At 53.6% G+C, this 57671-nt stretch carries 53 protein-coding genes and 4 tRNA genes; 14 read left to right on the plus strand and 43 right to left on the minus strand.

Annotation, left to right across the window (positions count from 1 at the left end; all coding sequences use genetic code 11):
* Positions 1 to 24 precede the first annotated feature (24 nt).
* Complete coding sequence (gene rhtB / locus AAEY27_RS21175; protein ID WP_342322732.1) at positions 25 to 645, plus strand: homoserine/homoserine lactone efflux protein; 621 nt, start codon at positions 25 to 27, stop codon at positions 643 to 645.
* Positions 646 to 754: 109 nt separating this feature from the next.
* On the opposite strand, the gene rhtC is transcribed toward rhtB, so the two are convergent.
* From rhtC to pldA, 3 genes are all read right to left on the minus strand, one after another.
* The gene (gene rhtC, locus AAEY27_RS21180; protein ID WP_342322733.1) at positions 755 to 1375 is read right to left on the minus strand and encodes a threonine export protein RhtC; all 621 of its coding nucleotides are present in this window, start codon (positions 1373 to 1375) and stop codon (positions 755 to 757) included.
* 61 nt (positions 1376 to 1436) lie between these two features.
* Positions 1437 to 3263, minus strand: a complete 1827-nt coding sequence (gene recQ / locus AAEY27_RS21185) for an ATP-dependent DNA helicase RecQ (protein WP_342322734.1) — start codon at positions 3261 to 3263, stop codon at positions 1437 to 1439.
* A gap of 68 nt (positions 3264 to 3331) precedes the next feature.
* A complete protein-coding gene (gene pldA, locus AAEY27_RS21190; RefSeq protein WP_342322735.1) occupies positions 3332 to 4201 on the minus strand; it encodes a phospholipase A in 870 nt (289 codons plus the stop codon).
* A gap of 158 nt (positions 4202 to 4359) precedes the next feature.
* Between pldA and yigI the strand changes: the two genes are divergently transcribed.
* The 4 genes from yigI (at position 4360) to AAEY27_RS21210 (ending at position 6733) form a co-directional block, all read left to right on the plus strand.
* Positions 4360 to 4827: an acyl-CoA thioesterase YigI gene (gene yigI, locus AAEY27_RS21195; RefSeq protein WP_342322736.1), complete on the plus strand. Its 468-nt coding sequence runs from the start codon at positions 4360 to 4362 to the stop codon at positions 4825 to 4827.
* A gap of 55 nt (positions 4828 to 4882) precedes the next feature.
* On the plus strand, positions 4883 to 5779 hold the full coding sequence (gene rarD / locus AAEY27_RS21200) for an EamA family transporter RarD (protein ID WP_342322737.1): 897 nt from the start codon (positions 4883 to 4885) through the stop codon (positions 5777 to 5779).
* Between the two features lie 147 nt (positions 5780 to 5926).
* Positions 5927 to 6304, plus strand: coding sequence for a hypothetical protein (locus tag AAEY27_RS21205; protein WP_342325667.1), 378 nt, complete (start codon positions 5927 to 5929; stop codon positions 6302 to 6304).
* A 36-nt stretch (positions 6305 to 6340) separates the two neighbouring features.
* Positions 6341 to 6733, plus strand: a complete 393-nt coding sequence (locus AAEY27_RS21210) for a DUF2628 domain-containing protein (protein ID WP_342322738.1) — start codon at positions 6341 to 6343, stop codon at positions 6731 to 6733.
* Positions 6734 to 6894: 161 nt separating this feature from the next.
* Here AAEY27_RS21210 and corA read toward each other — a convergent pair whose 3' ends face one another.
* The 8 genes from corA to lptM all read right to left on the minus strand — a co-directional run bounded on the left by corA (position 6895) and on the right by lptM (position 13886).
* Positions 6895 to 7845 carry a magnesium/cobalt transporter CorA gene (gene corA, locus AAEY27_RS21215; protein WP_342322739.1) on the minus strand — a complete coding sequence of 317 codons (951 nt, stop codon included), beginning with the start codon at positions 7843 to 7845 and terminating at the stop codon, positions 6895 to 6897.
* 152 nt (positions 7846 to 7997) lie between these two features.
* Complete coding sequence (gene ysgD, locus AAEY27_RS22475; RefSeq protein ID WP_425294645.1) at positions 7998 to 8105, minus strand: YsgD/CorL family protein; 108 nt, start codon at positions 8103 to 8105, stop codon at positions 7998 to 8000.
* Between the two features lie 97 nt (positions 8106 to 8202).
* Positions 8203 to 10365: a DNA helicase II gene (gene uvrD / locus AAEY27_RS21220; RefSeq protein ID WP_342322740.1), complete on the minus strand. Its 2163-nt coding sequence runs from the start codon at positions 10363 to 10365 to the stop codon at positions 8203 to 8205.
* A 137-nt stretch (positions 10366 to 10502) separates the two neighbouring features.
* Positions 10503 to 11219 (minus strand): 5-amino-6-(5-phospho-D-ribitylamino)uracil phosphatase YigB, encoded by a 717-nt coding sequence (yigB, locus tag AAEY27_RS21225; RefSeq protein WP_342322741.1) that lies wholly within the window; start codon positions 11217 to 11219, stop codon positions 10503 to 10505.
* Positions 11219 to 12121, minus strand: a complete 903-nt coding sequence (gene xerC, locus AAEY27_RS21230; protein WP_342322742.1) for a tyrosine recombinase XerC — start codon at positions 12119 to 12121, stop codon at positions 11219 to 11221. The genes yigB and xerC overlap by 1 nt, the downstream gene beginning before the upstream one ends.
* Complete coding sequence (locus tag AAEY27_RS21235) at positions 12118 to 12825, minus strand: DUF484 domain-containing protein (protein WP_342322743.1); 708 nt, start codon at positions 12823 to 12825, stop codon at positions 12118 to 12120. The genes xerC and AAEY27_RS21235 overlap by 4 nt, the downstream gene beginning before the upstream one ends.
* Positions 12822 to 13646 carry a diaminopimelate epimerase gene (gene dapF / locus AAEY27_RS21240; protein WP_342322744.1) on the minus strand — a complete coding sequence of 275 codons (825 nt, stop codon included), beginning with the start codon at positions 13644 to 13646 and terminating at the stop codon, positions 12822 to 12824. Before dapF ends, AAEY27_RS21235 begins: the two co-directional genes overlap by 4 nt.
* Positions 13647 to 13682: 36 nt before the next feature.
* On the minus strand, positions 13683 to 13886 hold the full coding sequence (gene lptM / locus AAEY27_RS21245) for an LPS translocon maturation chaperone LptM (protein ID WP_342322745.1): 204 nt from the start codon (positions 13884 to 13886) through the stop codon (positions 13683 to 13685).
* 137 nt (positions 13887 to 14023) lie between these two features.
* Between lptM and cyaY the strand changes: the two genes are divergently transcribed.
* The gene (gene cyaY, locus AAEY27_RS21250; protein ID WP_342322746.1) at positions 14024 to 14344 is read left to right on the plus strand and encodes an iron donor protein CyaY; all 321 of its coding nucleotides are present in this window, start codon (positions 14024 to 14026) and stop codon (positions 14342 to 14344) included.
* Positions 14345 to 14373: 29 nt separating this feature from the next.
* On the opposite strand, the gene cyaA is transcribed toward cyaY, so the two are convergent.
* On the minus strand, positions 14374 to 16917 hold the full coding sequence (gene cyaA, locus AAEY27_RS21255; RefSeq protein ID WP_342322747.1) for a class I adenylate cyclase: 2544 nt from the start codon (positions 16915 to 16917) through the stop codon (positions 14374 to 14376).
* A 368-nt stretch (positions 16918 to 17285) separates the two neighbouring features.
* Between cyaA and hemC the strand changes: the two genes are divergently transcribed.
* Genes hemC through hemY form a run of 4 tightly spaced genes read left to right on the plus strand, consistent with a single transcriptional unit; the run spans position 17286 to position 21342 of the window.
* On the plus strand, positions 17286 to 18227 hold the full coding sequence (hemC, locus tag AAEY27_RS21260; protein ID WP_342322748.1) for a hydroxymethylbilane synthase: 942 nt from the start codon (positions 17286 to 17288) through the stop codon (positions 18225 to 18227).
* Complete coding sequence (gene hemD, locus AAEY27_RS21265; RefSeq protein WP_342322749.1) at positions 18224 to 18964, plus strand: uroporphyrinogen-III synthase; 741 nt, start codon at positions 18224 to 18226, stop codon at positions 18962 to 18964. Before hemC ends, hemD begins: the two co-directional genes overlap by 4 nt.
* A 21-nt stretch (positions 18965 to 18985) precedes the next feature.
* Positions 18986 to 20146 (plus strand): uroporphyrinogen-III C-methyltransferase, encoded by a 1161-nt coding sequence (gene hemX, locus AAEY27_RS21270; RefSeq protein WP_342322750.1) that lies wholly within the window; start codon positions 18986 to 18988, stop codon positions 20144 to 20146.
* 2 nt (positions 20147 to 20148) lie between these two features.
* On the plus strand, positions 20149 to 21342 hold the full coding sequence (gene hemY, locus AAEY27_RS21275; RefSeq protein ID WP_342322751.1) for a protoheme IX biogenesis protein HemY: 1194 nt from the start codon (positions 20149 to 20151) through the stop codon (positions 21340 to 21342).
* A 522-nt stretch (positions 21343 to 21864) separates the two neighbouring features.
* On the opposite strand, the gene AAEY27_RS21280 is transcribed toward hemY, so the two are convergent.
* From AAEY27_RS21280 to trxA, 17 genes are all read right to left on the minus strand, one after another.
* Positions 21865 to 21941: transfer RNA gene (locus tag AAEY27_RS21280), tRNA-Pro, on the minus strand.
* A 39-nt stretch (positions 21942 to 21980) separates the two neighbouring features.
* Positions 21981 to 22067 (minus strand) — tRNA-Leu (locus AAEY27_RS21285).
* 28 nt (positions 22068 to 22095) lie between these two features.
* Positions 22096 to 22171 (minus strand) — tRNA-His (locus tag AAEY27_RS21290).
* 69 nt (positions 22172 to 22240) lie between these two features.
* A tRNA-Arg gene (locus tag AAEY27_RS21295) sits at positions 22241 to 22317 on the minus strand.
* Between the two features lie 102 nt (positions 22318 to 22419).
* Positions 22420 to 23805, minus strand: coding sequence for a bifunctional threonine/serine APC transporter ThrP (thrP, locus tag AAEY27_RS21300; protein ID WP_342322752.1), 1386 nt, complete (start codon positions 23803 to 23805; stop codon positions 22420 to 22422).
* A gap of 256 nt (positions 23806 to 24061) precedes the next feature.
* Entirely contained in the window at positions 24062 to 24802 is a 741-nt protein-coding gene (gene wecG, locus AAEY27_RS21305) for a lipopolysaccharide N-acetylmannosaminouronosyltransferase (RefSeq protein ID WP_342322753.1), read from the minus strand.
* Between the two features lie 12 nt (positions 24803 to 24814).
* Complete coding sequence (wzyE, locus tag AAEY27_RS21310) at positions 24815 to 26167, minus strand: ECA oligosaccharide polymerase (protein WP_342322754.1); 1353 nt, start codon at positions 26165 to 26167, stop codon at positions 24815 to 24817.
* Positions 26164 to 27243, minus strand: a complete 1080-nt coding sequence (locus AAEY27_RS21315; protein ID WP_342322755.1) for a TDP-N-acetylfucosamine:lipid II N-acetylfucosaminyltransferase — start codon at positions 27241 to 27243, stop codon at positions 26164 to 26166. Before AAEY27_RS21315 ends, wzyE begins: the two co-directional genes overlap by 4 nt.
* Positions 27240 to 28490 carry a lipid III flippase WzxE gene (wzxE, locus tag AAEY27_RS21320; protein ID WP_342322756.1) on the minus strand — a complete coding sequence of 417 codons (1251 nt, stop codon included), beginning with the start codon at positions 28488 to 28490 and terminating at the stop codon, positions 27240 to 27242. The genes AAEY27_RS21315 and wzxE overlap by 4 nt, the downstream gene beginning before the upstream one ends.
* A 1-nt stretch (position 28491) precedes the next feature.
* A complete protein-coding gene (gene rffA, locus AAEY27_RS21325) occupies positions 28492 to 29622 on the minus strand; it encodes a dTDP-4-amino-4,6-dideoxygalactose transaminase (protein ID WP_342322757.1) in 1131 nt (376 codons plus the stop codon).
* A gap of 4 nt (positions 29623 to 29626) precedes the next feature.
* Entirely contained in the window at positions 29627 to 30304 is a 678-nt protein-coding gene (gene rffC / locus AAEY27_RS21330) for a dTDP-4-amino-4,6-dideoxy-D-galactose acyltransferase (protein ID WP_342322758.1), read from the minus strand.
* A gap of 17 nt (positions 30305 to 30321) precedes the next feature.
* Positions 30322 to 31584: a UDP-N-acetyl-D-mannosamine dehydrogenase gene (gene wecC, locus AAEY27_RS21335; RefSeq protein WP_342322759.1), complete on the minus strand. Its 1263-nt coding sequence runs from the start codon at positions 31582 to 31584 to the stop codon at positions 30322 to 30324.
* Complete coding sequence (wecB, locus tag AAEY27_RS21340; protein ID WP_342322760.1) at positions 31581 to 32711, minus strand: non-hydrolyzing UDP-N-acetylglucosamine 2-epimerase; 1131 nt, start codon at positions 32709 to 32711, stop codon at positions 31581 to 31583. Before wecB ends, wecC begins: the two co-directional genes overlap by 4 nt.
* 52 nt (positions 32712 to 32763) lie before the next feature.
* Positions 32764 to 33810: an ECA polysaccharide chain length modulation protein gene (wzzE, locus tag AAEY27_RS21345; RefSeq protein WP_342322761.1), complete on the minus strand. Its 1047-nt coding sequence runs from the start codon at positions 33808 to 33810 to the stop codon at positions 32764 to 32766.
* 13 nt (positions 33811 to 33823) lie between these two features.
* Positions 33824 to 34927, minus strand: a complete 1104-nt coding sequence (gene wecA / locus AAEY27_RS21350) for a UDP-N-acetylglucosamine--undecaprenyl-phosphate N-acetylglucosaminephosphotransferase (RefSeq protein WP_342322762.1) — start codon at positions 34925 to 34927, stop codon at positions 33824 to 33826.
* Positions 34928 to 35170: 243 nt separating this feature from the next.
* A complete protein-coding gene (gene rho / locus AAEY27_RS21355) occupies positions 35171 to 36430 on the minus strand; it encodes a transcription termination factor Rho (RefSeq protein ID WP_023479599.1) in 1260 nt (419 codons plus the stop codon).
* A 345-nt stretch (positions 36431 to 36775) separates the two neighbouring features.
* Positions 36776 to 37105: a thioredoxin TrxA gene (gene trxA / locus AAEY27_RS21365; RefSeq protein WP_023479590.1), complete on the minus strand. Its 330-nt coding sequence runs from the start codon at positions 37103 to 37105 to the stop codon at positions 36776 to 36778.
* 144 nt (positions 37106 to 37249) lie between these two features.
* Between trxA and rhlB the strand changes: the two genes are divergently transcribed.
* Positions 37250 to 38518, plus strand: coding sequence for an ATP-dependent RNA helicase RhlB (gene rhlB, locus AAEY27_RS21370; RefSeq protein ID WP_342322763.1), 1269 nt, complete (start codon positions 37250 to 37252; stop codon positions 38516 to 38518).
* A 5-nt stretch (positions 38519 to 38523) separates the two neighbouring features.
* Positions 38524 to 40008, plus strand: a complete 1485-nt coding sequence (gene gppA / locus AAEY27_RS21375) for a guanosine-5'-triphosphate,3'-diphosphate diphosphatase (RefSeq protein WP_342322764.1) — start codon at positions 38524 to 38526, stop codon at positions 40006 to 40008.
* 55 nt (positions 40009 to 40063) lie between these two features.
* On the opposite strand, the gene AAEY27_RS21380 is transcribed toward gppA, so the two are convergent.
* The 7 genes from AAEY27_RS21380 to rep all read right to left on the minus strand — a co-directional run bounded on the left by AAEY27_RS21380 (position 40064) and on the right by rep (position 48161).
* Positions 40064 to 41725, minus strand: a complete 1662-nt coding sequence (locus tag AAEY27_RS21380; RefSeq protein WP_342322765.1) for a class I SAM-dependent methyltransferase family protein — start codon at positions 41723 to 41725, stop codon at positions 40064 to 40066.
* A gap of 89 nt (positions 41726 to 41814) precedes the next feature.
* Positions 41815 to 42765 (minus strand): hypothetical protein, encoded by a 951-nt coding sequence (locus AAEY27_RS21385; protein WP_342322766.1) that lies wholly within the window; start codon positions 42763 to 42765, stop codon positions 41815 to 41817.
* A gap of 30 nt (positions 42766 to 42795) precedes the next feature.
* Positions 42796 to 43536, minus strand: coding sequence for a 3-oxoacyl-ACP reductase FabG (fabG, locus tag AAEY27_RS21390; RefSeq protein WP_342322767.1), 741 nt, complete (start codon positions 43534 to 43536; stop codon positions 42796 to 42798).
* A 12-nt stretch (positions 43537 to 43548) separates the two neighbouring features.
* The gene (locus tag AAEY27_RS21395) at positions 43549 to 44325 is read right to left on the minus strand and encodes a MaoC/PaaZ C-terminal domain-containing protein (RefSeq protein WP_342322768.1); all 777 of its coding nucleotides are present in this window, start codon (positions 44323 to 44325) and stop codon (positions 43549 to 43551) included.
* Positions 44325 to 45596, minus strand: a complete 1272-nt coding sequence (locus tag AAEY27_RS21400) for a beta-ketoacyl-[acyl-carrier-protein] synthase family protein (RefSeq protein WP_342322769.1) — start codon at positions 45594 to 45596, stop codon at positions 44325 to 44327. Before AAEY27_RS21400 ends, AAEY27_RS21395 begins: the two co-directional genes overlap by 1 nt.
* A 1-nt stretch (position 45597) precedes the next feature.
* Positions 45598 to 45849 (minus strand): acyl carrier protein, encoded by a 252-nt coding sequence (locus AAEY27_RS21405; protein WP_342322770.1) that lies wholly within the window; start codon positions 45847 to 45849, stop codon positions 45598 to 45600.
* Between the two features lie 290 nt (positions 45850 to 46139).
* On the minus strand, positions 46140 to 48161 hold the full coding sequence (rep, locus tag AAEY27_RS21410) for a DNA helicase Rep (RefSeq protein ID WP_342322771.1): 2022 nt from the start codon (positions 48159 to 48161) through the stop codon (positions 46140 to 46142).
* 185 nt (positions 48162 to 48346) lie between these two features.
* On the opposite strand from rep, the gene ppiC reads away from it, so the two are divergent.
* Positions 48347 to 48628, plus strand: coding sequence for a peptidylprolyl isomerase PpiC (gene ppiC / locus AAEY27_RS21415; protein WP_001140255.1), 282 nt, complete (start codon positions 48347 to 48349; stop codon positions 48626 to 48628).
* Positions 48629 to 48717: 89 nt separating this feature from the next.
* Here ppiC and ilvC read toward each other — a convergent pair whose 3' ends face one another.
* Positions 48718 to 50193, minus strand: coding sequence for a ketol-acid reductoisomerase (gene ilvC, locus AAEY27_RS21420; protein ID WP_342322772.1), 1476 nt, complete (start codon positions 50191 to 50193; stop codon positions 48718 to 48720).
* A 157-nt stretch (positions 50194 to 50350) separates the two neighbouring features.
* Between ilvC and ilvY the strand changes: the two genes are divergently transcribed.
* Positions 50351 to 51241: an HTH-type transcriptional activator IlvY gene (ilvY, locus tag AAEY27_RS21425; RefSeq protein WP_342322773.1), complete on the plus strand. Its 891-nt coding sequence runs from the start codon at positions 50351 to 50353 to the stop codon at positions 51239 to 51241.
* On the opposite strand, the gene ilvA is transcribed toward ilvY, so the two are convergent.
* The 6 genes from ilvA to ilvX all read right to left on the minus strand — a co-directional run bounded on the left by ilvA (position 51238) and on the right by ilvX (position 57643).
* Positions 51238 to 52782: a threonine ammonia-lyase, biosynthetic gene (ilvA, locus tag AAEY27_RS21430; RefSeq protein ID WP_342322774.1), complete on the minus strand. Its 1545-nt coding sequence runs from the start codon at positions 52780 to 52782 to the stop codon at positions 51238 to 51240. The two genes, ilvY and ilvA, sit on opposite strands and share 4 nt — an antisense overlap.
* Before the next feature lie 2 nt (positions 52783 to 52784).
* The gene (gene ilvD, locus AAEY27_RS21435) at positions 52785 to 54635 is read right to left on the minus strand and encodes a dihydroxy-acid dehydratase (protein ID WP_342322775.1); all 1851 of its coding nucleotides are present in this window, start codon (positions 54633 to 54635) and stop codon (positions 52785 to 52787) included.
* A gap of 95 nt (positions 54636 to 54730) precedes the next feature.
* The gene (locus AAEY27_RS21440; protein ID WP_342322776.1) at positions 54731 to 55660 is read right to left on the minus strand and encodes a branched-chain amino acid transaminase; all 930 of its coding nucleotides are present in this window, start codon (positions 55658 to 55660) and stop codon (positions 54731 to 54733) included.
* A gap of 17 nt (positions 55661 to 55677) precedes the next feature.
* Positions 55678 to 55947 (minus strand): acetolactate synthase 2 small subunit, encoded by a 270-nt coding sequence (ilvM, locus tag AAEY27_RS21445; protein WP_342322777.1) that lies wholly within the window; start codon positions 55945 to 55947, stop codon positions 55678 to 55680.
* The gene (ilvG, locus tag AAEY27_RS21450) at positions 55944 to 57590 is read right to left on the minus strand and encodes an acetolactate synthase 2 catalytic subunit (RefSeq protein WP_342322778.1); all 1647 of its coding nucleotides are present in this window, start codon (positions 57588 to 57590) and stop codon (positions 55944 to 55946) included. Before ilvG ends, ilvM begins: the two co-directional genes overlap by 4 nt.
* 2 nt (positions 57591 to 57592) lie before the next feature.
* Complete coding sequence (ilvX, locus tag AAEY27_RS21455; RefSeq protein ID WP_342325670.1) at positions 57593 to 57643, minus strand: peptide IlvX; 51 nt, start codon at positions 57641 to 57643, stop codon at positions 57593 to 57595.
* Positions 57644 to 57671 lie beyond the last annotated feature (28 nt).

Raw genomic sequence — 57671 nt, forward strand, 5'->3', positions numbered from 1 at the left:
AAATAAAACAATCAGGAATTTCTCATGACCTACGAATGGTGGCTCGCCTACCTGCTGGCAACTATTATTCTGAGTTTATCCCCCGGCGCGGGGGCAATTAACACCATGACCTCGTCCATTAGCCATAGTTATCGCGGCGCGGCCGCAGCGATTGCCGGGCAACAAACCGGCCTGGCGATTCAGGTTATTGTCGTTGGTGTTGGGTTGGGGACGCTTTTCTCACGTTCTTTGTTGGCATTTGAAGTGCTGAAATGGGCGGGCGTGGCGTATCTGATTTGGCTCGGCATTCAACAATGGCGTGCCGCAGGTGCCATTGATCTGACTGCGCTGGCCAATACACAATCACGCGGATGGCTCTTTAAACGTGCGCTGGTTGTGACCCTGACCAATCCAAAATCAATTGTCTTTCTCGCCGCTCTGTTTCCGCAATTTATCGTGCCGCAAGCTCCCCAGACAATGCAGTATGTCGTGCTTGGCACGACCATGATTGTGGTGGATATCATCGTCATGTCAGGTTATGCGGTGCTGGCGCAGCGCATTCGAATCTGGATTAAAAGCCCGGTGCAAATGAAATTGCTCAACAGGATATTCGGTTCGCTGTTTATTCTGGTGGGGATCTTATTGGCATCGACAAAGCATGCGTGAGCAGTGAGTGTTTGTCGGATGGCGGCTACGCCTTATCCGACCTACGGAATAGGTTGGTGGGATAAAAACTCGTAGGCCCGGTAAGCGAAGCGCCACCGGGCAATATCGCTTAACGGGAAATAATCAGATGAATGCCGAAGCCTGCAAACAGCGCACCAGCAAAGCCATCAATCCATTTTGCCAGGCGCTGGTAGCCACGGCGAATGCCCGGTAAGGCAAACAAGCTGGCGACCACGGTGAACCAGGCGAAGGTTTCCAGCGCAATCAGCACAAAAATGCCCCAACGCGCACTGGCGCCGACGCTGTCGCCAACAAACAGCGAGAACACCGAGCCAAAGTAGATAATCGCTTTCGGGTTGGCGAGGTTAGTCAGCAAACCTTTCACAAAGCTGCGCCCGCCTGCGGCCAGTTCGACCTGCGGCGCATCGGCGTTTTGCGCCTCTTTCTTCAGCGCGCCGCGCAGCATTTGGTAGCCCATCCAGCAGAGATAAAGGCCGCCGCCGACCATAATAATGTTATGCAGCCACGCCATCTTTTCGAGGATCAGGTTCAAGCCGAGCAGCGCAACGCCGGCCCACACCATAACGCCTGCGGTGATACCGAGTACGCCCATCATCGCTTCTTTGCGCGAACGGCTAACGGCAGTTTGTGAGACGAAGAAGAAGTCCGGGCCGGGGCTCATCAGCGCAACGATGTGCACAAGAGCCACGGTGAGAAAAAGCATTAACATAATTAACTCGCGGGAAAATAGTTCAGAGAGCGACTATCCTGGCACTTTTCCCGCAGGCTGACTACTCTTCTTCACCATCGGCATGGGCGCGGATCAGCGCCATAAATTTCTGGCCGAAACGCTCGAGTTTGCGCGTTCCCACGCCGTTTACGCTGAGCATTTCACCCGGCGACAGCGGCATCTGTTCCGCCATCTCAATCAGCGTCGCATCGTTAAACACCACATAAGGCGGGATATTCTCTTCGTCGGCAATCGCTTTGCGCAGCTTACGCAGCTTGGCGAACAGTTTGCGATCGTAATTGCCGACCGCCGCTTTCTGCATCACTTTCGATTTCAGCGCCACCATACGCGGCACGGCGAGCATCAGCGGCACTTCACCGCGCAGCACCGGACGCGCCGCGGCGGTCAGTTGCAGTGCGGAATGTTGAGCGATGTTTTGCGTGGCAAAGCCTAAGTGGATCAACTGGCGGATCACACTCACCCAATGTTCATGGCTGTGATCGCGCCCGATCCCATACACCGGCAGTTTGTCGTGGCCCATTTCGCGGATGCGTTGATTATTCGCCCCGCGCAGCACTTCCACCACATACCCCATGCCGAAGCGCTGGTTGACGCGATAAATCGCCGACAGCGCTTTTTGCGCGTCCTGTAAGCCGTCGTACTGACGCGGCGGATCGAGGCAGATATCGCAGTTGCCGCACGACTCCTGGCGTCCTTCGCCAAAATAGTTCAGCAGCACTAAGCGGCGGCAGGTTTGTGCTTCGGCAAACGCGCCCATCGCATTGAGTTTATGGCGCTCAATATCCTGTAGCGGCCCGGCTGCCTTCTCTTCCAGGCAGCGGCGCAGCCACGCCATATCCGCCGGATCGTAAAACAGCATCGCTTCTGCGGGTAGGCCATCACGCCCGGCGCGGCCGGTTTCCTGATAATAAGATTCGATATTGCGGGGAATGTCGAAATGCACGACAAAGCGCACGTTGGGCTTGTTGATGCCCATGCCGAACGCGACCGTCGCCACCACGATTTGCAGATCGTCGCGCTGGAACTGCTCCTGCACGCGCGCCCGGACGTCATTTTCCAGCCCGGCGTGATACGCCGCCGCGCTAAAACCACGGCTTTGCAGACGCGCGGCGGTGTCTTCCACTTTCGCGCGACTGTTACAGTAAACAATGCCGCATTTGCCGCGCTGCTCCTGCACATAGCGCAGCAACTGATCGAGCGGCTTAAATTTTTCCATCAGCATGTAGCGGATGTTCGGGCGATCGAAACTGCTGACCTGAATCAGCGGATCGTTTAACCCCAGCAGGCGTTCAATGTCGCGGCGCGTGGTGTCATCGGCCGTCGCAGTCAGCGCCATAAACGGCACCGCAGGCAACATTTGGCGTAGCTGGCCAAGCGCGGCGTATTCCGGGCGGAAATCGTGTCCCCATTGGGAAATACAGTGTGCTTCGTCCACGGCGAGAAGCACCGGGTTCCACTGGCGAAGCTGGTCGAGGAAGTTATCGAGCATCAAGCGCTCGGGGGCGATATAGAGCAGGCGAATTTGCCCGTTGCGACAGCCGTTAACCACGTCAAACTGCTGTTCACGGCTTTGCGTGGAGTTCAGGCAGGCTGCGGCAACGCCGTTGGCGAGCAATTGGTCGACTTGATCTTTCATCAACGAGATCAGCGGTGATACCACCACCGTCAGGCCATCTAAAACCAGCGCCGGAATTTGATAACACAGCGATTTGCCGCCGCCGGTCGGCATCACCACCAGGCAGTCGCGACCACCGAGCACAGTGTCGATGATATCTTCTTGGCCCGGGCGGAACTGCTGGTAGCCAAAGGTTTCTTGCAAAACCTGTTTAGCCAGCGATTCCTGATTCAATACTTCCGCCTGTGCCACAATGACCCCATTTGCCTGAAATAAAAACAGGCGCTATTTTCAGCGCCTGCGCCAGAAACTGCAATGCTTTAAAACAGATCGTTGAGCATCACGCCCACACCGACACGCGTTTGATTGTAATTGTAGTCAATCAGCGATTCGCCATAGCCGCTGTAAACCTGGGTATAGAGACGAACGTGTTTGCTGACCGGGTAGCTTAGGCCAATTTCCGCGCCGCCGTAACCGGTATTCCAGTTGTACTGGCCTTTGGCGCTGAGGATCGCTTCGCCAATCTGGTAACCGATTTTCAGTTGGTAATAACCCATATATTTGGTGATGTCCGGGTTGTCATCGGTTGAGCCCACCACATACCACGGTTTCACTTCCACCAGCCAGTTGCCGTTTTGCGCCATCAAACGCGTGTAAACGCGGTTCCAACTGCGTGACGTCGGATCGGAGCGGCCATTTGAATCGTGGTTGTAACCAAACTCCACATCGCGCAGCGTCCAGCCGGCAAATTCATAATCCGTGGCGAAACCGAGGAACAACTGTGGTTCGTAGTTGGTTTCGCGGAAGGGGGAAGACTCGCCGCTGTTGGAGAGTTGCCACCAGGATTTTTGTGTATAGGACGCGCCGAGCACCGAGTTCGGCCCAATAATGCCGCGCCAGAACGGGAACGCCAGGCTGAGCTGGAACTTCACTTCATCTTTACGCGCGTTATCAGACCAGTTGTAAGAACGGATCGCTTCTTTGTTCAGGTCGCTGGTATCGGTATAGATAAGGTAATTGGATTCATACGGATAGAGCGTGAATGGATTGTCGTGTTCCTGCAATAAGTTGGCGATGATGCTGCCGCGTACGGCGGGCGCATCGTGCACTTCTTTTATTGTCGCTTCTTGTGCGTGTGCCACAAACGGCAGTGCAAGCACTGCGAAAAACCAACCCAGATAGGTCCGCATCGGTTTAATGCTCCCGAATTATTGTTGAAGTGAAGTATTTCCCCGCAGGTATTCTACATATTTATTGAGTAACTGCTCATGAATCGGTGCTTAAAGTAGCAATCAACAAACAAAGAGCATAAAATCAACATTCTGTTAACTCATCGGATCAGATCGTTATGTCAGCCGTTCTCACAGCGGATCAAGCCCTGCAATTGGTGGGCGAGATTTTTGTCTATCACATGCCCTTTAACCGTGCGTTAGGCCTTGAGCTGGAGCGTTATGAAAAAGAGTACGCTCAGTTGAATTTCAATAACCAGCCGATGATGGTCGGTAACTGGGCGCAAAGTATTTTACACGGCGGTGTGATCGCCTCCGCGCTGGATGTCGCCGCCGGTTTAGTCTGTGTTGGCAGCACCTTAACCCGCCATGAAACCATCAGTGAAGACGAGCTGCGCCAGCGTTTATCGCGCATGGGCACCATTGATTTGCGCGTCGATTATCTGCGCCCTGGGCGCGGAACGCGCTTTACCGCCAGCAGCAGTTTGCTGCGCGCAGGCAATAAAGTCGCCGTCGCCCGCGTCGAGTTGCATAACGAAGAAAAAATGCACATCGCCAGCGCGACTGCCACCTATATGGTGGGGTGAGCCAGTCTGCAAAATCAGGTAACATGCGTTAACTTTTTAGCAACGAGTTTTCCTGATGGATCCTAAACAAACGCGGCTTGGCGTGTTACTCGCTCTGGCCGCTTATTTCATTTGGGGCGTCGCCCCGGCTTATTTCAAAGTTATCTGGTATGTTCCCGCCAACGAAATTCTGACCCATCGCATTATCTGGTCGTTCTTCTTTATGCTGGCGCTCATCAGTGTGAGCCGCCAGTGGCGAAGCGTGAAAACGCTGCTGCAAACACCGAAGAAGATTTTCCTACTGGCGCTAAGCGCGGTGCTGATTGGCGGCAACTGGCTGCTGTTTATCTGGGCGGTAAACCATAACCATATGCTGGAAGCCAGCCTCGGTTACTTTATTAACCCGCTGGTGAATATTCTGCTGGGCATGCTGTTTTTGGGTGAGCGTTTTCGCCGTATGCAGTGGCTGGCAGTGTTGCTTGCCGCGATCGGTGTGCTGGTGCAGTTGTGGACGTTTGGCTCGCTACCGATCATCGCGCTTGGCCTCGCTTTTAGCTTTGCGTTCTACGGCTTAATACGCAAAAAGATTGCCGTCGACGCGCAAACCGGCATGTTGGTGGAAACCTTATGGTTGCTGCCGGTGGCGGCGATTTGGTTATTCGGCATTACCGACAGCCCGACCAGCCATATGGGGCAAAACAGTTTGTCGCTGAACCTGCTGCTGATGGCCGCTGGCGTCATTACGACCATTCCACTACTGTGTTTTACCGGTGCGGCGACGCGCCTTCGCCTGTCGACGCTGGGTTTCTTTCAGTACATTGGCCCAACGCTGATGTTCCTGCTGGCCGTGGTCTTTTACGGTGAGCATCCTGGCCCGGATAAGATGGTGACCTTTGGCTTTATCTGGGCGGCGCTGGCGATTTTTGTTATGGATGCGATTTATACCCAGCGCGGTTTACGTAAAAGCCGCTAATTTCCCTTACGCATCGCATTAAACGGGCGGGATTCTCCGCCCGTTACCTACAAATATTCGGGGTTAATGGCTCGTCGCGTCGCATATTCATTCACTGAATGGTATGTTTTCCGTTCCGTAATTTGCACTATTCAGGATGAATTCGTGATGATTGGCAGGATTTTTTTGCCTTCCGGCTTTGCGTGCCTCACACGTGGGCCGTATATCCTTGCGTATGTGCTTCTGCATGTAATCTATTTTGCTGTCGCATTTAATGTGGATGAATTTCTCGTCCCGCTTGTGCTGTGCATGCTGCTTTATACGTATCTGAAAGTGAATATTAATGCGCAACGTGGCAGAGATAGCGGATTAAAGGCTCGCTATGTCGTTATTTTGTCGGTGTTAATTTACCTGGGATGCGCCGTGATGGGCTTCTTTTTCGGGGACGACTGCGCCAGCCTCGCTGTTCGCATTAATATCGGTTTCGATCTGCTGGTCTTTTTTATGTTTCTTCTCGCGCCCACACAGTTAAAAACAACAAACTAACCCGCTATGCAGGATTCAAATTTTAAGGAGAGAAAAATGAGCGTTAACAACGAATACGACTATCAGAATGACAATGCATTGAGCGAAAAATGGAAGTTTCGTTTTGCCTTTTTTGAGAAAAATGGCTTGCCGAACTTCTGGGGTCCAACCCCTGCCTGGAAGGCGGCATTCAAAGAAATGACTTTTGGTCAGAAAGTGAAAGTCTCTTTTAACTTCTTCGCTTACTTTTTCTCTTTCATTTATCTGCTGATCATCGGCTTGTGGAAAAAAGCGGTATTAGTGCTTCTGCTTAACCTGGTGGTTATTTTCATCATCGCCGTTTCCGACCTGAACTTCCTCGGCTATGTGGTGAATCTCTTCACCGCCATGCGGGCAAACATATGGTTTTACGAGTACAAGGTGAAAGGCAAACAAGACTGGAGCCTGTAGGTTCAGCGTTTATGCCGGGTGGCGGCTATGCCTTACCCGGCCTACAAGATCGGCAATATCAACACGTTGCGAACCTTTCTGTAGGCCTGATAAGCGAAGCGCCATCAGGCAGCAGGTTTGCCATGGGCTTTAAGGTTCAGCGTGATGCTGAACCTTTTTTATTACAGCCAGTTACGGCGTTTGAAGTAGAGGTATGGCGCAAGGCCGGCGAGGATCATAAAGACAATCGCGCCAGGATAACCGAAGCTCCAGTGCAGCTCGGGCATAAACTCGAAGTTCATCCCGTAGCTGGAGGCCACCAATGTTGGCGGCAGGAACACCACAGACACCACCGAGAAGATCTTGATAATGCGGTTCTGCTCGATGTTGATGAAACCCATGGCCGCCTGCATCAGGAAGTTCACTTTCTGGAACAGGGATTCGTTGTGCGGCAGCAGGGATTCGATATCGCGCAGGATCTCACGCGCTTGCTCCAGTTGACCGGACGGTAAACGCGCCTTGCGCACCAGGAAGTTCAGCGCGCGCTGGGTATCCATCAGACACAAACGCACCTTCCAGCCGATATCTTCCTGCTCCGCCAGCGTCGAGAGCGCGTCGTCATACTCATCGCCCTGCTGGCCTTCCATAATGACGCGGCTCAGTTTTTCCAGATCGCTGTAGATGTTTTCGATTTCATCCGCCAGTTGTTCGATTTTGGTTTCGAACAAATCCAGCAGCAGTTCGTAGGCGTTGCCATCGACCATTTCCTGGCTGCGGGCACGCATGCGGTAAAGGCGAAACGCAGGCAGCTCGCGTTCACGCAGGGTGAACAAGCGGCCTTCGCGGATGGTGAATGCAACGGTTGAGTTGCCTGCATGATCTTCCGCGTCCTCATAAAAGAAGAAGGAGTGGATGTGCAGGCCGTCTTCGTCTTCAAAAAAACGCGCCGACGCTTCGATGTCTTCCAGTTCAGGTCGGGTTGCCAGGTTCTGGCCCAATTCCGTTTGCACGCGGGAACGTTCTTCGTCGTCCGGCTCGACCAAATCAACCCAAACAGAGCTGGCGAGGTGTTTGATTTCGTCAGCCTCAAGGCGGGTTAAACGATTGTTTTCCAGTTGAAATGCGCTCAGCATGGCCGGGACTCCCAATGCAAAAAATATCGGACAGTTCGCAGGGCACACAAGAAACAAATTGGGTTTCAGACCATTAAACAGTCTGACTCAGCGCGACGGGGATAAAGCGGGTCGCTGACAACCTCTAAGGCCATCAGCATGAGGAGATAGCCTTAGGAGTTGTTCCTGAAATCCAGGAAATTGAGCCAGCATCTACTGGGTGTGTCCAAGGCGAATGTCCTCTTAGCGTGATCGTGCGCGCATGTTACGCCAGCACTCATGAGGCGTCAACTCGCAACGAAACGCTAAAGAGCAATATTTGCCCTTAAGCGTATAAGGCTAGCAGAACATTACAAAATAATGATATTTTTCTGAAAGTTAGACTGTTTCAAGCTTCGCATAAGCGGCCACCAGCCATTTGATACCCTGCCCCTGGAACGCCACTTGTAAGCGGCTATGCTCGCCGCTTCCTTCCATATTCACCACCGTGCCTTCGCCGAATTTCGCATGGCGCACACGCTGGCCGAGCTTATAACCGGTATCGTTCGCCACCACCGGCGTTCCCATCCGCTGATGGCTGACCGGGCGGCTGACGCTGGCGCGTAAACGCACCTCTTCCACACACGCTTCCGGCAATTCGCCGATAAAGCGCGACGGACGGTGATAAACCTCTTTGCCGTACAGACGGCGTGTTTCCGCGTAGGTTAAGGTCAGTTTTTGCATCGCACGTGTCACGCCAACATACGCCAGACGGCGTTCTTCTTCGAGGCGACCGCCTTCGTCCAGCGACATCTGGCTCGGGAACATGCCCTCTTCCACGCCAACAATAAACACCTGCGGGAATTCGAGGCCTTTTGCCGAGTGCAGCGTCATTAATTGCACCGCATCCTGCCAGGTGTCCGCCTGCCCCTCGCCCGCTTCCAGCGCAGCGTGAGAGAGAAACGCCTGTAACGGCATTAAATCTTCATCTTCTTCGTTGTAGCTGAACTGGCGCGTCGCGGTCACCAGTTCCTCTAAGTTCTCGATTCGCGTCTGACCTTTTTCGCCCTTCTCCTGCTCGTACATCATGCGCAAGCCGGAATCGCTGATGACACGGTCGGTTTGCACGTGCAACGGCATATCGGCTGTCTCTTGCGCCAGCGCGTCAATCAATTCAAGGAAACGTTGCAGCGCACTGGCTGCGCGACCTGCCAGCGCTTTTTCTTGCAGCAATTCACGCGTGGCCTGCCAGAGAGTTAACTGTCGTTCGCGGGAAGCCTGGCGCACCACATCCAATGTGCGATCGCCAATGCCGCGCGTCGGCGTGTTCACCACGCGCTCATAAGCGGCATCGTCATTGCGGTTGGCAATCAGGCGCAGGTAAGCGAGTGCATCTTTGATTTCCTGACGTTCGAAGAAACGCATGCCGCCATAAATGCGGTACGGCATGCTGGCCTGCAATAACGCCTCTTCCAGCACACGCGATTGGGCGTTGCTGCGATAAAGAATGGCGCACTGCGTCAGTTGCCCGCCGTTGTCCTGCCAGGCTTTAATGCGGTTGACCACAAAGCGCGCTTCATCCAACTCGTTAAAGGCGCAGTAAAGGGAGATCGGTTCGCCATCAACACCTTCGGTCCACAGCTTTTTACCCAAACGCCCGTTGTTGTTCTCAATCAGGGCGTTCGCGGCGCTCAGAATATTGCTGGTGGAGCGGTAGTTTTGCTCCAGGCGGATGGTTTCGGCGCCGGGGAAATCCTTGAGAAAGCGTTGGATGTTTTCCACCTGCGCACCGCGCCAGCCGTAAATCGACTGATCATCGTCGCCGACGATCATCACTTTGCCGGTATCGCCCGCCAGCAGGCGGATCCACGCGTATTGAATGTTGTTAGTATCCTGGAATTCGTCCACCAGGATATTGGTAAAACGTTCCCGATAGTGCTGCAAAATATGCGGCTTGTTCAGCCACAACTCATGCGCGCGCAGCAGCAGCTCGGCGAAGTCCACCAGCCCTGCGCGATCGCACGCTTCCTGGTAAGCCTGGTAGACTTTCTGCCAGGTTTGCTCCACCGGGTTGCCGAAGCTTTGAATATGATGCGGGCGAATGCCTTCATCTTTTTGGCCGTTGATGTACCACATCGCCTGGCGCGGCGGCCACTGCTTCTCGTCGAGGTTCATCGCCTTGATCAGACGTTTCAACAAGCGCAGTTGATCTTCGCTATCGAGGATCTGGAAATCTTGCGGCAGGTTGGCGTCCATATGGTGAGCGCGCAGCAGGCGGTGCGCCAGCCCGTGGAAAGTGCCGACCCACATGCCGCCCTGGGTGGTGCCCATTAACTGGCCGATGCGGTGGCGCATTTCCGCCGCCGCTTTGTTGGTAAAGGTGACCGCCATAATGGAGTATGGCGAGCAGTTTTCGACGGTCATCAGCCATGCGATACGGTGCACCAGCACGCGCGTCTTGCCGCTTCCCGCTCCCGCCAGCACCAGCATATTGCTGCGTGTCGCCGCTACGGCGTCGCGCTGTTTGTCATTGAGGCTGTCGAGCAGATAAGAAACGTCCATAGGTACCGTCGCGTTGTAATCAGGAAAAGAACGAAACGCCCAGTGGCGCTTCGCTTACCGGGGCTACGTCACCGTAGGGCGGAAAAGCGCAGCGCCATCCGCCAAAACCCTGGTATTTTATACAGAACAATTGGTGATTATATCAGCGTCGTGAGGGATGCCAACCGCGAAATTTCGATATGCGGTAACAAGCGGCTGTCGCTGGCTTGCAGCAAATCCGCGCCTTCGGGTTTGATCCAACAGGCCTGCATGCCGCAGCGGATCGCCCCGGCCACATCGGTCGTCAGATCGTCGCCCACATGCAGAATATCGCCAGGGGCGACATCCAGACGCTCAGCGGCCAGGTGATACATATCGTGGAACGGTTTTGAGCGCCCGTCCGGCCCGGCGCGCAGCACAAATTTGAAGTATTCGCCGAGGCCAAACAGCTCCGGCTGTGCATTGCCGTTGGTGATCGCCACCAGCGGCCATTTTTCAGCCAGCTTTGCCAGCGTGTCATGGGTTTCTTCCGGCACATCAATGCGGCTACGCCATTTGGCAAAGTTAGCCATTGAGGCTTCCGCGCCCGCCGCGGCTTCTTCTTCCGTCAGCCCGGCGTCCAGCATCGCGCGTTCTACCGCGCGCCGCCGCCACTCCGTCACATCGTGATAGATATCAGGTTCGGTTTCGCGCAGCGACTGGCGAAGGCGCTGAAATTCGGTGTTTTCGAAGCCATTGAGCGCCGGATGGTAACGTCGCACAAACGCCAGCGCTTCTTGCTCTGTACGCTGGATCACCAGCCGGTTGTCATAAAGAGTGTCGTCCAGGTCGAAGGTGATCGCAGAGATCTGACCTAATGGGCGGTAAAAACGCATTATTTCCCCCGTTTAGCGCGCGGATGCGCCGCATCGTATACCGAAGCAAGGTGTTGAAAATCAAGGTGGGTATAGATTTGTGTGGTGGACAAATTGGCGTGCCCGAGCAGCTCCTGCACGCCGCGCAGATCGCCGCTCGATTCGAGCATATGTGTGGCAAATGAGTGGCGCAGTTTATGGGGATGCACGTGGCTGTTCAGCCCCTGTTTGATTCCCCATTCGGCGAAACGTTTTTGCACGTTGCGCGCCGAAATACGCTTGCCCATTTTCGACAAGAATAGCGCGTCTTCTTCAGCGCCAAACAGCGCGCGCAGATCCAACCAGTGTTCAATCCAGGTCACGGCGCTGCGGCCAATCGGCAAACGGCGCTCTTTGCTGCCTTTGCCCAGCACCCACACTTCGCCGCTTTCCAAATCCAGATGTTTGATATCCAGATTCACCAGTTCAGACAGACGCAGGCCTGCACCGTACATCACTTCGAGCATTGCCCGGTCACGCACCGCCAGCGGATCGTTGATATCAATATCCAGCAGCCGGTTAACATCATCGACGTCGATATTTTTTGGCAGATGGCGCGGCGCTTTCGGCGCGGAAATACCTTTGGCCGGGTTCGCGGACAACTCGTCCTGGCTCACCATCCAGTCAAAGAAACTGCGCAACGCCGAAAGGCGCAACGCGAGACTTGCCGCGCCGAGGCCTTTACGCCGGCTGCGCGTTGCAATTGATCGCACCATCGCAGCATCACATTGTTGCCAGCTTTTTAAACCGATCTCGTCGACCAAAGCAATGATGGCATCAAGCTGACGCTGATAATTAAGCAGAGTGATGGGGCTGAGCTGGCGTTCAGCGCTCAGGTAGCGCAGAAACCGGGTGACGGGCAGTGAAAGCGGAGAGCCGGTCATACGCGTTCGATCCAGCGCTGTAGCAGATCCGGTAACATCTGCGCGATCTCCTCCAGCAACTGCGTGCCCTGGCCTTGCTGATAATGGTGCACATCGCGGCTGCTGAACAGTACGACACCCAGAGAGCCATCCGGTCCCATCAACGACATCGCCACCGAGCCGATCGCTTTCGCTTCGGGCAACAACAGCAACAGTTCCGGCCCGTTTAACGATCCGAGATAGTGGTGTTGGTGGCCCAAACGCTGGATGCGCAGCGGTTCAAATGCCTGGCGAGACAGCGCGAGATGGGTATAGCTTGATGGCGCGCCAAGACGCCAGCGGTCAGGAAACAGGCGGATGGTCGCGCCTGCCAGCCCCAAATCACGCGCCCAGCGATGGAAGCGGTTAAGCATCTCATCCAAGCTTGTGGCCGAGGCCAGCCGCCCCTGCAAACGCAGCAAGCGATAAAACAGGCCTTCATTGGCGCTTGCCTGTTCCACCAGCATCGTCATGTTCTCTTCCAGCACATTAATATGATTGCGCGAGCGCGCCATGTGCCATTCCACCAGAGAAACTGTGTCGCGCACCGCGTGCGGCACGCGCATCTGTTCCACCAGCCGCGAGTTGCGGATAAAGAAATCAGGATTGCGCAGTAAATACTCCACAACGGCCTGATCTTCCAGTTCCGTCAGCGTGTCCTGTAGTTCTTCCCCTGGTTGCTTCATAGATGAATAAACCCGTCGTAGACATGTGCCGCCGGGCCAGTCATAAACAACGGTTGGCCCGGTCCTTTCCATGCGATATCAAGTCGACCGCCTGGTAACTCCACACGAACGCTTTCTGCCAGTAAACCTTGCTGAATACCAATGGCGACCGCAGCGCAGGCACCGCTCCCGCAGGCCTGGGTTTCACCGGCGCCACGCTCGTAGACGCGCAGGCGAATATGATCCGGTTGCACGACCTGCATAAAGCCGATATTGGCGCGTTCGGGAAAACGTTCATGGCTTTCCATCACCGGCCCTAGCGTTTCCACTGGCGCGGTATCCACGTCATCGACCTGAATCACACAGTGAGGGTTGCCCATCGATACGACGCCACACAACACGGTTTGTTCCGCCACGCGCATAATATAGGTCTTTTCGGCTTTGTTGGCGCGAAACGGCACGTGCGACGGTTCGAAGTTGGGCTCGCCCATGTTAACGCGCACCAGTTCGTCTTCCGTTACGCTCAATACCATACGACCGTTCGCCGTACTGACGCGAATGTCACGTTTATTGGTTAAGCCTTTCAGACGGACGAAACGCGCGAAACAGCGCGCGCCGTTGCCGCACTGCGACACTTCGCTGCCATCGGCATTAAAAATACGGTAGTGAAAATCAAGCTCGGGATCGTACGGAGGTTCAACCACCAACAGTTGATCAAACCCAACGCCAAGATGGCGATCCGCCAGGCGGCGGATCAGCTCCGGGGAGAAAAAGACATTCTGCGTCACCGCGTCGACGACCATAAAATCGTTGCCCAGGCCATGCATTTTTGAGAACTGCATCATCTACTCCATTTACGCGGATACAGAACAGTGGCGTCAGTAATTCACTTGCGTCGGCGAGCCGCTATCGCCCCGATCGTTGCTGTCCGGGGTGGTCGTCTCGATGGTATTTTCCGGGTTTTTGGTCGGCGGTGGCGCGGTTTTATCTGCCGGAGGGAAGTAAAGCGGCCCTTTCAGACCACAACCCGTTAAGCTGAACAGAGTCAGCAATACGGCCAGCGTGCGAAACACATCTTTCATTATCGTTGCCTGTAAGTTCGTTCTTTTCTGCGCTCTATCATCGCAGGAGAAGACACAAAAGCAAGACTTTGCGCGTTTAGGGCAACGGGAAATGTTTCGCGTTATACTGCTGCCATCATAAAAAACGGGAATGCAGAATGAACGACAGTGAATTTCATCGCCTCGCCGACGGCCTGTGGCTCACCATTGAAGAACGCCTGGATGACTGGGACGGCGATAGCGATATCGACTGCGAAATCAATGGTGGCGTGTTAACCATTAGCTTTGAAAACGGCAGCAAAATCATCATTAATCGCCAGGAGCCACTACACCAGGTGTGGCTGGCGACCAAACAAGGTGGATACCATTTTAATCTGAAAGGTGACGAATGGGTTTGCGACCGCAGCGGCGAAACCTTCTGGGATCTGCTGGAACAGGCGGCAAGCCAACAAGCGGGTGAAACGGTGAGTTTCCGCTAATCTCTGTTGCCCGGGCAACCGGGCACATTTTAAGAGAAGTACTGCTGTAAGAGCGGCGCGTCACTGTCTTGATTGGCCGGTGTCGCGGTGCTGATCGCCTGATTGCGGAACGGGATCACCTGCGCGCGTCCTTCGACATTCACAATCTGGTAGAACTGCGGCAAGTTGAAGTTGATAAAGCTTGAGCCGTAGGTGAAACGGTCATGGGATGACGAGAAGAAGCGGCTAACATCCCGCACCAGCTCCTCTTTGCTGCCTTCGCAGTGGTGATAGACTTCCGCGCGATTGCTCTCATCCAGAATATAGATGTTGAAGCCCTCTTCGCCGGTCTCCTCAAAGAAGAACTGAATAATCCCTTCGCTGGCGAAACCGTCGACCACCGCCGGTAATTTAACGTGATTGGTTTCAACCTGCACTGAAAGCCCGTGCAGCTTGTTGTGCGAAATCGCGCCGTAGAACTCGATGGCGTTTTCCAGCTTCTGCACCGACACATTCAGCCGCTCGAAGAACAGCCCCCAGGTCTGGCCGGCGACACGCAGCGCTTTGAAACGCCCGGTTTCCTGCCGCGTACTGGAAAGCCGCAACTCAACGCATTCGGAAACCAACTGCTGCACGCGCGTGCGGATAAGACCGCGCAAATGCTGACTGTAACAGAACACTTCTACGCTATCCGGCGGCGAGGCGTCCTGATGCATTTTGCCAAGAATGGTTTTCAGCGCTTCAATCATCGCCTGCTCGCCGTTGAAATGCAGGGTACGCACCTCATTCCACGAGTTGCGATACAGCAGATCGACGCTGCCCACCAGGCAGTTTTGCTGCTCGCCAAAGCTGAACACATCAAGCTTACGGAAATCAAAATGCACCACCTGGTTACGGAACGCCGCAGTCGGGTCGTATTCCAGGTTCACAATGATCGCCAGATGGCGAATTTCACATGGGCTGTAGAGCGCTTTCGGCGTCGGCGCGGGCAAACGCAGCGGGAAGTGGTGCGAAACATCGGCGACCATTTCCTGCAACTTAGGCAAATCGACAATGCCGTTGCCCTTGATAAACAGATGCGTACGCGACGTCAGCAGGCCATTAAACCACGCCCAGGCCACCAGCTTATTCAGATAGCGGTTATATTCGAGCGGCTGATGGCTGACGATGGAATCCATGTTCGGCGCGCGGTTGTACAAGTACCAACCTGTGCGGTTGGCACGGCCCGGCGGCACATGAATAAAGGTTAAATTCGGTTCGGAGAGATCCGGCGAAATCTGCGGGTTCACCAGCGTGACTTTGCCCGGCAGCGCTTCAAACGCCGCGTACAGTTTACGGGTTAACACACCGATATCCTGCGGGCTGGCGGAAACGCTCAGATTATTACGGCGGGCAAAGCGGATCAGGTTGCGGTAGCTCTGCATCATGGCATCAAGCAATTCGTTGTGCGCTTCGCGCACCTGATCGATTTTCCAGTTCGCGCGGTTATCCAGCATCGCTACGCGCGCATCTTCCCAACCCCACTCTTTCACCAATTGCGTGATCACTTCACGACGCCAGCCAACGCAGGCGCGCTCGCGGCTCAGTTTCTCGCACACTTTCAGGTAGAAACAGCGGCGCACCAGATCAAGACGCGTGGTGTCTTCAATGGCCGTCAGGTAGTGGGTTACGCGTTCCAGCATCATGCAGTAGTGATCAAGACCGAAAGAGACGATCTCGCCATCATGCAGGCGCTGTTTGATATCTTTTGCCAGCAGGTGTGTATTGGGATATTCCCAGGAATAGGCTTCGAGCAGCAGGGTTTTCAACACCGCTTTGTACGGCGAGTCGATACTTTTATAGAGCTGCCACAGGCTAGCGCCGAAATACTCTTCGGCAGAAAGTGAGCTTAAACCGCCCAGATCTAGCCATTCGTTAGGTGTCAGCACGCCCTGTGCGTAGAGCGTCATTACATAATCGTCATAATGCTCTTCTTCATCACACGGCACCATATTCCACAGAATACGTTTACCGGCCAGGCACACGGCGGTGCGGTAAAATTCGTCGAGCAACAAGATATGCTGCGTCGAACCGCAGTCTTCGCCGCCAAGACTGCCGCTTTCGTTATGACGGAAACGGTTCTCATCAATCAGGAAGAAGCTGACTTCCACGCCCAGTGACGCCGCCCAGCTTTCCAGCAGGCTGCACTTACGCTGTAACAGTTGGCGCTCTTCATTATCGAGCCAGGATTGATGGCAGACCCAGATGTCCAGGTCAGAGGAACAGCTTTGCCCAACCGAAGAGGTGCTGCCCATGGAGTAAACGCCTGTTATCGGCAGTTCGCCTTTTGGCGACTCCTGCGCAGACATGCCACGGTGCAATTCGAGTTCGTTCAGGTAGTGAAGTTGGTTTTCATCAGGCGTGTAAAGGCAAATGCCCTGGGGAACGTTACCTTCGAGGTAACCCGGCATCAGCGGATGATGATAGTGCAGTAATGTCGGCAGCAGACTGTATACCTGCTGAAAAGCAGGGCCCATGGCAGCAAGCGCGCGATCCACACGCAGTTGATTGATGGCATCCAGTCGCTGTTTTAGCGTCTCAATATAGAGGTACAAGACATATCGCCTGATGTTCATACACGTTTTTCAAGCCGATGTTTTGTAGGCTGCAGCTTGAATAATGTTGTGTATACAGAGAATCCAAAAGTAGCCGTTGCCAATTTTTCGACTTTATCGTTATGGGAGTACAGACGAAAAAATGGTCTAAAACGTGATCAATTTAACACCTTGCTCATTGACCGTAAAGAAAGATGCGCTACAAACCAGTGTAGCATTAAATGCTCTGTGTAAATTCCGAATTACAGCCCGCGCTACGCTTGTTCGGCGGGGATGTCACGCCCTCGTCCCGGCAATCCACCGCGAACACTGACACCCCTTTGCAACAATGTTAGGATGAGCGGCGGACGATAACGACGGTACCAAGCATGTTAGACAATGTTTTAAGAATTGCCACACGACAAAGCCCTCTTGCGCTTTGGCAAGCACATTACGTAAAAGAACGCCTCGAAGCGAGCCATCCGGGGCTGACCGTTGAACTGGTGCCGATGGTTACCCGGGGAGACGTGATCCTCGATACCCCGTTGGCGAAAGTCGGCGGCAAGGGCCTGTTTGTAAAAGAACTTGAGCTGGCACTGCTTGAGAACCGCGCCGATATCGCCGTGCACTCCATGAAAGATGTGCCGGTCGATTTCCCTGAAGGGCTTGGCCTGGTCACTATTTGCGAACGCGACGATCCGCGCGATGCGTTTGTGTCGAACCGCTACACTTCGCTGGATGAACTGCCTGTCGGCAGCATCGTTGGCACGTCCAGTTTACGCCGCCAATGTCAGTTGGCAGAACTGCGCCCGGACCTGGTGATCCGTTCCCTGCGCGGGAATGTCGGCACCCGGCTGAGTAAACTGGATAACGGTGAATACGACGCCATTATTCTTGCTGTCGCGGGACTCAACCGCCTGGGGCTAAATGATCGCGTGCGTCTGGCGCTGCCGCCTGAAATTTCCCTGCCAGCAGTAGGCCAGGGTGCGGTTGGCGTGGAATGTCGCCTCGATGATGCACGAACTCGCGCACTGTTACAGCCCCTGAATCATGATGACACCGCTGTTCGCGTGAAAGCTGAACGCGCGATGAATACTCGCCTTGAAGGCGGTTGTCAGGTACCTATTGGCAGTTATGCTGAACTGATTGATGGCGAAATCTGGCTGCGCGGGTTAGTGGGTTCACCCGATGGATCCACAATGGTGCGCGGCGAGCGTCGCGGCCGCCTGGCCGATGCCGAACAACTTGGCGTTTCACTGGCCGAAGAGTTACTGGATAACGGCGCGCGCGCTATCTTGGCCGATGTTTATAACGGAGATGCCCCTGCATGAGTATCCTTGTCACCCGCCCGTCTCCCGCTGGGGAAGAGTTAGTGAGCCGTCTGCGCACACTGGGGCTGGTGGCCTGGAGCTTTCCGTTGATCGAATTCACGCCGGGCCGTGAGCTACCTTCCCTGCCCGGTCGGCTTGCCGCTTTAGGCGCGGACGATATGATTTTTGTCCTGTCGCAGCATGCGGTGAACTTCGCCCATGCGCATCTACAGCAGGCTGGCCTGCGTTTTCCTACCGAACCCCACTATTTCGCCATCGGGCGCAGCACTGCGCTGGCGTTACATACCGTCAGTGGCATCGACGTGCGCTATCCGCATGACCGGGAAACCAGTGAAGTGTTGCTACAATTACCTGAATTGCAAGGTGTTCAGGGCAAGCATGCGCTAATCTTACGGGGTAACGGCGGTCGCGAATTGTTGGCGGAAACGCTGGCCGAGCGCGGTGTAAATGTTGAATTTTGTGAATGTTATCAACGCAGTGCGAAATTTTATGACGGTGCAGAAGAAGCGATGCGCTGGCATACCCGTGGTGTGACGACGCTTGTGGTCACCAGCGGCGAAATGATGCAGCAACTGTTTTCACTTATTCCTCCCTGGTATCGGGAGAACTGGTTACTTCGCTGCCGCCTGATTGTGGTAAGCGAACGTCTGGCGCACCTCGCCCGGGAACTGGGCTGGCAGGATATTCTGGTCGCTGACAATGCCGACAACGATGCGCTGCTTCGCGCATTACAATAACTCTCATAATGGGAAGCCATAATGACGGAACACGAAAACTCCTCCGCCGTGGTTGAAGAAACCAAAGCAGCAGACGGCGCAACGCCGCCGCCGAAAAAAGCAGAGAAGAACACACGCGCTAACAGGACCAGCCTTGCGCTAAGCGCGATTGCCATCGCCATTGCGCTGGCATCGGGCGCTGGGCTTTATGGCTGGGTGAAGCAGCAAACCGCAACCTTGCACACCAATAATGGCGAAATCGCCAATCAGGTCATCGCGCTACAGCAGGCGCAGGATAAACAGCGCGGCGAGCTGGAAGGCATCATCAAACAGCAGGCCACTGAACTTGAGATGGCAAAGCGCCAGAACGATACACTGGCGAAACAGTTAGATGAAGTGCAGCAAAAAGTCGCGACAATTTCCGGTTCCGATGCCAAAACCTGGCAGCTGGCGCAGGCGGATTTCCTGGTGAAACTGGCCGGTCGTAAGTTGTGGAGCGATCAGGATGTAACGACCGCCGCGGCTTTATTGAAAAGCGCAGACGCCAGTCTGGCGGATATGAATGACCCAAGCCTGATTACCGCGCGTCGTGCCATTACCGATGATATCGCCAGCCTTTCTGCGGTCTCGCAAGTGGATTACGACGGCGCGATCCTTAAGTTGAACCAGCTTTCTAACCAGATCGATAACCTGCGGCTGGCCGATAATAATGATGACGATTCGCCGATGGATGCCGACAGCGGCGAGCTGTCCAGTTCCGTCAGCGAATGGCGCGTGAACCTGCAAAAAAGCTGGCAGAACTTTATGGACAGCTTTATTACCATTCGCCGCCGTGATGAAACCGCCGTGCCGCTGTTAGCGCCCAATCAGGACATTTACCTGCGCGAAAATATTCGTTCGCGCCTGCTGGTTGCTGCGCAGGCGGTTCCTCGTCATCAGGAAGAGACCTACAAACAGGCGCTGGACAATGTTTCCACTTGGGTACGGGCTTACTACGACACCGATGACGCCGCGACCAAAGCCTTCCTCGAAGAAGTGGATAAGCTGAGCCAGCAGACCATCGCAATGGATTTGCCGGATTCGCTGCAAAGCCAGCCGATTCTGGAAAAACTGATGCAGACCCGCGTGCGTAACCTGCTCGCGCAGCCTGCGGTGACGTCTGAACAGGCGCCGACCGCCGATGATGCAGCGCAGGGAGAATAAGCATGTTGAAAGTATTATTACTCTTCGCACTGTTGATCGCCGGGATTGTGCTCGGCCCGATGCTCGCCGGGCATCAGGGTTATGTATTGATCCAGACGGATAATTACAACATTGAAACCAGCGTTACCGGCCTTGTGATCATTCTGGTGCTGGCGCTGGTGGTGATGTTTGCCCTTGAATGGCTGCTGCGTCGTATTTTTCGCACCGGTGCACACACCCGCGGTTGGTTTGTTGGCCGCAAACGTCGTCGCGCACGTAAACAAACAGAACAGGCGTTGCTGAAGCTGGCGGAAGGCGATTATCAGCAGGTTGAGAAGTTGATGTCGAAAAACGCCGATCACGCTGAACAACCGGTGGTGAATTATTTGCTGGCAGCGGAAGCGGCCCAGCAGCGCGGGGATGAAATTCGCGCGAACCAGCATTTGCAGCGCGCTGCTGAGCTGGCTGAGCACGATCAGATTCCGGTTGAAATAACCCGCGTTCGTCTGCAGCTGGCGCGCAATGAAAACCATGCTGCGCGCCACGGCGTGGATAAATTGCTGGAGATCACGCCGCGTCATCCGGAAGTGTTGCGCCTGGCGGAACAGGCCTACATTCGTACCGGCGCGTGGACATCGCTGCTGGATATCATCCCGTCGATGGTAAAAGCCGATGTCGGTGACGATGAGCATCGCGATGTGCTGCAACAGCAAGCATGGATTGGCATCATGGATCAGGTGCGCGCCGATCAGGGCAGTGAAGGCCTGAAAAGCTGGTGGAAAAATCAGGGCCGCAAAACGCGCCAGCAAGTGGTGTTGCAGGTGGCAATGGCTGAGCATTTGATTGAGTGCGACGATCACGACACCGCGCAGGAGATCATCCTCGACGGCCTGAAACGTCAGTATGACGATCGCCTGGTGCTCATGATCCCGCGCCTGAAGAACAATAATCCGGAGCAGATTGAAAAAGTGCTGCGCCAGCAGATCAAAACGCAGGGCGATCGCCCGTTGTTATGGAGCACACTCGGCCAGTCACTGATGAAGCATGGGGAGTGGCAAGAAGCGACAGTGGCGTTTCGCGCCGCGCTGAAACAGCGTCCTGACGCGTTTGATTACGCATGGCTCGCCGATTGCCTCGATCGTTTGCACCAGCCTGAAGAAGCCGCAACGATGCGTCGTGATGGCTTACTGTTAACCCTGCAAAACAACCCTTCCTGACATAAAAAAACGCCAGTCAGCTTAAACTGACTGGCGTTAAAACAGGTCTTTTGACAACTAAATGGGTGCTTCACTCAACGTTATGCCCATGGTGTTTGATGAGGCCGAAGCGACATCTCTCTTTGGACGATAAGCACCGTAAACGGCTCTGCATCATTCCTGAGTTTATGAGGCCAGAAGGCGAACATAAGAGATGGAATGAGCATCTACGCCTGTATTATTGCACATAGCGTGCCAACGCTCCACGGACAAACGGTACATCGCGCAATCTTTTAAAATTTCAGTAGATTCAGGCTTTCTGGCGTCTTTTTCCTTCCAATGCATGCCTGTAAGCATCCTTTATTGTCGCCACAAAACGACACCTGTTATGACTATTGTGTAAGGTGAGTTAAATCATCAGGTTAGATGTCGTTAATAAGCGACAAAAGAAGCGTTGGTTGTCGTTGATGGGCAACAAAGGGCAAAAGGGAAGATTTCAGGAAAGCAGAAAACAAAAAACCCCGCTTACGCGGGGTTCAAAATTGGTCGGCGAGAGAGGATTCGAACCTCCGACCCACTGGTCCCAAACCAGTTGCGCTACCAAGCTGCGCTACTCGCCGTTTTTACTGCTTTTTGACTTTTTTGTTCAATCTAAGTTGTGGTGCGAGGGGGGGGACTTGAACCCCCACGTCCGTAAGGACACTAACACCTGAAGCTAGCGCGTCTACCAATTCCGCCACCTTCGCATTCCACGAAACTTTTACTACTAAATAATGGGGTGGCTAATGGGACTCGAACCCACGACAACTGGAATCACAATCCAGGGCTCTACCAACTGAGCTATAGCCACCACTGTAAATCTGTTCACGCGGTATCGTCATAATTCACGAACCACCGCAGCTCAAGCGCCGGGTTTAAATGGCGCGCCCGACAGGATTCGAACCTGAGACCTCTGCCTCCGGAGGGCAGCGCTCTATCCAGCTGAGCTACGGGCGCGTAGCGCCGTTGCGGGGGTGGATAGTACGGACTTCGGGCGCGGCTGTCTAGTGCTTTTTTGAAGAAAATGCGCGTTTGGTTATGCTTTGCGCATTTTGCCTCTTATTCACCCACCCGATGCGTAACCGCATGTCGATTGAGGCCAAACACCTTATAAATTACCGTTACCGCAGCAAGGAAGATAACACCTACAAACAGCGACATACGCGTATCTTCGTTGAAGCCCATACCAATCAGCACGCACACCAGGAACGCCATCGTGAGCCAGTTCGCCCACGGGAACAGCATCGATTTGAATGGATGGCTGGCCATCGCTGCTTTATGCGCTTGGCGAAAACGGATCTGGCTAATCAGGATCACGAACCACGGCACCATGCCCGGCAATACGCTGGCGCTATAAACATAGACAAACACACGTTGCGGGTTAGGAATAATGTAGTTCAGGCAAGAGCCCACCAGCAGAATAATGATAGAAATCGTCACGCCCATCGCCGGAACGCCGCTTTTGGACACTTTCGCCACCGCAGCCGGCAGCTGGCGGTTCTTCGCCAGCGCATAAAGCATACGGCCACAGCTATACATTCCGCTGTTACAACCCGACAGCGCCGCCGTCAGCACAACAAAGTTGATAATGCCAGCCGCTGCGGTAATGCCAATCTTCGCAAAGGTCAGCACAAACGGGCTGCCGTTGGTGCCAATTTGGTTCCACGGGAAGATAGTGACGATAACGAAAATCGCGCCCACATAGAAAATCAGGATACGCCACAGCACTTTGCTGACCGCGCTACGCAGGGTGACCTGCGGATTTTTCGCTTCACCGGCAGTAATACCGATCAGCTCAACACCCTGATAAGAAGCAACAACAATACAGAGCGCAGTTAAGAAACCTTTCCATCCACCAGCAAAGAAACCGCCATGTTCAGTCAGGTTGCTAAAGCCAATCGAGTGGCCGCCGTTGCCGAAACCAAAGAAGATCACGCCAAGGCCCACCACAATCATCACAATAATGGTGGTGACTTTGATCATCGCAAACCAGAACTCAATCTCGCCATACAGACGCACCGCCGCCAGGTTAGCCAGCGCCACCAGCCCAACAGCAATAAGCGCGGGTATCCACTGGGCGAGATCCGGAAACCAGAATTGGACGTAAACGCCAATCGCGGTGATTTCCGAAATCCCTACCGCCATCCACATAAACCAGTAAGACCAGGCCGTGAGATAACCAAAGAACGGGCTCATATAACGGTGTGCGTAAACGGCGAACGAACCGGCGACCGGCTCAAGGAACAGCATTTCGCCCATCGAACGCATAATAAAGAAGACGAAGAGACCGGCAATGATGTATGCCAGCAGTACCGACGGGCCTGCCCACTTTAACGTACTGGCAGCCCCCATAAACAGACCAACACCGATAGTGCCGCCCAGGGCTATTAATTCAATATGACGAGACTCCAGACCACGCTGAAGTTCTGGTTTATTTTCGGCCATAAATCCTCTGTTGTGTTTGCTTCTTTCTTTGCCCGCTTTGCGGGTTATTGTTATGAGTTTTTCCTCAGCTCATAACAGGCCATGCTGCACCGACCCGGAAATGGTTGGCGCAAAAACACCACGGCGTTGCAATGAGTGAGCGAATGGTTTCTTAAAATGAGGGAAATGGCAAACGATGTATAAAAAAAATCGGCATGATGCACAATAAAACATCAAGAGGAGAGAAAAAGGCAGCGCATTGCGCCGCCGAGGATATTCAAAGCTTTCCGCTGTAGTGCCAACGCAAATAACGGAGCAGGCGCAACTGGCGTTTCAGGCGAGTCGGCTGCGACAGCAGGCGATATAACCACTCCAGCCCCAGCCGTTGCCACATTTTCGGCGCGCGTTTTACATGGCCAGTAAAGACGTCGTAAGTGCCCCCGACGCCCATATACAGCGCGTCAGGGTAAACAGTACGGCAGTCGCGCATAAAGATTTCCTGGCGCGGTGACCCCATCGCCACGGTAATGATTTTTGCGCCACTATCGCGAATTGCTGCAAACACGGCTTGCTGCTGATCCGGGCGGAAGTAACCATCCTGGCGACCAACAATATTAACCTGCCATTGCGCGCGCAATTTCTGCTCGGTTTGCGCCAGCACGTCAGGCTTGCCGCCAACAAGAAATACCGGCGTAGCGGTTTCCCCTGCCCGCGCCATCAACTCTTCCCATAAATCCGCACCGGCAACGCGCGAAACCTGCGCCTGGGGGAACTTTTTACGCAAGGAGCGAACCACACTGATACCGTCGGCATATTTAAATTCCGCCGCGTCAATCAGCGCGCGAACTTGCGCGTTATCTTCCAGCGTCAGCATTTTTTCGGCGTTGATCGCCACCAACGTGCCCTGCTTGATCTCACCTTCCGCATACAGATAATCCAGCGCGTGTTGCATATCGCGCCAGCCGATCAGCTTCAGGCCGCGCAAGTCATACAGCGGAGCTGCGGTCTTTTCCGTCATGTTTAATCCTTTTCACACCTGGGAGAGAGGTTTCACCGCGCGCGAACCACGGCTTCGAATCAGACCGGCGCTATCAAACAGCCAGTACAGCAGTTTCGCCATCAGCAGGCAGAAGCCGAACATGACGAGGAAAAACACCACGCGCGAGGTGAACGCATCCAGCCCTTCACGCGCCAGCACAATCATGTTGAAAATCGCGCCGAAGCAGAAGCTATGCAAAATAGCCGCTTTGTAGCGGTTGGTTTCCCGGTTGCCCAGCGTATACAGCCAGTCGAACCATTTAATGATAAGCCCGACCACCACCGCGCCCAGCGGGATAAACCAGACACCGCCCATCACCAGCAAAGAGCCGATAAGCGTCGGCGAAATCGCCAGCCCGGAGTGGTTGTTCAGCACTTCCCAGGTAAAGTAGTTGGCCGTGTTGAGCACAATGCTCGGGCGGGAATGCCACAACCAGGACGGAATAAAGACGTAGAAATCACGCACAATCGGCGCAAGGCCCTGGAACTCAATCTTGTCGTAATTTTGCAGCAACAGCGCGAGGTTTTCCCACGGCGAGAAGGTATCGCGCGTCAAATATAAGAAGGTGTAAAACGCTTCGTCGCCGCGAACATCCAGCCCGTAACGCTTGAGGGCCAGCCAGAACATACCAACGATGCCCAGCACGCCTGCCACCGCCAGCATCCACAGCGAGATCCAGCCGCGAATGATGCCGATAAACAGGAAAATCGCGAAAGCGATAATGATGTTGGCGCGCGTGCCGCCAACGATCATATAAGTCAGCAGGCCAAACGCCACGGTACTGACAAGGAAGAACAGCCACGCCTGCGCATTCTGGCGTAAGAAGTAGACCACCAGCATCGCCGGAATAAAGAAGTAGAAGAAGCGTTTAAGCGCCACGCCGGAAACTTCGCTGGAGAAAATCTGACTGTAGGACTGCAAGCGAAACAGCAAAAAGCCGTTATGCATAAAGAAGATGCCAACGCTGACCAGCGCGATGACCATCAGCATCACCCAGGTCAGATGCGCTTCAACCCGGTTGATGGTAAACAGCGGTCGACGCGGCGCGAATTCGGCCTTTGCCCGCAGCCGCGTTTTGTACGTCACATAATAAATACCGTAGAAACAGGCAGCCGCCAGCAGCGTCTGCATCAGGACGCCAGGCGGCGCAACGCCCACGTTGAAGCGGAAAACCAGCACACTGGTCAACGGGAAGCCGAAGAAGAAGGTCAGCAAAAAAAGCAGCGAGAAGAAGACGTTAAAGTTAAAACGCACGCGGCGGAACTCGAACCAAGTCAACGTGGCGATAAACAGCGTCGCCAGCAGCCAGATGATAAACAATCCGCAAAACTCAAGTGGGCTCATCCATTGATCCCCGAAGCCATACGCAGCGCTTTATGCCACAGCGTTTCGTAATTTGGGCTAAAGAAAGTGATGGCGTTTTTATCCACCGCCACCAGTTGACGGCGGGCTTCGCGAATCACCGCTTCGTTTAGCGCATCACCGGTAAATAACACAGGAATATCTTCAGCGACCATATCGCGCCAGAACGGATTTTCCCGGTTCAGCACACAAGGCACTCCGGCCTGAATCAGCAAACAGAGTGTGCCAATCCCCTGCTGCCGGGCAAAGATAAAATAGCCCAAATCGCACTGGCTTAGCAGATCGAGATACGCATCAAAGGCCATTTTCTCGTTGAGAATGCGTAAGTTTTCCGCGCTGAACAACGCTAGCCCGGCACGGCGTACCGCGTCGATATAGTTGTCGTTATTGGCCGGGTAACCCATCGGCACAATGATATTGACGGTATCGCCAAACTGGCGGTGAATCGCCTGCAATGCAGCAATGTGTTCATTGCTGGGATCGCCGGAGTTGCCGATCAGAATCGTCAGTTTGCCATCCCGTTGCAGCTCATGCGCCATGGTATTCAGCGCCGGATCCATCCGTGTTGGGAAATAGAGTAACTCGCCGCGCACCGCCGGGTTGCGTTGGCCGAACCACGCCAGATCGCCACGCGTGGCAAAAATGCAGCCGACGCGACGCTGAGCCAGGCGGCGCAAGGGGTAAAAGAGGCGAAACTTGAGGCTGCGTGAAACTTCATACAGATCGGCGCCCCAGGCATGCCAGTAAAACTGCTCGCGCTTGATAGCGCCGCGAAGCAGCACCAGCCAGAGATCGAAATTGAACTGCCCGTGAAAGAAGAAGCGCTGCTGACGCTGCGCTTTCGCTTTCGCGATCACCGCTTTTGCCAAGGTCTTTTTGTTCGCATAAAAATGCAACGTCAGGGCGGGATACTCCGCGCCCTGCGCCTCGTCGCGGCCAACGATCATAAATTCGCGGGCATGCTCGCCCGAAGCCGCAAGCGTGTCATTAAAGAAGCGCAGCACAGTTTGGTTATGGTGTGGGATATCCGATCCCAATACGTGAATCAGTGCAGTCATGCCTTTTTACGCCAAATCAAAAAAACGCCACAACAGAGGGCGAAATAAATAATGTACGTGGCCATATAAGCTTGTGCAGCACCGGCCGCGCCGTGCGCCGGGATCAGCCAGCGCGAAAACAGAGTCAGCAGAGCGAATTGGCTGACCTCTGCCAAAATATAAAAGCGCAGCGACGCTTTGGCGATAACCAGGTAGCCAAATACGTAAGCACCCACTTTCAATACATCCCCGACCAGTTGCCAGGCGAACAGATCGCGCATGGCGGTGAACTTGTCGGAAAACAGCAGCCAAATCGCCACATCGCGCAGCAGCCAGACGCCAAAGCTCACTACGGCGACCGTCGGTAAAACAAAGCTCAGCGACTTGACGATCTCGCGCGAAATATCCTGCTTACTCGCCAGCCGTGACAAAGTAGGTAACAGATAGACAGTAAACGAAGCGGTAATAAATTGCAGATAAGCATCCGAAATCGTGCTCACCCCTTGCCAGATCCCCACTTCATCCCAGCTGTAATGCGCCGCCAGCAGGTTTCGCATCATCACATAAGCCAGCGGCAGCGTCACCGAAGTAATCAGCGCCATCAGCGTAAATTTGCCCAGTTGCCCGGCAAGGCCGTTGTCCCACTGCGGCGTGAAGAACGCCAGCGGCACCGCGCCGCGCCGTATCAGCATTAACATCGCCGGGATAACCACCAGCGCTGGCACCAGCGCCAGCCCGAGCAGTGCGCCCTGATATCCCCCCAATTTGAAGCAGAGATACCATGCCAGCACGCCAATCACGCTACCGATAATCAGCGATAACGCGTTACTCGCCGCATCGCGAAAACCTTTCATCACCGCCAGCAGCAGGTTCGCCCACGCAATTCCCATCTGAACCAATGCCACCAACTGCACCAGCCCCTGGTATTGCGTATGGCCGAATAACCCCTGGCTAATGGGCGCCGCCGCGAACAGGAAAACCAGCGCCAGCAGCGTGGAGAACCCCAGCACCATGGCAGAAGATGTCCCCACCACCACGCGTAAGCGCGCGGGATCATCATGATACTGGGCAACAAATTTTGTGACGCCATTAAAAATCCCGGCGCCTGCCAGCACGCCTAGCACCGTAATCAGCTGGCGGAAGTTACCCGCCTGCCCAACGCCGGAGGGCCCAAAAGCCACCGCCAGCAGTTTGACCACCAGCAAGCCCGCGCCAATCTTGGTCAGCGTGCTTGCGGCAGTCCATATCGATGCTTTTGCCAGCGACATATCAGCTGAAATAGCTCAAAAGCGTGCTGATAACCGCGCGCTGATTTGCTGGCGCCAGGTTAAAGAACAGTGGCAGGCGAAGCAAACGCTCACTCTCTTTCGTGGTATAGCGGTCTTCGCCGTGGAACTCGCCGAATTTTTCGCCAGCCGGGGAGGCATGCAGCGGAATGTAATGGAACACGGCGAGGATCTCCGCTTCCTTCAAGAAGGCGATCAGCTTGCTGCGGTCATCTTCATCGCGCAGCTTGATATAAAACATGTGCGCGTTATGGCTGCAATCAGACGGAATAGACGGCAGCTCAATGCGCCCGGCACGCGCCAATGGCGACAGCGCGTCGTAGTAGGTTTGCCACAGCGCCAGACGTTGCTGGTTAATGCGCTCGGCCGACTCCAGTTGCGCCCAAAGATAGGCCGCCTGAAGATCCGCCATCAAATAGCTCGAACCGATATCCCGCCAGGTGTATTTATCGACCTGACCACGGAAGAACTGGCTGCGGTTGGTGCCTTTCTCACGGATGATCTCCGCCCGCTCAACCAGCGCGCGATCGTTAATCAGCGTCGCACCGCCTTCACCGCCGGCGGTGTAGTTTTTGGTCTCATGAAAACTAAAGCAGCCGATATGCCCGATAGTGCCCAGCGCGCGCCCTTTGTACGTTGACATCACCCCCTGCGCGGCATCTTCCACCACAAACAGGTTATGCGCTTTGGCGATCGCCATAATGGTGTCCATTTCACAGGCCACACCCGCGTAATGCACCGGCACAATGGCGCGGGTTTTCTCGGTTATCGCCGCTTCGATCAGCGTTTCATCGATATTCATCGTATCCGGGCGGACGTCGATAAAAACGATTTTCGCACCGCGCAGCACAAAGGCATTGGCGGTGGAGACAAAGGTATAACTTGGCATGATCACTTCATCGCCGGGCTGAATATTCAGCAGCAATGCGGCCATCTCCAGCGAAGCGGTGCAGGAAGGGGTGAGCAACACTTTCGCGCTGCGAAAACGCTGCTCCATCCACTGTTGACAGCGGCGGGTAAAACCGCCGTCGCCGCACAATTTACCGCTACCCATCGCCGACTGCATATAGTCGAGTTCCGTTCCTACCACCGGTGGTGCGTTGAAAGGGATCATTAAGTCACCTGTATAGCCATAAAGCCGTGCTTTCGACATTCGCACCGCTTTGAATATATCGTTTAAGTGCGGCGGTGTTCCCAAGTTGGGTTGCCACGCGCACAAGCGTGAGTTGCCGCTGCCGTGCCCACTGGCACGCCGCCTGCATTAATTTTTCTCCGACGCCGCGCCCGGCCAGCAGGCCAATTCGCGCCTCCTGTTCGTTAAGCTGGCGAAGCGAGACAAAGCCGGTGATTCCGCCGTTTTCCGCGCGAAAGACTAAGCATTGATGGTCGAACACGCCTTTCACCGCGTTTTCTACCCACTGCGCATAAAAACGCCCGCTGTCGTCCGACGCATACCAGGGGGTACGAAAACGACTCTGCACGAAGATCTCTGACGCCATCTGGCGAAGCGCGGGGATATCTTCAGCGCTGGCAATGCTGGCGGCGGGATCGCGACCTTCAGCGGATACTTGCAGTGCAAGGTCGATTTCCCCTTCCACCAGCGAAAAACCCAATTGCTGCAAGGCATCCAACTGCTGGGTTTGTGAGGCCGCGAGTTTTACCTGCACGCGATCCCAGGGCGCAAAATCCGCGCGAGTGAGCGCGGGTGCCGTGGGTTGCAGGCGAATGATGGCGCTGCGCAGACCAAAAAATGCGCTCTCCCATGCCAACTCTTCGATCGTGCCATGCACAGCCATGCCATTTCCTTAGCGTGTTAGCGCCAGACGCCTTTGGTATCAACAATATAGGGTTGCTCAATGCTTTCGGCATCAACGGCTTTAAACGCGTTATGATCGACCAGCATCACCAGCACATCGGCCTGCTCCAGCGCATCACGGGTATTGACCAACGTGCTGTGTCCGGCAAGTTTGGCCGGAAGTTGATGGATATTCGGTTCGACCACCAGCGTTTGCCCGCTGTGCCACTGCGCGATTTCACAGGCAATTTCCATTGCCGGGCTTTCGCGCAGATCGTCGATATTGGGTTTAAATGCCAGCCCGAAGCAGGCGATTTTGATTTCGCTGGCGCGCTTGCCGCTGGCGGCCAGGCAATCCGCGACCGTGGCTTTCACCTGGTTCAGCACCCAATGCGGTTTGTGGTCATTCACTTCACGCGCGGTGCGGATAAGCCGCGCCTGTTGCGGGTTTTGCGCCACGATAAACCACGGATCGACGGCGATGCAGTGGCCGCCGACGCCTGGGCCAGGTTGTAAGATGTTGACGCGCGGGTGGCGATTCGCCAGGCGAATCAATTCCCAAACGTTGATGCCCTGATCGGCGCAGATCAGCGACAGTTCGTTGGCAAAAGCAATGTTCACGTCGCGAAAGCTGTTTTCGGTGAGTTTGCACATTTCGGCGGTGCGCGAGTTGGTCACCACACATTCGCCTTCGAGGAAAATTTTATACAGTTCGCTGGCACGGGCAGAACAGACCGGCGTCATGCCGCCAATCACGCGATCATTTTTAATCAGCTCAACCATCACCTGCCCAGGCAGTACGCGTTCCGGGCAATAAGCGATGTTGACGTCAGCCTCTTCGCCCGCCTGCTGCGGGAAGCTGAGATCCGGGCGCGCTTCGGCGAGCCACTGCGCCATTTGTTCTGTCGCGCCTACCGGCGAGGTCGATTCAAGGATCACCAGCGCGCCTTTCGCCAACACAGGTGCAATGGATTTCACCGCCGCTTCGACATACGCCATGTCAGGCTCATGTTCGCCCTTAAACGGCGTCGGGACGGCAATCAGGTAAGCATCGGCCGCGACAGGCGCGGTGCTGGCACGTAAATACCCACCCTCTACCGCCGTTTTGACCACCTTATCCAGATCCGGCTCGACAATATGAATTTCGCCACGGTTGATGGTTTCAACGGCCTGCGCGTTGATATCAACGCCGACGACCTGTTTTTGTCTGGACGCAAACGCGGCGGCGGTAGGCAGACCAATGTAGCCGAGACCAATGACGGAAATGGTTGTAAAACTCATAGCGTTACCCGATTGTTTTTAAGTGCGTGCAAAATGCGACCACATGCCTGCCCATCTCCATACGGATTGTGCGCACGACTCATGGCCTGCCAGGCATCGTTGTTATAAAGCAGGTGCGTGACCTCTTCTACGATGCGCTGGCGATCCGTGCCGACCAGTTTAACGGTACCCGCGTCCACTGCTTCCGGGCGCTCGGTCGTGTCCCGCATCACCAGCACGGGTTTACCCAGCGAGGGGGCTTCTTCCTGAATGCCCCCCGAATCGGTGAGGATCAGCCAGGCGTGATTCATCAACCACAGGAACGGCAGGTAATCCTGCGGTTCAATCAAAAAGATATTCTCAACATGGCCCAGAATGCGGTTTACCGGCTCGCTGACATTGGGGTTCAGATGCACCGGATAGACAATTTGCACCCCGTCATGCTCGGTGGCGATTTCCGCCAGCGCATGGCAAATCTGCTCGAAGCCAAGCCCAAAGCTTTCACGGCGATGGCCGGTGACCAGAATAAGTTTTTTATTGGTGTCGAGGAACGAGTAGCGCGCCGCCAGTTCCTCATAACGTGAGGGATCGTTCATCACGCTATCACGTACCCAAAAGAGCGCGTCGATAACCGTGTTGCCGGTAACGAAAATGTGATTGTCCGCGACGTTTTCGCGTCGCAGATTGTGACGGGAATTTTCCGTCGGCGCGAAGTGATACATCGCCAGATGGCCCGTCAGGGTGCGATTCGCCTCTTCCGGCCAGGGTGAAGAGAGATCCCCGGTGCGCAGGCCCGCTTCCACATGGCCCACGGGAATACGCTGGTAAAACGCGGCAAGGCTTGCCGCAATCGTGGTGGTGGTATCGCCGTGAACCAGCACGACATCCGGGCGGAAGGATTCAAGAATGGGCTTCAGCCCTTCGAGAATGCCGCAGGTGATTTCCGTTAGCCCTTGTCCGGGCCGCATAATGTTCAGATCGTAATCCGGGACGATGGAAAAGAGGTTCAGCACCTGATCGAGCATCTCCCGATGCTGCGCAGTGACGCATACCCTTGCCTCAAAGTCAGGATCCTTTGCCAGCGCATGTACCAGCGGAGCCATTTTGATAGCTTCTGGTCGCGTGCCGAATACGGTAAGTACTTTCACAACGATTCTCTTCGATTAGAGGATGAAGGCAGAGCCTTCATCTCAAACGGCATTAGTTCGAACGGCGACGCGTTAATGCAACCCCAGAACCAATTAACGCTCCGACAATTCCCCACATAATCATCAGGAAAGCACGGCGCGGGCTATCGCGTTTCACCGGTTCCTCCGGTGTGCGCAAATAACGATAAGTCTGAAAACGCGGGTCCAGCGTTGGACCGACATTCAGCGTATTCAGCATTGCCCGATTTTGATCATAGTCCAGATCGAACTGCGGCCCCACAGCCTGCAGGTTTTCCAGCCGCGCCTGTAACAGGGGGCGGCCCAGCATAAACAGTTCCGAATCCGGTAATTCGTCCGGCGGAACATCCGTTTCATTGCGGGAAATGTTGTGCTGCTCAGCCACTTTCAGCGCTTGCTCAACATTGTGTAAGCGCCGGTTGTAGATCGCTTTGGCGACCTCTTCCTGGCGTTTCACCTGCGCCTTCATCTGAATGGTGCGCGCGGCCCACGCGCCTTTCAGTTCATCATTAAGATGGCTGGCGGCGCGCTGGCTGGCGAAAGCAACATACTGACGCAGCAGGTTGTTGGCATCCGGGGCGGTTTCGGCAATCAGCTTCACGTTATCATTCATATTGCGAACGATGTCGCCAGGCGTGTACTGAATATTGTTAATCAAATCGTCCAGCATCGCGGCATCGGCTTTACTGTTACCGACCTGACGCTGTTTGTAGTAGTCCGTCTGGGACCAGAAGTCGCGGCGAGTATCCCAGGCCGCGAGTTGCATAATGAACTCTTTGTAGGCTTCGTCCATTACCGAAGGTTGTTCTACTGGCGCAGTACTCGTTTTGACATCCAGATTGCGCAAAAACTGCTGCTGGGAGTAGTAGCCGCCAAGCATATTGACGGTTGGACGGTCGGTAACGGCGGTTGCGCCCCACTCCTGGCGGGCAAAGAAGGTCCAAACAAGCGCGAGCAAGGCGAATAACAACGCCACACCCACGATCCAAAATTTTCCTGCCCACAAAGTACGGAATAAACCCCGAATATCCAGTTCATTTTCCGTGCTTGATGAAGGTGTTCCCGACGCTTGTTGAATCATCGCTTTCCCGATTTTACTTGGTTAGTGTTGATTTTTGACCTCTGTTACGGCGCATTCTGCGTTTTACCCGTTTGATAAAACGCGCCACTTTCCACGCACGCTTGATACAGTAGCCATACAAAAAGAAAGCTAGCAAAAATAATGCCAACATGACCCATTCTGGAATAAGGCGCAGATATTCTGTTGCAACACCAATGCTGGCAAGCAGCGCCGCCGCAAGGGTAATCAGCACAAAGGCCTGACGGGAAGTAAAACCCGCCCGCATGATGAGATGATGAATGTGCTGGCGATCGGGGGAGAAAGGACTCATGCCTTTACGCAAGCGACGGTACATAATCGCGACCATATCCATCAGTGGGATGGCGATAATCCACAATGCTGTCACCGGGCTGATAGGGTGAGTTTTGCCTTGCGTCGTTTCCAGTAAAATCCAAATCACGGTAAAGCCGATTAACGTACTTCCGGCGTCACCCATAAAAACTTTGTAGCGGCGCCCCAGCACGCCGAGGTTCAGTAAAATGTACGGCAAAATCGCGGCGATCATGGCAAAGCACCAGAGCGCGAGGCTGGACTGCCCGTCGAACCATAAAATAAAGCCGATAGCGGCAAAGGACACGCAGGAAAGCCCGCCGAGCAGGCCATCGATCCCGTCGACCATATTGAATGCGTTGATTGCGGCCCAAACGGCGAAAAGCGTGAGCAAGTAGCCAAAGGGACCGAGCACCATCTCCCACGATCCGAAGATGTACCCCAGGCTGATGAGATAAAGTTTACCGACCACCATCATGACAACAGCGACAAGTGCCTGAATAGACGCACGAATTTTAACACTGATATCGAAACGATCGTCCAGCGCGCCGATAAACACTAAGGTACCAGCGCAAAGCAGATAGAGAGCGGCATGGGGAATATAGTAGTTGGTTATGCCAAAGGTGAAGCAAATCCCGGCGTAGACTGAAATGCCCCCAACCAGCGGAATCAAGCCCTGATGGCGTTTGCGAAAGTTGGGTTTGTCCACCAGACCAATCCGTTTTGCCACTTTGCGGGCAATAAATATGAAAAGCGTAGTGAACAAAAAAATACTGAATAATTCAGTAAAAGCAGTGAGTAGATTCACAATGCATGCTCTCAGCTAATGTTTATCCTGACAGTATAACGACGATGTCATGCCCCATAAAAGGAGAATGCAGGTCTTACGCGGGTTTTATTGTTTACTTTTCAACCAGATAGAGTACTCAGCTGATTAATAACCTATCGGGTGTCGCCAGCGTCGGACAATGCCTGTCTCAGTGCATATAGCGTATAGCCCATAAATGAAAAACGCCACGTAAAAACGTGGCGCTTCTGAGGTTTATTTAAATTAAGAGCGCTTCATCATGTCGAAGAACTCATCATTGGTCTTCGTCATCGCCAGCTTGTTGATGAGGAACTCCATTGCGTCAATCTCACCCATCGGGTGGATGATTTTGCGCAGGATCCACATTTTTTGCAGTTCTTCCTGAGTGGTAAGAAGCTCTTCTTTACGCGTACCGGAACGGTTGTAATCAATTGCCGGGAAGACGCGTTTTTCAGCGATTTTACGCGAGAGGTGCAGTTCCATGTTACCGGTGCCTTTAAACTCTTCGTAAATCACTTCATCCATCTTCGAACCAGTATCAATAAGCGCGGTCGCGATGATGGTCAGGCTGCCGCCCTCTTCCACGTTACGCGCAGCACCGAAGAAACGTTTCGGACGATGCAGGGCGTTCGCATCAACACCACCAGTCAACACTTTACCGGAAGCCGGAACCACGGTGTTGTAGGCGCGAGCCAGGCGGGTGATGGAGTCGAGCAGAATGATAACGTCTTTCTTGTGCTCAACCAGGCGTTTAGCTTTTTCGATAACCATTTCAGCGACCTGCACGTGGCGGGAAGCCGGTTCATCGAAGGTTGACGCAACCACTTCACCTTTTACCAGACGCTGCATTTCCGTCACTTCTTCCGGACGTTCATCAATCAGCAGCACCATCAGCACACAGTCAGGGTGGTTGTACGCGATGCTCTGCGCGATGTTTTGCAGCAGCATGGTTTTACCGGCTTTCGGCGGTGCCACAATCAGACCACGCTGACCACGACCGATCGGCGAAGCCAGATCCAATACGCGAGCGGTTAAGTCTTCAGTGGAGCCATTACCACGTTCCATACGCAGACGGGAATTCGCGTGCAGCGGCGTTAAGTTTTCAAACAGAATCTTGTTACGCGCGTTTTCCGGCTTGTCGTAGTTCACCTCGTTAACTTTCAGCAGTGCAAAGTAACGTTCACCTTCTTTAGGTGGGCGAATCTTACCTGAAATGGTGTCACCAGTGCGGAGGTTGAAACGGCGGATTTGGCTGGGGGATACGTAGATGTCGTCGGGGCCGGCGAGGTAGGAGCTATCTGCTGAGCGGAGGAAACCAAATCCATCCTGCAGAATCTCCAGCACACCGTCGCCAAAGATATCTTCGCCACTCTTCGCGTGCTGCTTCAGGATGGCGAAAATGATGTCCTGTTTGCGCATACGGGCCAGGTTTTCCAGCCCCATATTTTCGCCGAGAGTGATCAGCTCAGAAACCGGCGTATTCTTTAATTCGGTAAGATTCATAATGGTGTGGGTTCTTAAACTCGGGGTGATACTCGAACTTAATATTGTGAATGGTATGGCAGGGTCATCCATGCCTGTTAACGGCCATCAACTCATGTCTGATCGGTGCCTGGTCACAGGAAAGTACGCAGAACTGAAACGATGAGACGGAATGAGTGACAAGCCCGGAATCTGTCTACTTCTCTACGCAGCGGTGTTGCTCAGCGGGAAGTATCGGGGTAATGCAAGATTCAAACAACTAAAGGATGTTCAAAACGAAGTCAAAACTAAATTAGCACGGCTGGAGCCGGGCGTCCAGCGATCCTAATAATTTAGGCATGCTGGCCGCACCGGCGGAGTCTGGGATTACGCCAGGTTAGCGTCCAGGAACTCTTTCAGTTGGCCTTTGGACAAGGCGCCGACTTTAGTTGCTGCAACTTCGCCGTTTTTGAACAGCAGCAGCGTTGGGATACCACGAATGCCGTATTTCGGCGCAGTGCCTGGATTCTGGTCGATATTCAGTTTCGCAATGGTCAACTTGCCTTCGTACTCATTAGCGATCTCATCCAGAATCGGGGCGATCATTTTGCACGGTCCACACCACTCTGCCCAGAAATCAACGAGCACAAGCCCGTCCGCTTTGAGTACATCCGTGTCAAAACTGTCGTCAGTCAGGTGAATAATTTTATCGCTCATATATAACTCCACAGGAATAAGCCTGGTATGTTGGTGTAGCATAAAACAGCAACGTGTTGATGCCACAATAACCAACTAAAGGTTGACTTTATTTCACCGGATACGCTTTCGTAAAGCAATAGTAAGCTGATATTCTACCACACTATGAGCAAAACACATTTAACAGAACAGAAGTTTTCCGACTTCGCCCTGCACCCAAAAGTGATTGAAGCCCTTGAAAATAAAGGGTTTCATAATTGCACGCCTATTCAGGCTCTGGCTCTTCCGCTGACGCTGGCGGGCCGTGACGTTGCAGGTCAGGCGCAAACCGGTACCGGTAAAACGATGGCGTTTTTAACGTCAACGTTTCATTATCTCCTCTCTCACCCGGCAATCGAAGACCGCAAAGTTAATCAGCCGCGCGCCATAATTATGGCCCCGACGCGTGAACTGGCGGTGCAAATTCACGCTGATGCAGAGCCGCTAGCTCAGGCGACTGGCCTGAAATTGGGTCTGGCTTACGGCGGTGATGGCTACGACAAACAGCTGAAAGTGCTGGAAAGCGGCGTCGATATTCTGATCGGCACCACGGGTCGTATGATCGATTACACCAAACAGAATCACATTAACCTGGGCGCGATTCAGGTCGTGGTGCTGGACGAAGCCGATCGTATGTACGATCTGGGCTTTATCAAAGACATTCGCTGGTTGTTCCGCCGCATGCCGGCCACCAACCAACGCCTCAACATGTTGTTTTCTGCCACCCTTTCTTATCGGGTTCGTGAACTGGCATTCGAGCAGATGAACAACGCCGAATACGTGGAAGTGGAACCGGAACAGAAAACTGGTCACCGTATTAAAGAAGAGCTTTTCTACCCGTCCAACGACGAGAAAATGCGCTTACTGCAAACGCTTATCGAAGAAGAGTGGCCGGATCGCGCCATTATTTTCGCCAACACCAAACACCGCTGTGAAGAGATCTGGGGCAGCCTTGCCGCGGATGGTCATCGCGTTGGCTTGCTGACGGGCGATGTGGCGCAGAAAAAACGCCTGCGTATTCTCGATGAGTTCACCCGTGGCGATCTCGATATTCTGGTTGCAACGGACGTCGCCGCGCGCGGTCTGCATATTCCTGCGGTGACTCACGTCTTTAACTACGATCTGCCGGACGATTGTGAAGATTACGTCCACCGTATTGGCCGTACCGGTCGTGCCGGTGCCAGCGGTAGCTCCATCAGCCTGGCGTGCGAAGAGTACGCGCTGAACTTACCAGCCATTGAAACCTATATCGGTCACTCAATTCCGGTCAGCAAATACGATCCGGAAGCGCTGCTCAGCGAATTGCCGCCGCCAAAACGTCTGACGCGTCCGCGCTCGGGCAACGGCCCGCGCCGTAGCGGTGGTGCTCCACGTAATCGTCGTCGTTCAGGTTAAAAAATATGCTCGGTTCCGCCTCGCTCTATGCAGCCATTGATCTCGGTTCGAACAGTTTTCATATGCTGGTTGTGCGCGAGGTGGCGGGAAGTATCCAGACGCTGTCCCGCATCAAACGCAAGGTTCGCCTCGCGGCGGGCCTGAGCCACGACAATCGCCTTTCTCAAGAAGCGATGGAACGTGGTTGGCAGTGTCTGCGCCTGTTCTCCGAGCGTCTGCAAGATATCCCGCAAGAACAAATCCGCGTCGTGGCAACCGCCACGCTGCGCCTCGCTGTTAACGCGCAAGCGTTCCTCGACAAAGCGCAGGAAATTCTGGGCTGCCCGGTGCAGGTCATCAGCGGCGAAGAAGAAGCGCGCCTGATTTATCAAGGCGTTGCGCACACCACTGGCGGCGCGGATCAGCGTCTGGTGGTGGATATCGGTGGAGCCAGCACCGAGCTGGTCACCGGTACCGGCGCACAAACCACATCGTTATTCAGTCTATCGATGGGTTGCGTCACCTGGCTTGAACGTTTTTTTACCGATCGCAATCTCGGGCAGGAAAACTTCGATGCCGCAGAGCTTGCCGCACGCGAGGTTTTGCGCCCGGTCGCTGATGAACTTCGCCGTCACGGCTGGAAAGTCTGCGTCGGCGCGTCCGGTACCGTGCAGGCGTTACAAGAAATCATGATGGCGCAGGGCATGGATGAACGCATCACTCTTGCTAAGCTGCAACAACTCAAGCAGCGTGCGATCCAATGCGGGCGACTGGAAGAGCTGGAAATCGAAGGCCTGACGCTGGAGCGGGCGCTGGTTTTCCCCAGCGGGTTAGCCATCCTGATCGCCATTTTCACCGAGATGAATATTGAGAGCATGACGCTGGCCGGCGGCGCACTGCGCGAAGGCCTGGTTTACGGCATGCTGCATTTAGCGGTGGATCAAGATATTCGCAGTCGCACACTGCGTAATATTCAGCGTCGTTTTATGATCGATACCGATCAGTCCAGGCGCGTCTCCACGCTGGCAGAGCGTTTTACCCAAGGCGTCGCGAAAGAGTGGGAATTGGATGCTTATAGCATCGAAATTCTGCACGTTGCCTGCGAGTTGCACGAAATTGGCTTAAGCATTGAATTTAAACAAGCGCCGCTTCATGCTGCCTGGCTGGTGCGTAATCTCGATCTGCCTGGCTTTACGCCCGCGCAAAAAAAATTGCTCGCGACCTTGTTGTTAAACCAAACCAATGCGGTCGATCTCTCCTCTTTGCATCAACAAAACGCCGTGCCGCCGCGCGTCGCGGAACATCTTTGCCGTTTGTTACGCTTGGCGATTATTTTTGCCAGCCGCCGTCGCGACGATCTGCTGCCGGACATTACCGTCTCGGCGCAGGGCGAGAAGTTAATGCTGGAACTACCGCAAGGTTGGCTGGCTAGCCATCCTCTCGGTGCAGAGCTCATCGAGCAGGAAAGCCAGTGGCAGAGCTATGTCCACTGGGCGCTGGAAATCCGCTAACACCTTTACGCGTTGCCACGAATCCCCCCTCGCGGCAACGGTTCGTTTTATCACTTTACTGCCTGACTTTTTTCGCCAGCGTCACGCTAAACATGCCCCAGGGATCGACGCGCTGCGTGATTTTGGCAAAACCCGCATGGGTGACGAGCTGATCAATCTCACGCTGAGTTCGTCGACGCAGCAGCCAAAACTCACCTTTTTTATGGCTGGGAAGCACACGCGCCATCAACGCCAGTTTCGGGTTCCAGAGCTTCGTCGTATAGACAAGGTAACCCCCCTCCTCCATCGCGTCGGCAATACCGTTTAGCGACGTCAGCACCAGATTGTTATCACTGAATAATTCATAAAAACCTGAGACGACAGCCAGCGTACGATCTGTTGGCAGCGTGACCAGATCGTCAGTCGAAAACGCATCGCCCTGCTCAAACAATGCAATATCGGTTAACCCCTTTTGCGCCAGTAAATGATTCCCTTGCTGAACATTGGCCAGTTCAAAATCCCGCATCAGGATATGGGCGATCGGCTGAGCAATTTTCTCAATAGCATTAAGAACATACCTGCCATGACCTGCCGCAACATCCAACAGCCGCACTGCCTGATGCTGCTCAGCAAGCCGGGTGGCGGCCAGAGAAAGGAGTTCTTCGACGTGCTTTTCCCGCATCCTTGTACAGTGCCAGCCAATGTTCTTCAGGTAATAGCGGTCGAGAACTCTTCCCAATGCATTTTTCCCGGTGGGTTGATTCTCATAAATATATTCCAGCGAAGCACCAGAATCGAAGCCGGTTTCCAGACCCAGCCTGATGCCTGAAGAGAGCTTTCCAACATGCCGTAGCGCGAACGCATTAAGCGCCCAATACATGCGCTTGAAAACATTTTTTTCAGGTAAACGCAGCTTCTCATACTCATCTTGCGTAGCTCCCCGCAAATGTGAGTTGAACAACGAAGGGGCAATATTCATTTGTGCGAAGTGTGTCACCAGGAACTGCTTGATCTGGCCGTCCCTCATTGAGCCCCAATCCTGTTCCGGACAGCCGTACCCGGCATCTGGCATCAGCAGAAGTTCTTTCGTGCGGCTTCCCAGATTGGCATAAAAGTTCAGTAGCACACCCAATCCCGCCTCACGATCGGCTTTCGTAACAACAAACTGCGTCGGTGCGGACCACGCAAAAGCACTTCTGAAAATACGTTGGCTGGAGTAGAGAAGATCGCGAACGGCAGGGTAAGCACGAAACCGTCCTTTGAGCATGCCCTTCAGCTTGAGCGAAAAAGCCTCGCGTTTTCGTAAGACAAATTGCGGGGAATAGAAAATGGCCGAACGGATATCCGGGGCGTAATCCGTCATCCAGGCCGCAATGACCACGGCGCGCTCGCCATGAGAAATAACAGCAATGTCCTGCACTTGGATCGCATATTGCGCTGTGATGTGATCGATAAATTGCTGAAAATAATATCCCTCATGGGAGATAGCCGATGCTCCCTCGGCAGATTCAACCATGATGTCGCTGCCAGCAAAATCGAGGGCAAAGAACGCGTAATCTTCCAAACCCAGCGTTGTCATTAATGCTGACGGTTTATCACTAAAGTCGCTTTCGCGATAAAACAAAATGATGGCAGGTGTTCCGCAGGCACCGCGCGGCGCGCGAGCGGGGAAATAGCGGTAAATCATCTGGTGATTGTCATGGCTGACAAAATGTTGCAACTGTCCTGTTTGCGGCATGGCCATCCTCCCGCGAGAAATTCGCTGATGCAAAACATCTGTTGAATAACGTCCCTCAGAAGAAGGACGTTTGTGGCAGGTAATACAGGTTACGACATCGTACCTGCGCGGATGCGCTGCTTAATTTTATCCAGCAGCATCGGTTCCCACTCGTTATCCCAACGTTCAACGAGCGCTTTGCGGCGCGCCAGAATCTCCGGTTCACGTGCATTAAAACCTTCGACGATATATTTCTTCGCCATCCGTTCACGGTATTGATAGCCGACACTGTTGATGATTTGCTCGACGGTCAAATCCTGGTTGAGCATTTTTGCTACATGCAGCGTTGAGAGAAGCACCTGGCTGGCAAGCAGATCGCGGTTGTGAATATGTTTGTCGACCAACTCTCTGGTCCACAGTTTTTCTTGATAAATGGTTTCGAACGCTTCAATAGAGATACAGCAATGTTCCATCTCTTCGGTGTAGTGATAACCCAGCAAATAAAGCACGCCGAGGTTGCCCGACATTTTTGTCACCACATCAAAACGACCATTATCGAAGAGATTGTCAAAGAAGGAGAGGCCCGTCATGCACACCTGGCTTTCAAATATGCCAATGCTGCGCACGGCCTCTTTAAAAAATGCGCCATCAGATTTTTTGCCAGCGAATTTTTCCCGCTCAATGCCGCCGATGATAGGTTCTGCCAACTCTTTATAGGCACCGTATAAGAAGTCATAGACACGCGGATGATATTGCTCTCTGACCGGTGGTGTAATGCCTTTGGTGATGAAGTTATTTAATTTACGGTGTGCTGCCGCGTGTCGTTTTTCCTGAGTGACAAACAATGCGAAGCGCTCATCTTTTTGCGGTGCCCCTTCGATAAACTCATCATAATAGTCGCCGATTTTTTCCCCATAGAATTCGAAGAATTCGAGCACATAAGACGTGCCTAAACCAATAAGTGAAGAAGCAGGGTCAGGATTCCATTGGAAATTAAAATGCTCATTCAACTCCATGACACCATAAACTTCCTGGGGTACAGCGCGTAATTTCAGATCCATCACATTTTCCTTAACGTTTAAATATCCTGATCAGATAGACAAACCACCATCAATAACAATGGTCTGCCCGGTAATATGACGCCCACCTTTACCCAATAAGAAAGCAACCATCAGCGCAATGTCCTCAGGTTCGCCGATCTTTCTGAGCGGAGTCTGTTTGGTTAGCTGTGACAATGCTTTCTCCGGCACCGAAGAGAGCATATCGGTCTTAATCAGGCCCGGCGCAATGCAGTTCACGCGGATATTAAAATTTCCCGCTTCCCGCGCGAGACTTTTGGTGAAGCCATATTGCGCGGATTTTGCGGCTGCGTAGTTAGTCTGCCCGACATTGCCGCGCAATCCGGCGATTGAATTAATGTTGATGATGCAACCGTCTCTCTGCATCATCATATCGTTGAGTAAATAATGGTTCAGATAAAAGAGCGAATTGAGATTGGTATTAATAACATCGAGCCAGTCATCAATGCTCATCGCAAAACTCAGCGCATCCTTCGTGATACCAGCATTATTAATAACGGCGTAAGGAATGCTATGGTTTTCCCGTATTGTTTCGCACAACTTCTTGACGGAATTAACATCGGAAACATCACAGGGATAACACCAGCAAACTTCGCCATTCACATTAAGTGAATGCATTAAATCACGGGCAAGCTCGACATTACTTTTGTAGGTAAAGATCACTTTGTAATTCTGCTTCACCAATTCTTTAACGATAGCAGACCCAATGCCACGACTACCCGCCGTGACTAACACCCATTTCTTATCAACCATCTTGCGGTTCCTTTATATTTCCAATTCACGCCTGGACGCTTTGGTCATACAACCAATGGAAGACTGAAAAATAATCGTACCCTGTTGTACGGCATGAATATTAAAGATGTTATAAGCCGAGTCATTATCAATATAGATATCTTTATCTTCAATAAAAAAGCTAATTTCCGAAAAATTTATATCACCACCGACAATTAGCTGCTCCGAAATAAATAATTTTTGCGCGACATGATAAGTCGTAATGTTATCGTAACGATGATGCTTCGATATTTTCAGTGCCTGCTGATGAAAATAATCATCTTTTCGCTGATTAAAACAAATGGAGAACAGCAGGGTATCCATTAATAGCCAATTATGTGAAATATGCGGATAGTGACTTTTTAACGATTCAAGATGCATTTGGATAAACTCATCTGATATCGGAATCCGGGTTGCACTCTTTGGCAGGTTAGGAGGTTTTTGCGCTAAGAGTGTTGCCGTCACGCACACTGCCTCAGGATTTTGTGATTCTGCGATGGTTAGTGTTTGTTTATTCTCTCCTTCTTTAAGAGTGAATTGCACATCGGTATTCATGGAAACAGGGTTTTTAATATAAAAATCGAGGCTGGAATGCGTTTTCAGCCAGGGGGTTATCATGACTTTGGCGTCAAGTAAGGTCAGCATTCCCTGAACAATAATGTCTTTAAGCCCATTCTTGATGGCGAACGCTTTATCGAAATGCACTTTATTACGATCGCCAGAGTAATCAGCCCACTTCTCAATATCGCGCGCGGAGTAGCGTCTGATCATTATTTAAACCTCTTAATAACCAGACAGCTATTCGCGCCACCGAAACCATAATTGACATTAACAATGTGATTCAAGTTCTGTCCGTACATATGGTTATTAGGCACATAATTCAGATCGCATTTTGGGTCAGGATTATTCAGGTTAATCGTTGCCGGAACCATATGGTCAGCAATACTTTTCAAACAAAAGATAGTTTCTATCCCGCCCGCCGCCGCAATCAGGTGGCCGGTATAGGATTTTGTACTCGAGACCGGAATATCATAGGCCTTCTTGCCAAACACCTCTTTCAATACCAACGTTTCATTGTAATCATTCATCGGCGTTGAGGTGCCGTGGGCATTGATATAGTCGATATCATCAATGCCAACCTGTGCATACTCCATGGCTTTTTGAATTGTCGTCACCCTGCCGACCAGGTCAGGTGCCGGCGCGGTAAGGTTCGCGTATGCGTCGCTGTGATTCGCATAGCCAATCACTTCGCCGTAAATAGTCGCATTGCGCGCCAGCGCGTCTTCCAGCCTTTCCAGGCAAACCGTTGCGCCACCTTCGGACAGAATGAACCCACTTCGGTCGAGGCTGAATGGACAGCATGCTTTTACCACATCCTGTTGCTCCTTCGACAGCGCGCCCAAAATATCAACCGACCAAATAGTGAATGGCTGCATCAGGCTTTCGCCACCGCCTGCAATCATCATTCGCGCTTTCCCGCTTTTGATGACTTCATATGCATCACCAATCGCGATATTTCCCGTTGCGCAGGCGGCAATAGGGCTATTTTGGTACCCCTTCAATTTCCAGTTAACGGAGATCAATGACGTGCCGATGCTTGGCATAGAGTGAAAGCAGCTGTGTGCAGATGCTGACAGCAAATCGGGGTCTGAGTAAGCGTAATAATTCACCGTTGAGCAATCGAAACCCGCCCAGCCGGTGCCAAAGATAACGCCGCAGTCGCGAGGATCATAATGAGAGAAGATATCTTGATCGTTGCCAAACGCCATCGTGAGGGCTTCGTCGGCGGCTATCAAGCCGAACTCTGCGAATCGTGGCGCATTCTTAAGAATTTTTCTGGAGAATTTGGAAAGATTGAGAGGAAAGTTAACTTTACCGAATATTTTGGCGGAAACCCCTTTTCCGGGCTCATCCCAAATTTCATAGCCTAATTTTTTATCACGAACGGATTGCCATATTTTTTCGCTATTTTCACCCAATGAACAAATGGCACCATATCCGGTAATAACGACGCGATGTGATTGTTGAGCAGATGTGTTCACGTTATTTCTCCTCGACGTATTTATTTTGCAGGTAAGCCATTAATTCACCAAAAGTATTAGGCTTTGCTTCGGCTAATGCATTTAAATCAATATCGACGTCTAATGTTTTTTTTGCCTCCACTTTAATGGTAACAAAATCAAGGCTTACGAGATCTAATGCTGCAATGGGCGTGTCATTATTAAGCTGTTCAATGTCGTAATCGGTTAGCCGGTTAATTAACGCCTTGAGGAAATGTTCGAGTTCTTTGTTCATATCTATATCCTTATAAACATGCGAATGATGATTAATATAAATAGAAGATACACGCTACATGGAAATTCTAGAGCCAAATTACAAGTGCCCTTATTGAAAGTCAAAAAGTATTGTCGGGAAAATTTCTTATATTTAAATGAGGGGACGGATATATTTAGGAATAATATTCAAATAATGCGCAGGTACGCAATATATATACTTCAATAAAAAACAAAATTCCGAATAATAATTAGACAAGTGAAAACAGAAGCTTCCCAATATTAAAAACGCAGAGAAGCTTCTGTATGTGTTTATTTGCTCTTCGCTTTTGCCAGCATTTCCCGAATATTCGCCACATTCGCCTGGCCTTTGTGCATCCGTTCCTCGGCACTGATCACTTTGCGTTCTTGCTCCCAGATCAGATCGTCCTGCGGCAGTTCCAGCAAGAAGCGGCTCGGTTCCGGACGCACCAGTTCCCCGTACTGACGGCGCTCTTTGCAGAGCGTAAAAATCAGCTCTTTCTGCGCACGGGTGATGCCGACATACGCCAGGCGGCGCTCTTCATCAACGTTGTCTTCATCAATACTACTCTGGTGTGGTAATAGCCCTTCTTCCATGCCAACCAGGAAAACATACGGGAACTCCAGACCCTTAGAGGCGTGAAGCGTCATCAATTGCACCTGATCGGATTCGTCATCGCTTTCGCCGCGCTCCATCATGTCGCGCAGGGTAAAGCGTGTGACCACCTCAGCCAACGTCATTGGCTCGTCCAGCTCGCTGCCCTCGAGCATTTCCGTCATCCAGCCAAACAGGGTGTTGACGTTTTTCATGCGCATTTCAGCGGCTTTCGGGCTGGGTGATGTTTCAAACAGCCAGGATTCGTAATCAATGCCGTGGATCAAATCGCGTACCGCCGCAATCGGTTCACGCTCCGATAAGCGTTGAACTTCGCCGAGCCAGTGGGTAAAACGCGTTAATGCATCGTAGCCGCGCCCGGTGAGCGTCTGATTCAGGCCAACATCGAAACTGCCAGCAAACAGGCTTTTATTGCGCACCATCGCCCATTCCCCCAGCTTTTGCAGCGTGGCTGAGCCAATTTCACGTTTCGGTGTATTCACAATGCGCAAAAAGGCGCTGTCATCTTCGGTATTGGTCAAGACACGCAGATACGCCAACAAGTCTTTAATTTCCGGGCGTGAGAAGAACGAGGTTCCGCCAGAAATTTTGTACGGTATGCGGTTCTGCATCAGAAATTTTTCAAATACCCGCGACTGATGGTTGCCGCGATAAAGGATCGCGTAATCCTTGTATTGGGTCTTATTGATAAAGTGATGGGCGATCAGCTCGCCGGTTACGCGCTCGGCCTCATGCTCTTCATGGTTCGCGCTGAGGATTTTCAACTCCGGCCCGTAGCCCAGTTCCGAGAACAGGCGCTTTTCAAACACGTGCGGATTGTTGGCGATAAGAATGTTGGCGGCTTTCAAAATACGCCCGGAGGAACGGTAGTTCTGCTCCAGTTTAATCACCTGCAATGCGGGGAAATCCTGGCTCAGCAGCACAAGGTTTTGCGGGCGCGCGCCGCGCCAGGAATAGATAGACTGGTCATCATCCCCCACCACCGTAAAGCGCGCGCGCTGGCCAACCAGCAGTTTCACCAGCTCGTATTGACTGGTGTTGGTGTCTTGATATTCATCCACCAGCAGGTAACGAATTTTGTTTTGCCAGCGTTCAAGCACTTCCTGGTTGCGCTGCAATAACAGTGTTGGTAGCAAAATCAGATCATCGAAGTCGAGGACATTGCAGGCCTTCATGTGCGCGTCATACAGGCTATAGCAGTGAGCAAAGATGCGATCCCGCTCGCCAATCGCTCGCGCTGCCGCCTGCGGAGGGGTTAACAGATCGTTTTTCCAGTTCGAGATCGTCGAGATCAGCTGTTGCAGCACAACTTTGTCGTCATCGATCAGCCCTTCGGTGAGATCTTTGAGCAAAGCGATCTGATCGGTGTCGTCAAACAGGGAAAAGTTCGATTTCATCCCCAGCGCGGCATACTCGCGTTTGATGATATTCAGCCCCAGCGTGTGAAACGTGGAGATCATCAGCCCGCGCGCCTCTTTGCGCCCCAACGTCTGTGCGACACGCTCTTTCATTTCGCGCGCAGCTTTGTTGGTAAAGGTAACCGCCGCGATATGCTTCGCTTGATACCCACAGCCGCGAATCAAGTGGGCGATTTTATTGGTGATCACGCGTGTTTTGCCGGATCCCGCACCCGCCAGCACCAGGCAAGGTCCGGTGACAAATTCGACGGCTTGTTGTTGTCCGGGGTTTAAACGCATAGAAAAATCACTCAATGAAAGACTGAAAAGAATATACACGAGCCGTTCAATTTGCGTCGCGTTAGCAAATCCCAGGGCTTACGAAAGTAAGTGGCTGAGGTAAACAGGCGAGGCAGATTGAAGGCCGAAGTGTATAAAGGCGTGGTAGTATAGCCAGCCGAAACTTATCCACTCAAGGCACGATCATGGCAAAAACCGCAGCGGCACTGCATATCCTTGTTAAAGAAGAAAAACTGGCGTTGGATCTTCTGGAACAAATCAAAAATGGCGGCGACTTCGAGAAGCTGGCAAAGAAACATTCGATTTGCCCGTCAGGCAAAAAAGGCGGCCACTTAGGTGAATTCCGCCAGGGCCAGATGGTTCCGGCGTTTGATAAAGTGGTGTTCTCCTGCCCGGTGCTGGAGCCGACCGGCCCTCTGCATACTCAATTCGGTTATCACATCATCAAAGTGCTGTACCGCAACTAATAGAAAAGCCCGGTAGCGTTAACGTTTACCGGGCTTACTTTGCTGTAGAGCTGTAGGTCGGGTAAGCGAAGCGCCACCCGACATCTTTTTTAGCCTGCCACTGCGATACGCTTCATATCCGTCATATAACCGCGCAACTTATGACCCACTTTCTCGATTTCGTGGCTGCGAATGGCTTCGTTTACATCGCGCAGTTGCGCGTTGTCGACGGCGCCTTCGGCAATCGCTTTACCCAGATCGCCGGTTTGCAGCGTGGTCATGAACTCTTTCAGCAGCGGTACGCAAGCGTAAGAGAACAGGTAGTTACCGTATTCGGCGGTATCGGAGATAACAACGTTCATCTCGTACAGACGCTTACGCGCGATGGTATTGGCAATCAGCGGCAGCTCATGCAGAGACTCGTAGTAGGCAGATTCTTCGATAATGCCGGAATCCACCATCGTTTCGAATGCCAGCTCAACGCCCGCTTTCACCATTGCGATCATCAGTACGCCTTTATCGAAGTACTCTTGCTCGCTGATTTTGCCTTCAAATTGCGGCGCGGTTTCGAACGCGGTTTTACCGGTCTCTTCACGCCAGGTCAGCAGTTTCTTATCGTCGTTAGCCCAGTCAGCCATCATGCCGGAAGAGAACTCGCCGGAGATAATATCGTCCATGTGTTTCTGGAACAGCGGAGCCATAATGCCTTTCAGTTGCTCAGACAACGCGAAAGCACGCAGTTTAGCCGGGTTGGACAGACGGTCCATCATCAGCGTGATACCGCCCTGCTTCAGCGCTTCGGTCACGGTTTCCCAGCCGAACTGGATCAGTTTTTCCGCGTAAGCTGGATCCGTACCTTCCGCCACCAGCTTGTCGAAGCACAGCAGAGAACCGGCTTGCAGCATACCGCAGAGAATGGTCTGCTCACCCATCAGATCTGATTTCACTTCTGCCACGAAGGATGATTCCAGAACACCCGCGCGATGACCGCCGGTCGCTGCCGCCCAGGCTTTGGCAATCGCCATGCCTTCGCCTTTCGGATCGTTTTCCGGGTGTACCGCAATCAGCGTCGGTACGCCGAAGCCGCGTTTGTACTCTTCACGCACTTCGGTACCCGGGCATTTCGGTGCCACCATCACAACGGTGATATCTTTGCGGATCTGCTCGCCCACTTCGACGATGTTAAAACCGTGGGAGTAGCCCAGCGCGGCGCCATCTTTCATCAGCGGCTGCACAGAACGAACCACGTCAGAGTGCTGTTTGTCCGGCGTCAGGTTTACCACCAGATCCGCCTGGGGGATTAATTCTTCGTAGGTGCCAACTTTAAAACCGTTTTCGGTCGCTTTACGCCAGGAAGCGCGCTTTTCCGCGATCGCTTCTGCACGCAGGGCATAGGAGATGTCCAGGCCGGAGTCACGCATGTTCAGACCCTGGTTCAGGCCTTGCGCGCCACAGCCGACAATGACCACTTTTTTACCCTGAAGATAACTTGCGCCGTCGGCAAATTCTTCACGCGCCATAAAGCGACATTTGCCCAGTTGGGCCAGTTGCTGGCGCAGATTCAGTGTATTGAAGTAGTTAGCCATGGTGAGACCTCGTGATGTTGTATTGTTGTGCTTTATTGTTCAGTTCGCGAAAGCGCGAGATTGAACCCACTATATGACAGGAAATGCGTTGCTTAAATTGATATATTCACAATGTGACATTGCAATTATTGCAATGTAAATTTGTGGAGCTTGTCTCATGGATTTACGCGATTTAAAAACCTTCCTCCACCTGGCGGAAAGCCGTCATTTTGGGCGCAGCGCACGCGCCATGCATGTCAGTCCTTCCACACTTTCGCGCCAAATCCAACGGCTGGAAGAAGACCTCGGCCAGCCATTATTTATCCGCGATAACCGCACCGTGACCCTGACCGAAGCAGGGGAAGAGCTGCGCGTTTTCGCGCAACAAACGCTGTTGCAGTACCAACAACTTCGCCACACCATCGACCAGCAAGGCCCGTCGCTCTCCGGCGAACTGCACCTGTTTTGTTCAGTGACCGCGGCTTATAGCCATTTACCGCCGATACTCGATCGCTTTCGTGCCGAACATCCCTCGGTAGAAATTAAACTCACCACCGGCGATGCCGCCGACGCGGTGGAAAAAGTGGTGACGGGAGAAGCGGACCTAGCGATTGCCGGTAAGCCGGAAATGCTCCCCGGCGCGGTGGCGTTTTCGATGCTGGAAAACCTCGCGGTTGTGCTGATTGCTCCGGCATTGCCCTGCCCGGTGCGTAATCAGGTTTCACAACCCGAGCCAGACTGGTCAACCGTGCCGTTTATCATGGCGGATCAAGGCCCGGTTCGCCGCCGTATTGAGTTATGGTTTCGCCGACATAAAATCAGCAACCCGTCGATTTACGCCACGGTTGGCGGGCATGAAGCGATGGTGTCGATGGTAGCGCTGGGCTGTGGCGTGGCGCTGATCCCGGAAATCGTGCTGGAAAACAGCCCGGAGCCGGTGCGCAACCGCGTAATGATCCTTGAACGTAGCGATGAGAAAACGCCGTTCGAACTTGGCGTGTGCGCACAAAAAAAGCGGCTGCATGAGCCGCTTATCAGTGCGTTCTGGCAAATCCTGCCGGGTCATTAACCGGCAAGGAAAAAGCGGAACGCCGGGTTGTGAGTTTCGTTGTGGCAATAATAGCCCAACTCGCTGAGCCGGGTTTCGAAATCCGGCTCATGCTCGCCCAACTCAAACGCCGCCAGCACGCGCCCATAGTCAGTGCCGTGGCTGCGATAGTGGAACAGCGAGATATTCCAGTGCGTGCCAAGCGTATGCAGAAACTTCAGCAGCGCGCCCGGTGATTCCGGAAACTCGAAACTGTACAAACGCTCCTGCAACGGTTTCGACGGCCGCCCGCCAACCATATAGCGTACGTGCAGTTTCGCCATCTCATCATCGGAGAGATCCACCACGCTATAGCCGCCTTCACGCAGCAGTTCGAGGATTTCCCGACGCTCTTCCAGCCCGCGACTTAAACGCACGCCCACAAAGATACAAGCGTCTTTGGCATCGGCCAGCCGGTAGTTGAACTCGGTTACCGAACGCCCGCCAAGCAGTTGGCAGAATTTCAGAAAGCTGCCTTTTTCTTCCGGAATGGTCACCGCCAGCAGGGCTTCGCGCTGTTCACCCAGCTCGCAACGCTCCGAGACATACCGCAAGCCATGGAAATTAACATTGGCGCCCGAAAGCACATGCGCAAGCCGCTCGCCGTGAATATTATTCTCGGCGATGTATTTTTTCATCCCCGCCAGCGCCAGCGCACCGGACGGTTCCGCTACCGCGCGGACATCTTCAAACAAGTCTTTCATCGCCGCGCAAATCGCATCGCTATCAACGGTGATAATGTCGTCGAGATAGGCCTGGCAGAGGCGGAAGGTTTCATCGCCAATGCGTTTGACCGCCACGCCTTCAGCAAACAGCCCCACGCGCGTCAGATCCACCGGATGCCCGGCCTCAAGCGCCGCTTTCAGGCAGGCGGAATCTTCCGCTTCGACGGCAATGACTTTGATTTGCGGCATCAACTGCTTGATCAACACCGCGACGCCCGCCGCCAGGCCACCACCGCCCACCGGAACGAAAACGCGATCGAGATGCGCATCCTGTTGCAGCAGCTCCAGCGCCAACGTGCCCTGCCCGGCAATGACCATTGGGTGGTCGAATGGCGGAACAAAGGTGAAACCTTGTTGTTCAGAGAGCTCAATGGCTTTCGCTTTTGCTTCGTCGAAGTTCGCGCCGTGCAGCAACACTTCGCCGCCGAAGCTGCGCACAGCATCGACTTTGATATCCGCCGTGGCGACCGGCATTACGATCAGCGATTTGATGCCGAGGCGCGTTGACGACATCGCAACGCCCTGTGCGTGGTTACCCGCTGACGCGGTGATCACGCCGTGCGCTTTTTGTTCGGCGGTCAACCCGGCGATCATCGCGTACGCGCCGCGCAGTTTGAAACTGTGAACTGGCTGCCTGTCTTCGCGTTTCACCAGAATGACGTTATCGAGGCGCGAAGAGAGTTTGTCCATCTTTTGCAGCGGCGTCACTTGCGCCGCTTCATAGACCGGTGCGCGCAGCACCGCCCTCAGATATTCCGCCCCTTCGGGGGCGGCGGAGAGGGGTTGGGATTCGGCCATGATTAACCCCCGAGTTTGGATTTATCGCGTACCGCGCCTTTATCCGCACTGGTCGCGAGGCTGGCGTAAGCGCGCAGCGCGAAGGAGACCTGACGTTCACGATCAACCGGCGTCCAGGCCTTGTCGCCTCGGGCTTCCTGTGCTTCGCGACGCGCGGCCAGATCCCGATCGCTCAGTTGCAACTGAATGCCACGGTTCGGGATATCAATCGCGATGATATCGCCATCTTCAATCAGGCCGATATTGCCGCCGCTGGCCGCTTCCGGAGAAACGTGACCGATGGAAAGACCTGAAGTCCCGCCCGAGAAACGGCCATCGGTGATCAGCGCACAGGCTTTGCCCAGCCCCATTGATTTCAGGAAGCTGGTCGGATAGAGCATCTCTTGCATGCCCGGCCCGCCTTTCGGCCCTTCATAACGAATGACAACCACATCGCCGGCCACCACTTTGCCGCCAAGAATCGCCTCAACAGCCGCGTCCTGACTTTCATAGACTTTTGCCGGGCCGGTAAATTTCAGGTTGCTGTCATCAACGCCGGCAGTTTTAACAATGCAGCCGTTTTCCGCGAAATTGCCATACAGCACGGCCAAACCACCATCCCGGCTGTAGGCATGCTCCAGAGAACGGATACAGCCTTCGGCGCGATCGTCATCCAGCGTGTCCCAACGGCAATCCTGCGAAAACGCCTGAGTGGTGCGAATACCCGCCGGCCCCGCGCGGAACATGGTTTTCACCGCGTCGTCTTTGGTCAGCATCACATCGTATTGATCAAGGGTTTGCGGCAGGGTCAGACCGAGCACGTTTTTCACGTCGCGGTTCATCAAGCCTGCGCGATCCAATTCGCCCAGAATACCCAGCACGCCACCTGCGCGGTGCACATCTTCCATATGATATTTCTGCGTACTCGGCGCGACTTTGCACAACTGCGGCACTTTGCGGGAAAGCTTGTCGATATCACTCATGGTGAAATCAATTTCCGCTTCCTGCGCGGCGGCCAACAGGTGCAGAACGGTATTGGTGGAACCGCCCATGGCGATATCCAGCGTCATGGCGTTTTCAAATGCCGCTTTGTTGGCAATGGAACGCGGCAGCGCGCTGGCATCATCCTGCTCGTAGTAACGCTTGGTCAGCGCAACAATGCGTTTGCCGGCATTGATAAACAGATCTTTGCGGTCGGTGTGAGTTGCCAACAGCGAACCGTTACCCGGCTGTGACAGGCCCAGCGCTTCGGTCAGACAGTTCATCGAGTTGGCGGTAAACATGCCGGAACAGGAGCCGCATGTCGGGCAAGCGGAACGCTCAACCTGCTCGCTCTGCTCATCAGACACTTTCGGGTCCGCACCCTGGATCATTGCATCGACCAGATCGAGTTTGATTATCTGGTTAGAAAGTTTGGTTTTCCCGGCTTCCATCGGGCCGCCGGAGACGAAAATCACTGGAATGTTTAGACGCAGGGAGGCCATCAACATCCCCGGGGTGATTTTGTCGCAGTTGGAAATACACACCATCGCATCAGCGCAGTGGGCATTCACCATATATTCAACGGAGTCGGCGATCAGCTCGCGGGAGGGCAATGAGTAAAGCATGCCGCCGTGACCCATGGCGATGCCGTCATCAACGGCGATGGTGTTGAACTCTTTCGCCACGCCGCCTGCGGCTTCGATTTGCTCCGCAACCAGCTTACCAAGATCGCGCAGGTGAACGTGGCCTGGCACGAACTGGGTAAACGAGTTCACGACGGCAATAATCGGTTTGCCGAAATCGGCGTCGGTCATCCCGGTTGCGCGCCACAGCGCGCGGGCACCCGCCATATTGCGCCCATGAGTGGTGGTAGCGGAACGGTACTTAGGCATGCTCTTTTTACTCCCGTCTGTCTTTCTTTGCCCTTTATCCTTCGCGCTGCAACGTTGTTGGCTGCAACGCAAAAGGTTTGGGAAGATAATTTTTGTTATTGGTTTACTTGATCCAACCAGCCCCATTTATCTTCCGTTTCACCGGTGAAGAGGCCAAAGAATGCTTGCTGAATACGTTTGGTGACCGGGCCACAACGGCCTTCGCCCACCTGGATACCATCAACGCTGCGTACCGGGGTGATTTCCGCTGCGGTACCGGACATAAACACTTCATCCGCCAGATACAGTGATTCACGGGACAACACCTGCTCGCGAACTTCGATATTCAGCTCTTTTGCCAGCTTGATGATCGCGTCACGGGTAATGCCCGGCAGTGCGGAAGAGGTGAACGGCGGGGTGAACAGAATGCCGTCTTTCACTTCGAACAGGTTTTCACCCGCGCCTTCTGAAATATAGCCGTTCACGTCCAGTGCGATACCTTCCTGGTAGCCGTGGCGGCGCGCTTCGCTCCCCACCAGCAGTGAGGAAAGGTAGTTACCGCCCGCTTTTGCAGCCGTCGGAATGGTGTTTGCCGCAACTCGGTTCCAGGAAGAAACCATCGCATCGATCCCCTGCTCCAGCGCTTCTGCGCCCAAGTACGCGCCCCACGGGAACGCAGCGATGATCACGTCGGTGGTGTAGCCTTCTGGCGGGTTCACGCCCATGCCAACGTCGCCAACAAAGACCAGCGGACGAATGTAAGCGCTGGTCAGGTTGTTTTTGCGGATCACCGAACGGCAGGCTTCCATCAGTTCATCAATACTCTGAGAAACCGGGAAACGGTAGATTTTTGCGGAGTCGCGCAGGCGTTGCATATGTTCGCGATGGCGGAAAACGACCGGACCTTTGTACGAATCGTAGCAGCGAATACCTTCAAACACAGACGTACCGTAGTGCAATGCATGAGACATCACGTGAACTTTTGCATCTTCCCAACGTACCATTTCGCCATTAGACCAAATGTAGTCTGCTTTTTTCGTCGTCATTGTTCTTCCTTTTGCGTTTACACGCGGATTTGTTGTGATTGTGATGATGTGGCGCGCTGCCGGATATCAACCCGGGCAACGTCGACAAGTTTGCTCAACTGGCTAAACAGTAATTCGACTGGCCGCAGGCTGGCAACGGTCAATTCGATATTTATGTTCTGTGCATTGCTGGCAGTTTCCATATTCATGGCGCACACCTGAAAGCCTCGGTGGCGCACCACGCGCAGTACGCGTTCTAACGTTTCCGGGTTGAAGCGAGCTTCAACAGCGACCTGATGTTGCATCATGATAATTTCTCCAGCATTTGTGAGTTACTGGCACCTGGCGGCACCAGTGGCCAGACATTCTCAAGTTCGTCGATTGAGACATGAAGCAGGTATGGCCCTGGGCTCGAAAGCAGAGTATCGAGAGCCGCTTCAACCTGGTCTTTATGGGTAATGTGTTGGCCCGGGATGCCAAAGGCGCTGGCCAGCGTGAGGAAATCGGGGTTATCGGTCAGGGTGGTTTCACTATAACGCTCGTTGAAGAATAACTGCTGCCACTGGCGAACCATTCCTAAGCGCTGGTTATCGAGTAAAACGATCTTCAGCGGTAATTGCTTGCGTTTTACGGTGCCCAACTCCTGAACATTCATCATGAAGGAGCCGTCACCGGAGATACAGATTACCGTATCATCCGGGCGGGCAACTTGCGCCCCCACCGCAGCAGGCAAACCGAAGCCCATTGTTCCTAATCCGCTGGAAGTGATGAAGTTTTCCGGGCGATTAAAACTGAGATGCTGGGCCGCCCACATTTGATGTTGGCCCACATCGGTAGTCACCACGCTGTTTTCCGGTTTGCGATCGGAAAGCTGTTTTAACAACAGCGGCGCATAAATTGCTTCGCCGGGATGATCATAACGCCAGGCGTGCTCGCGGCGCAGATCCGCGCTGTACTGGCGCCATTCATCAATTGCCAGTGTTTGTTGCAACGCTGGCAGCAGCGCGATTAAATCGCCCTGCAATGCAACATGCGCCTGACGCAACTTGCTCATTTCTGCCGGGTCGATATCCATATGGATAACTTGCGCATGCGGGGCGAAGGTATTGAGTTTGCCGGTCACGCGATCGTCAAAACGCGCGCCTACAGCGATCAGCAAATCACACTCTTGCACGGCAAAGTTTGCCGCTTTCGTACCGTGCATCCCCAGCATACCCAGGTAGTAAGCGTAATCGGGATCCACCGCACCCAGCCCTTTCAGCGTGCAAGCCACCGGCATTTTTGTCACGGACAGGAATTCGCGCAATGCCGGAACAGCCTGAGCCATACCGACCCCGCCGCCAACATACAGCATCGGTTTTTTAGCCTGAGCGAGCATCTGCGAAGCTTGATTCACCTGCGCCTGCGGGAAAAAGCTGTCGTCCTCAACGGTCGTGAAATGCGGTTCGAGATTGCCGACAGCCAGTTGGATATCTTTAGGGATATCAATCAGAACCGGGCCGGGGCGGCCAGAGTTTGCGACGTGGAAAGCTTCAGCCATGATGCGCGGCAACTCTTCCAGCGATCCAACGAGAAAACTGTGTTTGGTACACGCCAGGGATAAGCCCAATACATCCACTTCCTGAAAGGCGTCCGTACCGATAAACGGGGCGGCAACCTGGCCGGTGATCGCCACAACCGGGACGGAATCTAACAGCGCGTCCGCCAGACCGGTGATTAAGTTGGTAGCGCCAGGGCCTGAAGTGGCAATACACACGCCTGTTTTGCCGGTGGCGCGGGCATAACCGATGGCGGCCATCGCCGCGCCCTGCTCGTGTCGGCACAATAGGTGTTCCACGCCGCCGTCATACAATGCATCGTAGACCGGCATAATTGCGCCACCAGGATATCCGAAAACGATATCGATATTCTGTGCTCGCAACGCATGTACCACCCATTGTGCTCCATTCATAGCTACTTCCCCGTCGTATATCGGGAGAAACAGAATTTTGTGCTATTACTCATTCTCTGCTCCTCATTTATGTTTTTGAGT

The organism is Kosakonia sp. BYX6 (assembly GCF_038449125.1).
GTDB classification, from domain to species: Bacteria; Pseudomonadota; Gammaproteobacteria; order Enterobacterales; family Enterobacteriaceae; genus Kosakonia; species Kosakonia calanthes.

Excerpts from the sequence above, each read along its gene's own strand:
- rhlB (WP_342322763.1), top strand. The coding sequence starts at position 37,250 with ATGAGCAAAACACATTTAACAGAACAGAAGTTTTCCGACTTCGCCCTG.
- ilvY (WP_342322773.1), top strand. The coding sequence starts at position 50,351 with ATGGATTTACGCGATTTAAAAACCTTCCTCCACCTGGCGGAAAGCCGT.
- rffC (WP_342322758.1), bottom strand. The coding sequence starts at position 30,304 with ATGGCTGTGCATGGCACGATCGAAGAGTTGGCATGGGAGAGCGCATTT.
- wecG (WP_342322753.1), bottom strand. The coding sequence starts at position 24,802 with ATGACGGAAAAGACCGCAGCTCCGCTGTATGACTTGCGCGGCCTGAAG.
- rep (WP_342322771.1), bottom strand. The coding sequence starts at position 48,161 with ATGCGTTTAAACCCCGGACAACAACAAGCCGTCGAATTTGTCACCGGA.
- hemC (WP_342322748.1), top strand. The coding sequence starts at position 17,286 with ATGTTAGACAATGTTTTAAGAATTGCCACACGACAAAGCCCTCTTGCG.
- AAEY27_RS21210 (WP_342322738.1), top strand. The coding sequence starts at position 6,341 with ATGAGCGTTAACAACGAATACGACTATCAGAATGACAATGCATTGAGC.
- wzyE (WP_342322754.1), bottom strand. The coding sequence starts at position 26,167 with ATGAGCCCACTTGAGTTTTGCGGATTGTTTATCATCTGGCTGCTGGCG.
- rarD (WP_342322737.1), top strand. The coding sequence starts at position 4,883 with ATGGATCCTAAACAAACGCGGCTTGGCGTGTTACTCGCTCTGGCCGCT.
- rffA (WP_342322757.1), bottom strand. The coding sequence starts at position 29,622 with ATGATCCCTTTCAACGCACCACCGGTGGTAGGAACGGAACTCGACTAT.
- pldA (WP_342322735.1), bottom strand. The coding sequence starts at position 4,201 with ATGCGGACCTATCTGGGTTGGTTTTTCGCAGTGCTTGCACTGCCGTTT.
- gppA (WP_342322764.1), top strand. The coding sequence starts at position 38,524 with ATGCTCGGTTCCGCCTCGCTCTATGCAGCCATTGATCTCGGTTCGAAC.
- lptM (WP_342322745.1), bottom strand. The coding sequence starts at position 13,886 with ATGAAAGATGTGTTTCGCACGCTGGCCGTATTGCTGACTCTGTTCAGC.
- cyaY (WP_342322746.1), top strand. The coding sequence starts at position 14,024 with ATGAACGACAGTGAATTTCATCGCCTCGCCGACGGCCTGTGGCTCACC.
- hemX (WP_342322750.1), top strand. The coding sequence starts at position 18,986 with ATGACGGAACACGAAAACTCCTCCGCCGTGGTTGAAGAAACCAAAGCA.
- AAEY27_RS21235 (WP_342322743.1), bottom strand. The coding sequence starts at position 12,825 with ATGAAGCAACCAGGGGAAGAACTACAGGACACGCTGACGGAACTGGAA.
- AAEY27_RS21405 (WP_342322770.1), bottom strand. The coding sequence starts at position 45,849 with ATGAACAAAGAACTCGAACATTTCCTCAAGGCGTTAATTAACCGGCTA.
- ilvC (WP_342322772.1), bottom strand. The coding sequence starts at position 50,193 with ATGGCTAACTACTTCAATACACTGAATCTGCGCCAGCAACTGGCCCAA.
- wecC (WP_342322759.1), bottom strand. The coding sequence starts at position 31,584 with ATGAGTTTTACAACCATTTCCGTCATTGGTCTCGGCTACATTGGTCTG.
- dapF (WP_342322744.1), bottom strand. The coding sequence starts at position 13,646 with ATGCAGTTCTCAAAAATGCATGGCCTGGGCAACGATTTTATGGTCGTC.
- ilvA (WP_342322774.1), bottom strand. The coding sequence starts at position 52,782 with ATGGCCGAATCCCAACCCCTCTCCGCCGCCCCCGAAGGGGCGGAATAT.
- AAEY27_RS21395 (WP_342322768.1), bottom strand. The coding sequence starts at position 44,325 with ATGATCAGACGCTACTCCGCGCGCGATATTGAGAAGTGGGCTGATTAC.
- rhtC (WP_342322733.1), bottom strand. The coding sequence starts at position 1,375 with ATGTTAATGCTTTTTCTCACCGTGGCTCTTGTGCACATCGTTGCGCTG.
- AAEY27_RS21385 (WP_342322766.1), bottom strand. The coding sequence starts at position 42,765 with ATGGATCTGAAATTACGCGCTGTACCCCAGGAAGTTTATGGTGTCATG.
- ppiC (WP_001140255.1), top strand. The coding sequence starts at position 48,347 with ATGGCAAAAACCGCAGCGGCACTGCATATCCTTGTTAAAGAAGAAAAA.
- AAEY27_RS21315 (WP_342322755.1), bottom strand. The coding sequence starts at position 27,243 with ATGACTGCACTGATTCACGTATTGGGATCGGATATCCCACACCATAAC.
- ilvD (WP_342322775.1), bottom strand. The coding sequence starts at position 54,635 with ATGCCTAAGTACCGTTCCGCTACCACCACTCATGGGCGCAATATGGCG.
- trxA (WP_023479590.1), bottom strand. The coding sequence starts at position 37,105 with ATGAGCGATAAAATTATTCACCTGACTGACGACAGTTTTGACACGGAT.
- wzxE (WP_342322756.1), bottom strand. The coding sequence starts at position 28,490 with ATGTCGCTGGCAAAAGCATCGATATGGACTGCCGCAAGCACGCTGACC.
- ilvM (WP_342322777.1), bottom strand. The coding sequence starts at position 55,947 with ATGATGCAACATCAGGTCGCTGTTGAAGCTCGCTTCAACCCGGAAACG.
- uvrD (WP_342322740.1), bottom strand. The coding sequence starts at position 10,365 with ATGGACGTTTCTTATCTGCTCGACAGCCTCAATGACAAACAGCGCGAC.
- ysgD (WP_425294645.1), bottom strand. The coding sequence starts at position 8,105 with ATGAGTGCTGGCGTAACATGCGCGCACGATCACGCTAAGAGGACATTC.
- ilvG (WP_342322778.1), bottom strand. The coding sequence starts at position 57,590 with ATGAATGGAGCACAATGGGTGGTACATGCGTTGCGAGCACAGAATATC.
- xerC (WP_342322742.1), bottom strand. The coding sequence starts at position 12,121 with ATGACCGGCTCTCCGCTTTCACTGCCCGTCACCCGGTTTCTGCGCTAC.
- hemD (WP_342322749.1), top strand. The coding sequence starts at position 18,224 with ATGAGTATCCTTGTCACCCGCCCGTCTCCCGCTGGGGAAGAGTTAGTG.
- yigI (WP_342322736.1), top strand. The coding sequence starts at position 4,360 with ATGTCAGCCGTTCTCACAGCGGATCAAGCCCTGCAATTGGTGGGCGAG.
- rhtB (WP_342322732.1), top strand. The coding sequence starts at position 25 with ATGACCTACGAATGGTGGCTCGCCTACCTGCTGGCAACTATTATTCTG.
- thrP (WP_342322752.1), bottom strand. The coding sequence starts at position 23,805 with ATGGCCGAAAATAAACCAGAACTTCAGCGTGGTCTGGAGTCTCGTCAT.
- wzzE (WP_342322761.1), bottom strand. The coding sequence starts at position 33,810 with ATGATTCAACAAGCGTCGGGAACACCTTCATCAAGCACGGAAAATGAA.
- AAEY27_RS21205 (WP_342325667.1), top strand. The coding sequence starts at position 5,927 with ATGATTGGCAGGATTTTTTTGCCTTCCGGCTTTGCGTGCCTCACACGT.
- AAEY27_RS21380 (WP_342322765.1), bottom strand. The coding sequence starts at position 41,725 with ATGCCGCAAACAGGACAGTTGCAACATTTTGTCAGCCATGACAATCAC.
- yigB (WP_342322741.1), bottom strand. The coding sequence starts at position 11,219 with ATGCGTTTTTACCGCCCATTAGGTCAGATCTCTGCGATCACCTTCGAC.
- rho (WP_023479599.1), bottom strand. The coding sequence starts at position 36,430 with ATGAATCTTACCGAATTAAAGAATACGCCGGTTTCTGAGCTGATCACT.
- AAEY27_RS21440 (WP_342322776.1), bottom strand. The coding sequence starts at position 55,660 with ATGACGACGAAAAAAGCAGACTACATTTGGTCTAATGGCGAAATGGTA.
- hemY (WP_342322751.1), top strand. The coding sequence starts at position 20,149 with ATGTTGAAAGTATTATTACTCTTCGCACTGTTGATCGCCGGGATTGTG.
- corA (WP_342322739.1), bottom strand. The coding sequence starts at position 7,845 with ATGCTGAGCGCATTTCAACTGGAAAACAATCGTTTAACCCGCCTTGAG.
- fabG (WP_342322767.1), bottom strand. The coding sequence starts at position 43,536 with ATGGTTGATAAGAAATGGGTGTTAGTCACGGCGGGTAGTCGTGGCATT.